Annotated in this window: 53 protein-coding genes (1 of these 53 running past the window's edge); 13 read left to right on the top strand and 40 right to left on the bottom strand. The window is 47.5% G+C overall.

From position 1 onward, the window contains the following. The 4 genes in view from CSD97_RS12825 to CSD97_RS12810 are tightly spaced (at most 41 nt apart) and all read right to left on the bottom strand, a layout consistent with a single transcriptional unit that may run on beyond the window. On the bottom strand, positions 1-282 hold the 5' portion of the coding sequence (locus CSD97_RS12825; protein ID WP_098032505.1) for an ArdC-like ssDNA-binding domain-containing protein. The gene continues 1056 nt to the left of window position 1, outside the view; 282 of the gene's 1338 nt are visible here — the first part of the coding sequence; it begins with the start codon at positions 280-282; its stop codon lies beyond the left edge, outside the window. Then, positions 266-496 (bottom strand): hypothetical protein, encoded by a 231-nt coding sequence (locus tag CSD97_RS12820; protein ID WP_098032504.1) that lies wholly within the window; start codon positions 494-496, stop codon positions 266-268. The genes CSD97_RS12825 and CSD97_RS12820 overlap by 17 nt, the downstream gene beginning before the upstream one ends. Before the next feature lie 41 nt (positions 497-537). Further along, the gene (locus tag CSD97_RS12815) at positions 538-1797 is read right to left on the bottom strand and encodes a DNA mismatch repair protein MutS (protein ID WP_098032503.1); all 1260 of its coding nucleotides are present in this window, start codon (positions 1795-1797) and stop codon (positions 538-540) included. Between the two features lie 5 nt (positions 1798-1802). Further along, entirely contained in the window at positions 1803-2588 is a 786-nt protein-coding gene (locus CSD97_RS12810; RefSeq protein ID WP_098032502.1) for a DUF4099 domain-containing protein, read from the bottom strand. An 84-nt stretch (positions 2589-2672) separates the two neighbouring features. Here CSD97_RS12810 and CSD97_RS12805 point away from each other — a divergent pair, with 84 nt between their 5' ends. Further along, positions 2673-3293, top strand: coding sequence for a glucosaminidase domain-containing protein (locus tag CSD97_RS12805; protein WP_098032501.1), 621 nt, complete (start codon positions 2673-2675; stop codon positions 3291-3293). Here the strand turns inward: CSD97_RS12805 and CSD97_RS12800 are convergent. From CSD97_RS12800 to CSD97_RS12705, 20 genes are all read right to left on the bottom strand, one after another. Further along, positions 3271-3969 (bottom strand): TraX family protein, encoded by a 699-nt coding sequence (locus CSD97_RS12800; protein ID WP_098032500.1) that lies wholly within the window; start codon positions 3967-3969, stop codon positions 3271-3273. The genes CSD97_RS12805 and CSD97_RS12800 overlap by 23 nt on opposite strands. Positions 3970-3971: 2 nt before the next feature. Beyond that, positions 3972-6281, bottom strand: a complete 2310-nt coding sequence (locus CSD97_RS12795) for a type IV secretory system conjugative DNA transfer family protein (protein ID WP_098032499.1) — start codon at positions 6279-6281, stop codon at positions 3972-3974. A gap of 34 nt (positions 6282-6315) precedes the next feature. Next, positions 6316-6780, bottom strand: coding sequence for a hypothetical protein (locus CSD97_RS12790; protein WP_098032498.1), 465 nt, complete (start codon positions 6778-6780; stop codon positions 6316-6318). After that, complete coding sequence (traN, locus tag CSD97_RS12785; protein ID WP_098032497.1) at positions 6777-7664, bottom strand: conjugative transposon protein TraN; 888 nt, start codon at positions 7662-7664, stop codon at positions 6777-6779. Before traN ends, CSD97_RS12790 begins: the two co-directional genes overlap by 4 nt. 53 nt (positions 7665-7717) lie before the next feature. Then, entirely contained in the window at positions 7718-8902 is a 1185-nt protein-coding gene (gene traM, locus CSD97_RS12780; protein WP_098032496.1) for a conjugative transposon protein TraM, read from the bottom strand. Further along, positions 8899-9408: a hypothetical protein gene (locus CSD97_RS12775; RefSeq protein WP_098032495.1), complete on the bottom strand. Its 510-nt coding sequence runs from the start codon at positions 9406-9408 to the stop codon at positions 8899-8901. Before CSD97_RS12775 ends, traM begins: the two co-directional genes overlap by 4 nt. Before the next feature lie 25 nt (positions 9409-9433). Then, on the bottom strand, positions 9434-10030 hold the full coding sequence (gene traK / locus CSD97_RS12770) for a conjugative transposon protein TraK (RefSeq protein WP_098032532.1): 597 nt from the start codon (positions 10028-10030) through the stop codon (positions 9434-9436). Between the two features lie 23 nt (positions 10031-10053). Beyond that, complete coding sequence (locus CSD97_RS12765; protein WP_098032494.1) at positions 10054-11175, bottom strand: hypothetical protein; 1122 nt, start codon at positions 11173-11175, stop codon at positions 10054-10056. A gap of 47 nt (positions 11176-11222) precedes the next feature. Further along, the gene (locus CSD97_RS12760) at positions 11223-11909 is read right to left on the bottom strand and encodes a DUF5045 domain-containing protein (protein WP_098032493.1); all 687 of its coding nucleotides are present in this window, start codon (positions 11907-11909) and stop codon (positions 11223-11225) included. Beyond that, positions 11899-12585, bottom strand: a complete 687-nt coding sequence (locus CSD97_RS12755) for a hypothetical protein (RefSeq protein WP_098032492.1) — start codon at positions 12583-12585, stop codon at positions 11899-11901. The genes CSD97_RS12760 and CSD97_RS12755 overlap by 11 nt, the downstream gene beginning before the upstream one ends. Positions 12586-12614: 29 nt before the next feature. Continuing rightward, positions 12615-13355, bottom strand: coding sequence for a hypothetical protein (locus tag CSD97_RS12750; RefSeq protein WP_098032491.1), 741 nt, complete (start codon positions 13353-13355; stop codon positions 12615-12617). After that, positions 13349-16189 (bottom strand): TraG family conjugative transposon ATPase, encoded by a 2841-nt coding sequence (locus CSD97_RS12745; RefSeq protein ID WP_098032490.1) that lies wholly within the window; start codon positions 16187-16189, stop codon positions 13349-13351. The genes CSD97_RS12750 and CSD97_RS12745 overlap by 7 nt, the downstream gene beginning before the upstream one ends. Positions 16190-16191: 2 nt before the next feature. Beyond that, complete coding sequence (locus CSD97_RS12740; protein WP_098032489.1) at positions 16192-16482, bottom strand: DUF4133 domain-containing protein; 291 nt, start codon at positions 16480-16482, stop codon at positions 16192-16194. Between the two features lie 18 nt (positions 16483-16500). Further along, positions 16501-16854: a DUF4134 domain-containing protein gene (locus CSD97_RS12735; RefSeq protein WP_098032488.1), complete on the bottom strand. Its 354-nt coding sequence runs from the start codon at positions 16852-16854 to the stop codon at positions 16501-16503. 112 nt (positions 16855-16966) lie between these two features. Further along, entirely contained in the window at positions 16967-17419 is a 453-nt protein-coding gene (locus tag CSD97_RS12730) for a hypothetical protein (RefSeq protein ID WP_098032487.1), read from the bottom strand. A gap of 26 nt (positions 17420-17445) precedes the next feature. After that, positions 17446-18006, bottom strand: a complete 561-nt coding sequence (locus CSD97_RS12725; RefSeq protein ID WP_173675114.1) for a MarR family transcriptional regulator — start codon at positions 18004-18006, stop codon at positions 17446-17448. Beyond that, a complete protein-coding gene (locus tag CSD97_RS12720) occupies positions 18003-18419 on the bottom strand; it encodes a hypothetical protein (protein WP_098032485.1) in 417 nt (138 codons plus the stop codon). The genes CSD97_RS12725 and CSD97_RS12720 overlap by 4 nt, the downstream gene beginning before the upstream one ends. An 18-nt stretch (positions 18420-18437) precedes the next feature. Next, complete coding sequence (locus CSD97_RS12715) at positions 18438-19235, bottom strand: ParA family protein (protein ID WP_098032484.1); 798 nt, start codon at positions 19233-19235, stop codon at positions 18438-18440. 171 nt (positions 19236-19406) lie between these two features. After that, a complete protein-coding gene (locus CSD97_RS12710) occupies positions 19407-20963 on the bottom strand; it encodes a relaxase/mobilization nuclease domain-containing protein (protein ID WP_098032483.1) in 1557 nt (518 codons plus the stop codon). Positions 20964-21094: 131 nt separating this feature from the next. Further along, entirely contained in the window at positions 21095-21475 is a 381-nt protein-coding gene (locus CSD97_RS12705) for a hypothetical protein (protein WP_098032482.1), read from the bottom strand. Positions 21476-22318: 843 nt separating this feature from the next. Here CSD97_RS12705 and CSD97_RS12700 point away from each other — a divergent pair. Next, a complete protein-coding gene (locus CSD97_RS12700) occupies positions 22319-22537 on the top strand; it encodes a hypothetical protein (protein ID WP_098032481.1) in 219 nt (72 codons plus the stop codon). 95 nt (positions 22538-22632) lie between these two features. On the opposite strand, the gene CSD97_RS12695 is transcribed toward CSD97_RS12700, so the two are convergent. Beyond that, positions 22633-24126 (bottom strand): phage integrase SAM-like domain-containing protein, encoded by a 1494-nt coding sequence (locus CSD97_RS12695; protein WP_098032480.1) that lies wholly within the window; start codon positions 24124-24126, stop codon positions 22633-22635. Between the two features lie 203 nt (positions 24127-24329). Further along, positions 24330-27050, bottom strand: coding sequence for a pyruvate, phosphate dikinase (gene ppdK, locus CSD97_RS12690; protein WP_098032479.1), 2721 nt, complete (start codon positions 27048-27050; stop codon positions 24330-24332). A 206-nt stretch (positions 27051-27256) separates the two neighbouring features. Here ppdK and rlmD point away from each other — a divergent pair, with 206 nt between their 5' ends. Beyond that, the gene (gene rlmD / locus CSD97_RS12685) at positions 27257-28678 is read left to right on the top strand and encodes a 23S rRNA (uracil(1939)-C(5))-methyltransferase RlmD (protein ID WP_008663284.1); all 1422 of its coding nucleotides are present in this window, start codon (positions 27257-27259) and stop codon (positions 28676-28678) included. A 60-nt stretch (positions 28679-28738) separates the two neighbouring features. After that, positions 28739-29650 (top strand): RluA family pseudouridine synthase, encoded by a 912-nt coding sequence (locus tag CSD97_RS12680; RefSeq protein WP_008663283.1) that lies wholly within the window; start codon positions 28739-28741, stop codon positions 29648-29650. 65 nt (positions 29651-29715) lie between these two features. Here the strand turns inward: CSD97_RS12680 and CSD97_RS12675 are convergent, their stop codons facing one another. The 6 genes from CSD97_RS12675 to CSD97_RS12650 all read right to left on the bottom strand — a co-directional run bounded on the left by CSD97_RS12675 (position 29716) and on the right by CSD97_RS12650 (position 34240). Next, positions 29716-30129 carry a hypothetical protein gene (locus tag CSD97_RS12675; protein WP_008663282.1) on the bottom strand — a complete coding sequence of 138 codons (414 nt, stop codon included), beginning with the start codon at positions 30127-30129 and terminating at the stop codon, positions 29716-29718. Between the two features lie 10 nt (positions 30130-30139). Continuing rightward, positions 30140-30574, bottom strand: coding sequence for a hypothetical protein (locus CSD97_RS12670; protein WP_005828348.1), 435 nt, complete (start codon positions 30572-30574; stop codon positions 30140-30142). Positions 30575-30631: 57 nt separating this feature from the next. Continuing rightward, complete coding sequence (araJ, locus tag CSD97_RS12665; protein ID WP_057087858.1) at positions 30632-31774, bottom strand: MFS transporter AraJ; 1143 nt, start codon at positions 31772-31774, stop codon at positions 30632-30634. A gap of 104 nt (positions 31775-31878) precedes the next feature. Then, positions 31879-32748: an aldose 1-epimerase family protein gene (locus CSD97_RS12660; RefSeq protein WP_057098103.1), complete on the bottom strand. Its 870-nt coding sequence runs from the start codon at positions 32746-32748 to the stop codon at positions 31879-31881. Between the two features lie 16 nt (positions 32749-32764). Further along, on the bottom strand, positions 32765-33094 hold the full coding sequence (locus CSD97_RS12655; RefSeq protein WP_005828341.1) for a PAS domain-containing protein: 330 nt from the start codon (positions 33092-33094) through the stop codon (positions 32765-32767). A gap of 93 nt (positions 33095-33187) precedes the next feature. Next, complete coding sequence (locus CSD97_RS12650; RefSeq protein WP_225982615.1) at positions 33188-34240, bottom strand: hypothetical protein; 1053 nt, start codon at positions 34238-34240, stop codon at positions 33188-33190. A gap of 300 nt (positions 34241-34540) precedes the next feature. Between CSD97_RS12650 and CSD97_RS12640 the strand changes: the two genes are divergently transcribed. From CSD97_RS12640 to CSD97_RS12620, 5 genes are all read left to right on the top strand, one after another. After that, positions 34541-35170 (top strand): HU family DNA-binding protein, encoded by a 630-nt coding sequence (locus tag CSD97_RS12640; RefSeq protein ID WP_005836463.1) that lies wholly within the window; start codon positions 34541-34543, stop codon positions 35168-35170. Between the two features lie 27 nt (positions 35171-35197). After that, complete coding sequence (locus tag CSD97_RS12635) at positions 35198-36409, top strand: exonuclease SbcCD subunit D C-terminal domain-containing protein (protein ID WP_055288404.1); 1212 nt, start codon at positions 35198-35200, stop codon at positions 36407-36409. A gap of 15 nt (positions 36410-36424) precedes the next feature. Continuing rightward, positions 36425-39847, top strand: coding sequence for an AAA family ATPase (locus CSD97_RS12630; protein ID WP_098032478.1), 3423 nt, complete (start codon positions 36425-36427; stop codon positions 39845-39847). Between the two features lie 101 nt (positions 39848-39948). Continuing rightward, positions 39949-40803, top strand: a complete 855-nt coding sequence (map, locus tag CSD97_RS12625; protein ID WP_005828329.1) for a type I methionyl aminopeptidase — start codon at positions 39949-39951, stop codon at positions 40801-40803. 21 nt (positions 40804-40824) lie between these two features. Beyond that, positions 40825-42057, top strand: coding sequence for a DNA recombination protein RmuC (locus CSD97_RS12620; RefSeq protein WP_044468078.1), 1233 nt, complete (start codon positions 40825-40827; stop codon positions 42055-42057). Between the two features lie 264 nt (positions 42058-42321). On the opposite strand, the gene nqrF is transcribed toward CSD97_RS12620, so the two are convergent. The 7 genes from nqrF to CSD97_RS12585 form a co-directional block, all read right to left on the bottom strand. After that, positions 42322-43596: an NADH:ubiquinone reductase (Na(+)-transporting) subunit F gene (nqrF, locus tag CSD97_RS12615; protein WP_057098082.1), complete on the bottom strand. Its 1275-nt coding sequence runs from the start codon at positions 43594-43596 to the stop codon at positions 42322-42324. Positions 43597-43613: 17 nt separating this feature from the next. Further along, a complete protein-coding gene (gene nqrE, locus CSD97_RS12610) occupies positions 43614-44240 on the bottom strand; it encodes an NADH:ubiquinone reductase (Na(+)-transporting) subunit E (protein ID WP_005828321.1) in 627 nt (208 codons plus the stop codon). 113 nt (positions 44241-44353) lie between these two features. Further along, positions 44354-44992 carry an NADH:ubiquinone reductase (Na(+)-transporting) subunit D gene (locus CSD97_RS12605; RefSeq protein ID WP_005836455.1) on the bottom strand — a complete coding sequence of 213 codons (639 nt, stop codon included), beginning with the start codon at positions 44990-44992 and terminating at the stop codon, positions 44354-44356. Positions 44993-44996: 4 nt separating this feature from the next. Continuing rightward, a complete protein-coding gene (locus CSD97_RS12600; RefSeq protein ID WP_057098083.1) occupies positions 44997-45686 on the bottom strand; it encodes a Na(+)-translocating NADH-quinone reductase subunit C in 690 nt (229 codons plus the stop codon). A gap of 14 nt (positions 45687-45700) precedes the next feature. Next, positions 45701-46870, bottom strand: coding sequence for an NADH:ubiquinone reductase (Na(+)-transporting) subunit B (locus CSD97_RS12595; protein ID WP_005828314.1), 1170 nt, complete (start codon positions 46868-46870; stop codon positions 45701-45703). 53 nt (positions 46871-46923) lie between these two features. Next, positions 46924-48273, bottom strand: a complete 1350-nt coding sequence (locus tag CSD97_RS12590) for a Na(+)-translocating NADH-quinone reductase subunit A (RefSeq protein ID WP_098032477.1) — start codon at positions 48271-48273, stop codon at positions 46924-46926. Positions 48274-48494: 221 nt separating this feature from the next. Continuing rightward, a complete protein-coding gene (locus CSD97_RS12585) occupies positions 48495-49895 on the bottom strand; it encodes a C1 family peptidase (protein WP_098032476.1) in 1401 nt (466 codons plus the stop codon). A 159-nt stretch (positions 49896-50054) separates the two neighbouring features. Here CSD97_RS12585 and CSD97_RS12580 point away from each other — a divergent pair, with 159 nt between their 5' ends. The 3 genes from CSD97_RS12580 (at position 50055) to CSD97_RS12570 (ending at position 55359) form a co-directional block, all read left to right on the top strand. Next, positions 50055-51257: a BamA/TamA family outer membrane protein gene (locus tag CSD97_RS12580; protein ID WP_098032475.1), complete on the top strand. Its 1203-nt coding sequence runs from the start codon at positions 50055-50057 to the stop codon at positions 51255-51257. A gap of 204 nt (positions 51258-51461) precedes the next feature. Continuing rightward, a complete protein-coding gene (locus tag CSD97_RS12575; protein WP_098032474.1) occupies positions 51462-52652 on the top strand; it encodes a glycosyltransferase family 2 protein in 1191 nt (396 codons plus the stop codon). Between the two features lie 16 nt (positions 52653-52668). Further along, positions 52669-55359: an ATP-binding protein gene (locus tag CSD97_RS12570; RefSeq protein WP_098032473.1), complete on the top strand. Its 2691-nt coding sequence runs from the start codon at positions 52669-52671 to the stop codon at positions 55357-55359. Between the two features lie 88 nt (positions 55360-55447). On the opposite strand, the gene CSD97_RS12565 is transcribed toward CSD97_RS12570, so the two are convergent. Continuing rightward, a complete protein-coding gene (locus CSD97_RS12565) occupies positions 55448-57223 on the bottom strand; it encodes a biotin/lipoyl-binding protein (protein WP_034523390.1) in 1776 nt (591 codons plus the stop codon). Positions 57224-57464: 241 nt separating this feature from the next. On the opposite strand from CSD97_RS12565, the gene CSD97_RS12560 reads away from it, so the two are divergent. Then, on the top strand, positions 57465-57671 hold a 207-nt coding region (locus CSD97_RS12560; protein WP_244284029.1), incomplete at its 3' end, for a transposase.

Here is a 57671-nt window from a genome sequence, read left to right as displayed (position 1 = left end):
TTTAAGGTTATGCGCCTGTTTAAAGGTCAGATAGACCGGAAGATCATAACCATTCGCCGCCGTATGCAGTTGCAAGAACAGCGAATTGGAGCCGGAATAGTTCCTACCGCCCACATTCTGCGGCAGGCCGGCATAACCCGAAGCGCCGCCAATCCAGCCTTTTTTCCAGTCGGAGGCTTTCATCTGCTCCATGCGGCCGATCATCATCGCTGCGAACTTGTCCAAAGCGGCCTGGCCTGCATTGCCCGGAGCAGACGGATTGTAACTAGTTCCAGATGCCATAATCCTCGTCGTCCATTACCTGACGGTCCATCTGTCCGATGTCCGTCTGCTCGATATAAAACTCAGCGGATTCATCCGAGGGGTCTGTACCGTGGGTACGACACCACTCCAGATAATCCTGTTCGTTCTCACACTCCATGACAAAACGGAGATAACCGATTTTGCCCTCCTGAAGGAGTTCCACCAACTCCTCATACTTCATTTTCTCACTCATATCTAGTTTTTCTTTTATCGTTAAACTGTTGTTTGATTACGTTATCTTTTCATGGATGCGGACTTTTCCGCCTTGACACTCTTTGCCGCGAGCATACCTGTGATTTCCGTATTCAGGTACTTGGCCGCAATCTGTTCCCGGGTGGCGGTCTTCGTCTTGAACAAAGAATAGCCGTCATCAAAGGAGATTTCATGCCTGGTGGTACGCCCCTTGTCACCCATATCCACGGACACCTTCCACTTGTTATCGGCATGGTCTTTCGCCACACGCACACCTTTCGGGTCAATGCCTTCGGGAAGCTGGTACTTCTCGTATGCAGATTTCAGATGAAGGCGTTCTCCAAAGTTCTTCTCCACTAACTGAGCGGGTGTCATCACCCGGTCGAAGTAAGCGTTCAAGTCCTGGCGGGAAGCGACAGCCGACATCTTGGAGTCGCCAATCTGCGCATAGAACTTATATTTGCCATAATCGGCACGCTGCTCATCCTTCTCCTTATAGACATTGAACTTTTCCACGGAGATATTGCCTTCCGGTCCGGCAATGGACTTCGGCATCTTGAAGGCTTCCTCAGACACCTTGGGCATCAGCTTGGTGGGATAATAGCGTTCCATCAACTGGGACACGGTCATTTCCTTCTTCTGGCAGGCGGCCAAGTCGGCAGCATCCATAAGTTGCGGCTTCAACGGCTTGCCGTCCATTCTGGCGGTGAAGTACCACTCTTCGGGGTTGGCCTTGCTCTGGTAGGCATGGGCGTGGGTCACTTTCTCACCACTACTTGTTACCATCTGAGGCTCGTGCGGCACGCATTCCTGTTTCGTCTCAGCTTTCTGTCCACTCTTGGCTTCCGTTTGCGTTTCCGCTTTCTTCTCCTTGGCAGGTTTCTCCCCGGCTGCGTTCATCACAGTCTTGGCAGGCTCTTCCTGCACAGCCTTCTCTTTTTTCTTCTTTGCCATATCGGTATTGTTTGATTGGGTTGGTTCTTCGTGCTTTCTTATTTTCTCCACGACTTCAAGCCTGTCACAGATGGCGACACGTGCTCCGGCACGGATAAGTTTGGGTAGGTAGGTGTCCAATGCGATTCTTGGAAACTCGACTGTCCTTATCTTCTTGTCAATGCCCGAAGTCAGTTTGTCTGCTGTGGCTATGCCGAGAATCAAGGCGGCTTTTACGGCATCCTCCTTGTAAAGACGGTAGAAATCGCCTTCCCGAAAGAGAAGTAGCGCATCGGGATGCTTTTCTTTCAGATTGCTGAACTCTTTGGGTAAGACGGCTTCCTGTTCTTTATCTGATTTCTTAGCCATAATTATCAGCGTTTAAGACCGTTGGTCGTTTTTTCTTCACGGGAAGGTTTTAAGTGGATGGCACGTTCTTTGGACTGGGCATCCACGACCTTCTGGTATTCCCAACGGTTCTTGTCCGTCATTACCAGACCCAAGTATTCGGGATGCTGTTCGTCATAACGGAGTTTCTGCTGCCGTTCCCACTCCTTCATATTCCCGTTAATGACCTTGAAGCCTTGCGGCTCTTTCAAGTCCACGCCCACAGATACCTTCTCTCCGCCTACATTGAGTTCGACGGGCTTTCCCTCGCGTACCTGTTGTTTCTGCCGGATGCCCAACTCAATGTCATTGACCTTCTCCATGTCTTTGAGTTTCTGCTCCAGTTGGATGTCCGTTACTTTGCGGTGGATGACCGATTTGGTCTCTGGGTCAAGCTGTAGATACTGCTGTGTCTTCTCGCCGTTTACCTCCACGGCTTTTTGAAGCACCTCGCCATTCCGTAGTCGTGCAGCTTCCTGTTCGGTTAAGCGAAGGACCTTGTTCCGCTCCACTTCAAGCTCCGCTCTGACCGGATAGGCGATAAGAGCCGGATTACCGTTCTTATCAGCGGTAAGCTGTAACTTGACAGGCAAAGTGATGATGTCGCCATTGTTGGCATTGATAGAGACTTGCATCAGCGGAGTAACCTCGCCGGACATCAGTCTTTCCTTTACCTCCTGTGGCAATAAATCCGCTTTCTGACGGTCAATGCCCAATACCGCCAACTTCTCGTAGGGCAGCATTTCGGATAAATTTCTGTTGTGTAATTCCATTTGAATGATGTTGAACTGTTAATTTTGTGGTGTCGTTACCGCTTGGATGTCACAAAATTATCCACATCAAATTCGAGAAAAGAAATGCGCAACACTATTCTGACAGCGATGTTCTTGATGATGGTGCCGGAAATGGCATCGACACAGTTCTATACGATAACGAAAGAGACAGAAATCAAATTGATTCAAGCCAGCGATAAGGAAAAGAGTATTGATAATAAGAAAGATACAACACCAATAGGCTCAAATAATGAACCGAAAGATACATTGAAAGTTCAACCGGATATTAGAACAAGCAAGCGTCCATATACCCAAAAAGTGGACGGTAAGACGTCCCAAAAATCTGAGCGAGTTAAATCAAACGGTCATCTTCCTGAATTGACGATACCTAATCTTTATACCGAAATTAAACGGAATGGCATATTATACCCCAAAGTAGTATTGGCACAAGCTATATTGGAAACTGGGTGGTTCACGTCTCCGCTGTGTAGGGATAGGCACAACCTCTTCGGACTGACCAATCCACACACCGGAAAGTATTATGAGTTTGACCATTGGTCGGAAAGTGTCCGAGCCTACTATAACAAGGTGCAGTACAAGTACAAACGAGAAGATGGGAACTATCTGCTTTGGCTGAAAAAGATTGGATATGCGGAAGCACCCGATTATGTTCCGGCTGTTATCAGTGTGCTGAAAATGTTATAGTACACCATATTAGTAGCAAGTGTGCCGGATAGAAAGCATAAAACCCATACTTGGCTGCATTGCCCTTGATAAATCCCCTTGTGCCATCATATAAGAAGATAACCATGCAAGCCAGCAAAGCACCGATGCTACCATAGTGCATCATCAATGGAAAAGTACAAGAAAGCTGCATCATCCGACCATAGGGAAAAGGAAGATTCATGTTTTGATTCCGTAACAAATTGAAAACGACAATCATCAATATCCCTCGCCACTCATAATCCGTTCCTAACCAGGTGGCGAAGCAAGCAATAGAGAGAATAGCAACCCCACAAAGGATGCTATTCCCTTTCATTTTATCCAGTACCGCCAAAGCTACCACACCTAAAGCCAACGTGAATATCACATTATGCGTACCATCCGCTCCGTTCAACAGATACCAAGGAATTTCACTCAATATGGCAAATGACAGGAGCTGTGCAAAGTACCTCTTTCGGTTATGCGTATAAGCGAAACCTTCCGCAATCAAGAAGGCGAACACCGGGAAAGCGATACGACCTGCACAGCGCATAGCATCATACATCATAGTATGTTCATCCATCAGGAAGTAGGCACAATGGTCTATCACCATTGAGATAATGGCGATAATCTTCAATGCGCTTCCGCTAAAGGTGGGTATCTTCGCAAGTCTTTCCATACTTAACTCATTCCAAGCAGTTCCTTGACCATATCCTCCACCTCCTGATTGACACGCTTGAAGTTACGGTTCAGCATAATCTCCTTCTCACGGTCATTCTTGAACTCATAGATTTTTGGGAGAGCCACATAGTGGTCTTCCTCCGCCTTAATCTTCTTCATATCAAAGTGGGTCTTACAGAAATACTTCGTGGTCTTGAACTCTTCCGACTGCTCGATGTCAAAGCTGTCCAGCATCTTGTCATCGGTGGCGGTAAAGTCACGTGCCGCCTGACCAGCCAGCCATCCTGTAGCCATATCCGCTATCTTCGCTGCCGGAACAAGGTAATCCATCTTCTCCGAGATGGTGGTAGATACCTTTTGGTCATTGATGGAGATTGAGCGTGAGGTCTGCTTCGCCTTGCCGAACACATCGTTCTGCGCCCACTCCAAGGTTTCCTTGTTACGTGCCGCTCCCATAAAGATGTTACCGCAGGTAGTGATAATCTTCTGCATACCCACCTTGCCATAGTCCGCTTCCAACTGGGGCAACTCCTGAAAGCCGAGAGTAACGGCTACCTTGTTGGAACGTGCCGTACCAATCAAACGGTCTATCTTATGGAAGTACAGAGTAGGCAGCTCATCCACGATGATACTTACCGGGATGTTTCCTTTGGAGTTTACACGTGTAATCAGTCGGTTCAGCACCAAAGCGTTCAGCGAACCGATTACCTGTTCCTTCTCCGGGTCGTTGGCGATGACCAGATAGCTGGGATGCTCCTTGTCAGAAATCTTCAAGTCAAAGTCATCCCCCGTAAATACCCAATAGGCTTCGGGAGATACCAACCTTGCGGCATTGACACGAAGCGTACCCACCATACCTTCCAATTGGTCATTCGCCTTGTTCTCGAAAGCACTCTTGAAGGGAGCCATCAAAGAGGCAATCTTATCATCCTGCATCAGGATGTTGAACACCTGGTCGTAAGACCTGCCTAAGAAAGAAAGCACATGGGGCATATCGGAATACTCCCCGGTCACGGTGTCCGGCTCAACCTCGTTGCCATATTCATCCTCATACCAACAGCGTTCAATCTTAATGAGCCTTTTGGTTCTATCTTTGTAAGAAAATCCGTTCAAGTCCACAAACATCCTGTCCTCGTCCGTAGAGACATCATTGCCGTTCTCATCCACGAAGTCCAACACTACATTTCCCTTCTCATCTATGGCATTAAAGTCATCCCAATTCCGAATGACAATCTCCAGTTTCTTTCCCTCCAGTAGAATATAGCGTTTCAGTTTCTTTCCGTTTCTGAATCCGACAGGGTGGAAGTTTACAAAAAAGTAAATGATAGCCGCCAAGAAATTCTCCGCAGAGTTGGTAAAGAACGCTTCCGAACCGCCTTTCTTTTCTCCACCTCCCTTGTTCAGAGAAGCCAACAAGGTAGCTGCCGTTTCCGAAGCCGCCGCCAAGTCAGGAATATACTTCCGTTGGATAGGATTGATACGGTCAGAATACTCCACATCCGTAAAGTTGATGGTGCGGAAACCACAGTTTTGTGGTAACCTACCGGCCTTACGATTCTTGCAGAACTGATAGAATAGCGTTTTGGCAAGTGTCGGGTACTTGAAATCGTACACCATCATGGCAAAACCCTTTGCCGCGTGCTGCCGTATAAACGGGTCTATGATACCGAAAGACTTACCCGAACCCGGAGTACCGAGAACAATAGTGCCACGGAAAGGATTGATGATATTAATCCAACCCTTGTGCATCTTACGCTTCCAATAGTATATCATCGGTATGTTTACCGAATAGTCGTTATTGGTAAGTACCTCAGACTGTTGGAAGGACTCGTTCTCGAAATTGAAACGGTCATCACCAACCTTATAGTTATAATACTTGGCGATGCCGTCCAATCCCTGATGTACCAACATGGTGCCCACGATAGAACATACGGCATAAAGAATGCGGTTGGCCGGGAATCCCATCCAACTCATTCCGAAGTCCATTTTGTGAAAGAGGAAGCAGAGTCCGACAAGGGTCAGTCCGGCTAATACGGGATAGATGACCATTGTCTTCACGTTGAACTTCAATGCCTTCTTCGCCTTTGTACCGATACACACTACACAGATGCAGACCAGTTCCACCATCTTACAACCCGAAACGGACGTGAACACAGGGAATCTGCCTAAGAGGTCAAGAATGAATTGCGTAATACGGTTGTCTGCCGAAATAGGCAGGTTCATAATAATCTCAATGATGAGAAAGATATAGATGCAGCTACGGAGGTAGTTATACATCTGCTGCTGTTCCCTTGTTTCTTCAAATGCCATAGTTCTTTATATTGATTTCTACAAACTCAAATAACTAAAACGGTATCTTCATGCCCAACAGCAACCCGTTACGAAAGGTGTCCCCATGCAGAAAGTTCACATTGTTCTTTTGGGTTATCACAAACTCACAGCCGTTTCTGAAAACGTAACTGTATTCAAAGCTCGCTTCCAGACCGAGAAAGAATTTCCTTTCCACCGCACCGAATTGAGGGCCGAAACGGAAACGAAGCATACCGTTCTTGTATCTTGCCAGCCTTTGTTTATACACGATACCTCCATCCCAGAAGTAACCTTTCCAAAAGTCATGCTTCCTCCAATGGTTACCCACCTCGCCATATAACTCCACGGCATTGCCGTAGGATAGCGGATGCTCATAACCGACCGTAGCATTCAACGTAGAGGGAAACTGAAAGCCTGCATTTATCGTGAACTTGGCATTTTGTGCGGATGCGCCTATGGTACAAACCGCACATAGTAGAATGAATAATAGCTTTTTCATTGTTCGACAGAGTATTTGATGTAATGGTAAGGATAGTAATCGCAGTTCTTCAATATGTCCGAGTCAAAGCCGTCGGCATTGAGGATGTCCTCATATTCGATGGTCAGCACGATTACACGTCCGCTGATTTGGTTCTCTGAAATCTCCAGTCTCAGCACTTTCTCGTCAGGGAAAGTCAGTTTGGGAAGCACCAACACATTGCGGTAGTTCTTTTGGAACTTCTTGGCATGGTTGAGTGAGAACACCGGAGTCAGCTCAATAGTCTGGGAGTTGGTAGCCTTGCTCTGTTTCTTGTCGGTCAGCTTCACACGTAGTTCCTCAATATCATAAGGTATCTTCGTCTTGTTCTGCAACGAGTAGTCAATGAAGAAATAATCCCCGATGGCATAGATGTTATTGACCACCGCTTTCATGCCGTGCGCCTTTGATACCACTTGATTGAACTTGCGGTCACTGCCATAGACCGCCCACGCATAGCGGGCCATTTCCGACATAGGCATAGACACCTCCGGGTTGATGTAGGATTGCGTATCACTGTATGGGACTTGGAAGATGGACGCCGCCAATGTAGGGGATTGTGTATAAACAATGTCATACTGGGCAATATGCCGCTCTCCAATCAAGGTAAGCGTACCCAACAGTTCATCTTCCTTATAACTGCATATCGAAGTGGAATCGTTCTCTTGAAAAGGTTTGATGCGTACAATGTTGTCGGCACACTGGTTGCCGATAATCTTGGGAGTGGAAATATCCACCAACTTAATGTTCTCCGGCATGACGATGTGGGTGGTCACTCCGCTATTGACATAGATTCTTTCGTTGGCAGATGCGTTGCCTACGAAACAAAGGACACAGAGAATGAAAAGAATAATCTTGGATTTCATAGAAATAATTGCTTATGTTATTACTGATATTTTATTATGAACTCTTATAATCCTTACCTCGCTTCATCCGAATTTATCAAATAGACAATGGTATTGTACTTGATTTTCGCCTTGTTCTTTCGGATATTGGAAGATATGGCCGACGATGCCGAGTTATACATATTCTGCAAGGTCTGCAGGGCGATGGCTTCAGCCGATATGCCGGTTTCATAGCCGCTTCCCGAATTAAAGCTGATGTTCTGTTGCACCGCATTAGAGCCGGCATCCTTCACGAAGTCACGGAACTGGGATTCGGGAACATAGAAACCTTCCATACCGTCATTGTCAAAGACGGACAGATTGACCTTGACGAACTTGTCCCCAATCAGGATGCTGGTGATGGCCGCACGTACACGCTGCTGTCCGAAGCCTGTGACCGTTCCATAAAGGTAAGTGCCTTTCTTCAAATTGATGCCGCCAACCGTCACATCATCCAACAGTTTGAAGCGAAGCCGGGTGCCTTCACGTGCCTTGGTGGTCTGGTCTATCATGGCACGAATCAGTTTGGCATCCACCGCATCGTCCGAAGAAGAGACCGTGTGAAACTTGTCCGCATTGGTATCGGAGGATTTGATAACCAGCTTGGGACGGTTGCGTTCTTTCTCTTCCCGTCGTACTTTGGCTAAGGAATCGGCACGTTGCCTTTGCAGGGCTTCTTCCTGCTCCGGGGTGGTTATACCCAGTCCGCTTTCAATGGCTTTCTGCCGTTCATAGCTCCTGCGTTGGATTTCCTCCAAATCTTGGGCAAATTCATCCTTTGAGGTATAACCATTGGTCGGATTATCGCCATAGGCATATTCATTGATATGCTTTCGGGATTCCGCAAGGGAACGCTCCAACTCCTCCAGTTCCTTCTGCTGACGGATGCGTTCTGCTTCGGCTGCATCAAGCAGATTCAGTTCCTCTTCGGTATAACCATGCTCCAGTTCCTCGGTCTCATTCTTTTCCTCGCCGATAGCACCGACTGCGGTAAAGGCATCCTCGTCACCGAAACGTCTTGACATCTCATACATCTTATCTCCGGCTTCTTCCGCTTGGGCTTCGGGAAGTTCCATGTTGATGCGGTCGGTGGCTACCGACTGTTCGGTATCGCCCGAACTCTTGAAGGTCTGCATCACGAAGTATATCAAGGCGCACAGCGGCACGAACACCACCAGTGGGAAGATATACTTGGGTTGTTTGAAATTGATTTTAATCATTTGTTCTCATTATTATTAAGGGATTTTACAATGTTTTCGAGCTGTCGGTATCGTTGGATGATACGGGCGGAATCTATCCTTGACTTATTGGGGACGGCAATCATCGAATCCAATTCCTCACGGAGTTCCTGACCTTGGGCTACCAAATCCATCAGCGTATTGCGCTGGATGTCCTTGTTTGCCTGTATGGTATGGAAGCCGCTGAAAAGCGGTTCCATGTTGGAAACCATACTGATATTGGACTCGTTTAATTCATTTGAGGTACTTGGTAAATATGCTTTAGCTCCACTTATCCAAATGTCGCCCATCAAAACAAAAGCCAATGTTCCGGTTACATAAGCGAATGTCCGCTTCGGATGTTTGGTTGCCCATGCGTTAGCCAAACGGATTCTTGCCGCCAACCGATACTTCGTACCGATTGCTCCCATCTTGGGTTGCAGCCATGCCCGAACCTGTTGGTGGGTTTTCAGGCGGCCCTCATGCAATGTCTTTCTGAGTGATTTCATTGTTGTTTTATTGCAGTGCTATTCGTTAATAATCCAAATCCTTGTTCTCGATGGTGCGCCAGTTGGTAATCATCAGTCCGTGGGGATTGTTCCGCGTCCTCGGCACATTCTCCACATACCCGGTCGTTACCATCGTCCGTTTCAAGTCACGGGTGCGCCGCTTGATAAGCTGCGTGCCGTAGTAGGTGAACTTCCGTTCATGCTCGTCAAACCGGATGGAGTCGCACATAATCGTGCAGACTGCCGATGACGATATGATGTCGGAATAAAACCCGTTCTCGTCCATCGCCTGTTTCTGCTTCAAGGCTGTTCCGTCTGCCATATACATCGCTTTGCCGACCGTCCACTTGATATAGTCGTTATCGGGTGGCAGGTTGAAGAAGTATTGATGAAAGAGCTGGATGTGGGCTTTCGCCTCCATGGTGAAGTTCGCTTCCAGCTTGGCCCGTTCCGCCAAGAAAGGAATATCACCGTCCAATACATATATCTGCTGCCGCTCCTTGGTAACCAAAGAGATGCAGCACCAGACGGTAAAGCCGCAGATAACGGCGCAACCTCCGATGGTTGCGAGTACCGTCATCATGGCAAGTTTTGTTTTCTGCGCTAATGATTCTATAAGCATATTCATTCGTTTTTAAATTATATTCACTTGGATTTGAAAACGGAACCTGCCGCACCTGCCGTTGCGCCGACCGCGCCTCCGGCTACGGAGCCTGCCGTCGCTGCCATGCCTGTCACGGTAGAACCGGCCGCAGAAGCCGCACCTGAGCTTACACCGCCCGGTATCAGCCAAGAAGCCACTTCGGGAACGAAGCGAATAATGTAGGCACCCACCAGCATACCCATCGCATACATACAGTTAGAGCCAATACCTTGCAATCCCAATGCCCCAATCTGTTCCCACGAATTGACAGAGCCATGCAGGAGGTGGTTGTAGGCTACCATGTCCTGCTGTAGATTGTACAACAGGATGAAGTCAATGTAGTAAAGGCACATATAGGTGACGAATCCCCATAACGAGAGGGAAAGGAATTTTGACATCCATTGACTCCATGCCGAACTCCAAGGTGGGGCCAGTGATAATGCGAACATGATTGGGCAGAATATCATCATAATGGCGATGAATATCCGTTGCGCCACCAGTATGCCGTAATAGGACATCTGGAATATCAGTTCACCGATAAAGCGTATGACATCGTTGATCCACTCGCTGACTTTTGTTTCGGCTGCCACAGCCGCACGTTGCGCATAGTTATTGATGGTACTGCCCAAGTTTTCCACGTTGTAGATGAGCTTGTCCCACCAGGCGGCATCTTCACCGATAGCGGCCACCTGTTTGGCGGTTGCAATGGAATCTTGAACGGCTCTCAATCGGTCTAGGTATTCGCTCTGCTTTTGTGCTACCTTTAGCTCAAAAGCAGCCACCTCCTTGTTTTTGGAGTGTGCCATCGCTTTGGTGGCTGACTCCAATCCCTTGCCCGGTACTTGCAATGCGGAGCAGATCCATGACGAGGAAGAGATACAGATGGAGATACCGACAATGCGCAGGAGCTTCATCACATCCATGCCGCGCCGTCCGAGTATCATCATCCAACATTCGTAAGAACCTACACAAAGGGCAAGCAACAGTCCGATGATGCGTGCCAGTCCGACCGCATCGCCCAACACCGCCACATTCGGGAAGGTTTCCATAGCGACCAACAGCTTATCCAGACTCTCGTCAATGGCGGGCAATCCTATGGTCAGGAAAATTGATAATACATTCATGTTTGATTATTTTTTATTGTTGTCATTTCATTACCTCTTATGATTTATCAATAATGCGTGGCAGCTACCGCACACAGGTGGGCTGTCTGGTTCACTAATTCCTGCATTTTCGTCTTAGCTTCCTCGTAGGCTTGCTGCCGTTTGGCATTCTCCAGTCCGTAGCCGACACCTGTTTTATGGATATAGGCGATGCCGGAACAAAGGATTTCGTTCTGCCGGCTCAACTCGTCCACCTGGTATTTGAGCTTGCCGTCACTCTTCTTCATGCAGTAGAGAAGCCCGTCCGTAATGCAGTCCTGCATACGGTCAAACTCGTCCTTGTAGGAAGCGTAGGTCAAATCAACCGACCTGTCAGCCTCACGAACCAACTCTTCCTTGTATAGTTCCTCAATGTACTTTCGTTCCGTTTCCACCTTCTTCACTTTCTGCCGTTGGGTCTCTTCTGCCGTTACACGGGTAGGCATGATGCGCTTGACATTGGAATCCTTTTCCTTGAAACGGACACAGAAACCTGAATTAAAGCCTGCCCATTTCCAATACATTTCCGCACCGGAATACTTGTTGTGCAGGAAATAATAGTACCAGTCGGGGGCGAAGTTCCAAGGCCCGTTCTCCATGGACTTCCATTGTTTCTCTTTCTCCTTGTCACGGGTTGGACGTTGGGCAAAAGAACTGAATGGCATTGTCAGCATCATCATATAAAGCAATGTCCTTGTTATATTTTTAACCTGCATATCCTTGATTCCATTTATTGATTACTTTATTCGCTATCTCGTCCTTGACATTGGAGTTTAAAATCTCCCATATATAATCCGGTTTCCAACCGCAATCTGTTATCAGGAAACAGTACAGATTGGCATTGTCAATGATGTACCGTACCCTGTCGATGGAGGTTTTGAGGGTCATTACCAGATTCAGTTTCTCATCCATACTCGCCTTCATCAGGTTGATGCCCGAAGCTGCCACGGAAGCATAGAGTTTGTAGCAATGGCTTATCTCCCTTGATATGGCGACATTGGCATCCGCATAGTACCAACCGACAAATGGTTTCTTCGATACATGCTTGAAAGTATTGCCAGTAAAGTCCTTATACTCTTTGACTAACTGATAGAGCGAATTGGCGGTGCTTGATATGGCACCTGCCAGTACAAGGTACGAATGAGCATTGCCCAACTTGGTATCGAGCGTAGTCCGCACATCGTTGAACTTGATGGCTCCCTTGGCTACAAGCGACTGCTCCCCAAAGCTGGTAGCCACCCGTTTCAATGCTTGGTCTTCATCCTTCTTCACGGCTTTGTGAAGGGCAATCAGAGCTTCGATGGTCGGAAGGTCTTTCGGGAGAATAAAGGCGAAGGACTTTGCCGGAAGGAGCATTGCAAGCATTATACCTATTATTATATAGTGTTTCATACTTCTTGAACTTATAGGTTACATACTCCTCAATAGTTAGACGCTACCAACCTGTTCCAGTCATTGATAAGCCCACCGACATTGTTCTTCATTGTCACCACATTTGCCCAACCCTCCGGGTCAATGGCAAAGAACAAGTCATTGGCTGTAGCATACTGAGCCATCAGGATCATCCCTTCCACTTTGTAACGTATCTCCAAAAGACCGGAATAAACAGAATTGGCAAGCGATAATCGTTCATAGCGGTCAAGCATATTATAACCGTCACTTTTCTTCTCAGCCGTGCCTTGTCCTTTAAGGGGATTCTGTACCGTGGTATTGTTCACGATATTCACGAAGTTGCCCACCAATTGTTGGGTTTCCGTCACAAGGTTGCCCAGTTCATTCAGGCATAGCAACTTGTTGGAGAACTTCGCCTTGTTTATCGTTTTTATAAGCTCCGGTACATCTTTGAGGATGTCGTAGGCGCATAGTCCAATCTCCTTGTAGTATTTGCTCTCCGTACCGAAGCCCGACACGTTCTGCATCGTCACCTTGTAGAGTTCCTTGATGGTAGCCATGCTCACGGTATAGAGTTCCACCTTCTTTTTCTTCTCGGTAATGGAGTCCAAACGCTGGTTGTGCTGACCCTCAATCAGTTTTTGAGAGGCAAGGTTGCTGGCTACCACCTTGATGCAGTTCTTGTCTATGACTACCTTCCAAGCAGCGAATAAATTTGGAGTGGCCACCATTATTATGAGTGCCACAATCATCATTTTAATTCTTACCATAACGACATCACTTTTTGTTGTTGATTGACTTTTCTTGCAAATACCAGATACTTGTTACCCCCGGCTTGCTTCCTGTCCGCCTCGATTCTCGTGATTGCCTCCTGCATATTGCCATAATAGGCAAGGTAAATCTTCAAGGCTTCCTTCTCGACCCGCTCAGTAGTGTATGCCCAGTAACATTCGGGCGGTTCCTCCACACCATAAACATCGGAGTTCTGTCCCCGGCATATCCAAACCTCCTTGAAGTAATTGCGCCCCTCACGGTTGTTCAGGGCATTGACGGTAAAAATCTGCTGCCGCTGGATTTGGGTCAGTCCCAATATGGCGGCTATCTCATCGTATCTGTCCTTGAACTTGGTCTGGTCTAACAGTACCTTCACATCCGAGTTGTTGATGATGGCTTCCTTTACGATTGGTGAGTCTATCACGTCATTCAATTCCTGAGTGACCACTCCGGCTATGCCGTGGAACTTTCTTACCGTTTTATAGAGGTACTTGATGTACTCTGCCATCGTAGGCGAAGCAATCGCTTTCCACGCTTCCTCGATTATCAATGCCTTGCGGCCTTTCTTGATACGCATCTTCTGAAGGAACACGTCCATGATTATCAGCACCACAATAGGGAAAAGTACGGGATCATCTTTTATTTTGTCAATTTCAAAGACGATGAACCTTTCATCAAAGAGGTTTACATCCAAGTCGGAGTTCAGCGTGGTTTCCAACTCGCCACCTCGGTAGAACTGCTTCAAGATGGCGGCGAAGTCCCGGATGCCGAAACTGATTTTCTCCTGCGAGGTGATTTGCGGGATACGTTCCAAGGCAAACTCATAGTAGGAGTTAAAGGACAATTCCTTTACTCTCAACCTGCGTTTCTGTACTTCCAGGTAATCAATCTGCTTCTCAATCTTTATCAGGAAAGAGTTCTCATAGAGTTCCTTCTTGAATTTCTCCATAATGCACAAAGCACGCTCCCTTTCTGCCTGGGTAGCCCCTTGGTCATGGGCAAGCGCATTTAGGGAACGGTATTGACGAATCAGCTTTTGCCTGTGAGCCTCGGTTGGCAACATCAACATACGGTTCTCCTCAACCTTGGAAGGAGGCTCTTCCGTATTATTTATCAGTTCGTCTATGTCCTCCATCTTGGTAGAATAATTATCATAGTCTTCTTCCATCTTTGCGTCCACCAGCAACTTCTGACGCAAGCCTTCGCGTTCCTTCTCTGTGAACTTCTCAAATGGATGGAAATAGGCATCGTAATACTCCACGATGGTTTGGTTCACCAGCATATCCTCAATTTTAGAAGGTAACTCGTTGCCTTTGAATATCAAGAATATGAGTGATTTCAAAAAATTCTTCTTCTCGCCAAAGTTTAATTCGTATTCCTCTTTCGTCACTTTGAAGGGGTTCATGGAGATAGGCTTCTCCTTGGTATAAGAGATATACGTGCCGCCGAAGTAACCACAGATACCCTCGTATGAATCTCCCGTATCGACCATCACCACATCCGTATGCTGTTCCAACAACTGACGGACAACCGAGTTTGTATGAAAAGACTTTCCGCTTCCGCTGGGTCCGATGCAAAAGAAATTGGAATTGTCGGTCATCTTGACTTTGCCTTCCTTGCCGGTGAAGTCTATGCAGACAGGCAATCCCTGACGGTCGGTATAGTAGGTGGTCAAAGGTGTCTGCTCAGACTCCTTTAGATGCTCTTTGAAGAAAAAGCATAATGCCGCATCGGATAAAGTCAAGAATAAATCGTAGTCAGAATTGAAAGCGTAGGCATTGCCGGGAAAGCTATCCGTGAAAAGTTCCAACTGATTGTAGGCAGTCCTTGACGGCATGATGCCACACTCATATAACTTGGTTTCCAAATACGATGTAACCGGGGTTACTTTATCCACGGGACAACTGACTAAGATATTGAAGTTCGTATATACCAACATGGAACTATCCACGGCAAGCCGGTTCAATACCTCCTCGATGTCTGCCTTGGCTATCTTGTTGCTGGGGTCGGGCATGGATCCATGACGCTTCGCCTTGCCTTGTAACTTCCTTAACAGTTTTCTCTGATTGGGTATCTGCACTACTTGGTTAAATACCACACAATCCGAGAAAGGAATGTTGGTCAGGAACGAGAACAGGTCAGTGGCGATAGGATAGCCGTTGATGTTCGTCTGCGTATAGGGCTTGATGACCGATGGCAGGTTTATCTCGTCTATATCCACCAAAGGATAGGAGCGGATAATACGATTGCCGGTTCTCAGGTATTCGTCCGAAGCCTTGAAGTTGGTCATGGAGAATGCCCCGTGCCGGAACTGGAATGCCATGAAGCGGTGGCAATACTCGTCCGCTTCAACTTTGGAGAGCTTGTGATGCCGGATGCCCCGCTCGGTCAGGATGTCATCCACCTTGGAAACCTTCGTATGGAAGTCCAGCCACGTCTTCGGGTCGTACTGCACGAACTGGCTGCGCTGCGCCTCCTGTGTCACTATCAGGTACGTGCGTATCTCCGTGAACTCTCTTCCCTCGAAATAATTGAAATAGCTCCGGGTCAGGAACTCCGCATCTTCCGGTACGTCATGGTGGTAGGCTTGTTTGCAGAGGATGTCCTGCTTCTGCAGGGCATAGCCCTCGCCGAGGGTCTGCACCACATTGGAGAGCACATCCTGAAAACGTATGTACTGCCCGGCATCGGTACAGAGCTGCTGCACCGGGTTGGTCATCTCGAAGATGACGGACGGATCGCCCTTGGCTGAAAAAAGGACGACATTGCCGTCCGTTTCCTCCAGCCCAGAATAGAGACCGTCAAAGACTTTTTTCTTGGTTTGTGCCATAATTAGGAGCTTTTTCTCAGTTTGTTGTAAATGAAAATTCCCTTGTCTCTCCGCTTGTTGTGCAGTCCCCCGCGCTGTTTGACGAAGATGGTCACCAGCCCGATGACTGCCATGACAAGCATGGCGACGAATCCGGCGAGCTTTCCCAATACAATGGAAAAGAGTATGAATCCGACAAACGACACACCGATGGCCAATGCCGCCAACGTGAGGAAGCGTCCACGAATGCCCATGAACTCCAGCGGTTTTTGCAGTCCCTTGAATACGGGAAATCCCTCCTGATTCATCGTCATTCTATGGTTGCGTCATTGTTATTTGAAGAACAACGGAAGAGCCTCGGACAGAGCGATGAAAGCGATACAGCCGCCGATGGTGAGCATGATGGTCTTCTTCACGTCCTGATCACCATTTGACATCTTGAAATACACGTTGAAAGCTCCCACCAAGGCGATTACGGCAGCGATTGCCTTCATCAGGTTGGAAACCGGGGTCTGGTAGGAACTGATTTCAGTGGTGGCTTTTGTGAAGCCGGCCGCACCCTTGCTTGCCGCCATCATGTCACCGACTGAGATAGTAAGTGCGGCTACCGCCAACACGCTTTTCTGTGCGAAAGAAGAACCCATGAATCGGTCATACGCACGTTTTACTTTTTTCTTGAATTGCATTTTCTTGAACTTGTTTATTTGATTTCATCACCAAAGGAACAGAGGTCGCTAAAGGAACGTGTGGGCTTCTTTTTCAAGAAGGTATATATGGTTTGTCGGGTAAGTTTGCCTGTTATCTGGCATTCTCACAATCAATAATAACCAATCCTAAATCGCAAGCTGTAGTTTCTGTCAGCTTATTTATTTCGTTAATAAGGTCTTCAACCAAGATACCATCAGTCATAATAGGGTCACGATGACCGGGACGTTTGAATGTTTTTTCGGAGTTGGATTCAGGCTGTTCTTCTTGATTAGGCTGAACATTATCTTTCTTATTTTCTGTTTCATTAGAATCGGAGTTCATTTGTCCTTCCGTTTCATTCTCTTTCTGCTTAGGTTCATCCCGGCTGATTCTGAATGGCTTGAAGGTCTTTGCTTCATCCGATATGTCTATATCTTCTTCTGATTGCGATTCCAGTTCCGCAGCCTGTACTGCCTTGGCTTTCAGGATGTCAAGGACAATCAAAGCGGCATAGTAGAACAAGAGGACGATGAAGAGCAGGAATACTATTTGTCCGTATTGCATGGTGCTATGTTATTATAAGGTGAATACTACTTGTAAATTGGCAGGAAGCTCAATCCCAACTTGACAGCTTTGCTTTCCAGCTTGGTCTGACGCTCGAAGTTGTCCGTGGCATATAACAGGACACGCTCGCCACATACGACATATCCCAGGCTTTTGAGCCGTGAGCGGATCCTTACCCTTGCCCGGTTGGAAACCACTTTGAGCTGCGTCAGCGGTTCAAGCCCAAATATCACGTGCCGCCTTTCCCGTTTAATCAGCTCAATACGGGTTTGGGATAGGATGAAGGAAGTTTCCGTCCGGCTGCGTTTCAGTCCCAGCTTGGCGGCGATATTGCATACACTCGACCTGCTTATCCCCAAATCGCGGGCCATTTGCGTGAATGACTTATAATGGAAATGCCTGCGGATATAGTCTGCACGCTCCATCCATTTCGTCTTGGCGACTTTGGCCAACCCAAGTTTACGTGCTTTCTGCTTGACAAGGGTCTCGCTTACTCCCAATGCCATAGCAGTATGGGAGGTTGTTTCCACCGGGTACAGCTCTGTCAAGAGAGTTGTCATCCGGTCAGTCCATTGAATTGTCCTCATGCTTTTGCCTCCTTATAGTTGGTGAAAAGCGACTTGTTATCACGGCGGTACTGCGCAAGCTGTGGCAGGTAGGTCTTGAAGAACGTGCGGACAATGGCGTTCACCATGTCGGAGCGGCTGCGGTTATGGATGTTGCACTCGTCCAGTGAATCGGCAAGGTCACGGTCTAACTTGCAAATCATCCTTTCTCCTTTATCTTCCCGGGTATCGCTGTCAAGATAGGACAGGAAGTTTTGCCAATAGCCGGAGTTATCCGATAGCGGGATGAGACGTTCTTCTGAACTTTCCTTTTGGGATAGAGTAACTGCCGGCTGTTGTTCGATAGCCGTTTCCGTATGCCCATCTGTAAGTGTCATTTCGGGGTCATTGATGCCTTTAAGAAGGTCGTCTATTTCGGGAATGTCTTTTGTCATTGCTATATATGTTGATGGTTATTGTTGATTGTCATTTTCTTCCGGTTGTTTCTCTTTCGCTTTACCTTTTAATTCCGCCTCCAGATTCCCGGTCAGTTGTATTCCTGTCAGTTTAGGTTCACGGATGGGTGCTGTCGTATCAAAGATGTAGGAATAGATACGCTCAAAGACGGGGGTAACGATACCCGCCTGCTTATCCAAAGCCGCCATCGTACTGAAACGCTCCATGTCGGCACGTTTGGGAATCCGGCCCGTTACAACCCCGTAGTTGCAGAAGGTCTCTCTGGTATTCTCCCAAATGACCAGTTCGGAGCGTTTGCCCACTCTGCCGTCATGCAGGTTGGGGACAATGAAAAGCTGTGCCTTCATGTTTCCGCCAACGGCTTTTCGCAGGCGGTCTATGAACATCAGGAAGCTGGCGGTGGAGGGGACAGTCATCAGGTCATAATGGAAAGGCACAACGATAATGTCCGAGTTTACGAACATCGGCACCAGCCCGTCCGCTTGCAGGCTGCCGGGGGAATCCATCAGCACGACATCCAGACTCAAATCATTGTGTATCTTCTCTATAAGGGAAATAATAGCTTTCTTGTCGTTGGCTTCGTATGACAGCACATCATAGGGCACATACTGCACATCGTATTTCTTGATGTCAGCCTTGCGGCACTTGATGATGGAATGCTGGAAGTCGCAATCGACTATGGCGACACGCACTCCCTTCGTCACCAGATAGTTGGCGAAGGTCACGCAGAGGGTGGTCTTGCCCACGCCTCCTTTTTGATTGGCGAATGTTATTATGACCGGTGTCTGTATCATTTCTCCGTGCGATGAATTATTTTAAGGCAAAATTACCGTGCGTGTAACCGGAGAAACGAAATGCGCAACACTTATATGTCCTCGGTCAAACTAACCGGGGTATAAAAGTTCATGCTATCGGGGTATCACTGTTTGATGCGTCCGAAAACTGGACGGCAGCACGTCCCTTTTTTATCGCTTCAAGGAATGTCCGTCATCAATATCGTCATAGTTACCTTTCTGTCCGACTTCCCATTCCCGTTTTTCGTAGCGGCTTCCTTCTCCATGGTCACGCATCTTGTTATGACTGGAGAGAGGCTTACGGGCAGAGTGTTTCGGGCTGGATTGTTGTTGTTTAACCGGCTTCCTTTCCTGTCGTTCCAGATTGAAGCCCTCTTCTGATAGATTGACGATGATATGGCTCTTGAAGTTGATGGCGTATGTGGCATCTTCCTCTTGACGGATGATGAAGCCTTCCTCACGAAGGGGACTTCTGACAGAGATAATGGTTTCGTCTGAAAAGATTTCTTTCAGGTTATTGACAGCATCCGAATGGGATTGCGTTCTTTCTGACGAGAGGGCAACAAGGTCGGGACGGTTCACTTTATAGATTTTGCAAAGCAAATCACGTTCCGCCTCTGTGGTGGGTTGGAACTTCTCAACCAGCTCGATGCGGTTGTTACGGTCTATGGCTTCCGCCATAAACGGTTTCAAGGGGCGGGATTCTCTGTTGAAATAGATGACACCTTTCTTTATATAGGCATGATGCTTCTTCAATTTCTGGAATATCTCGCCCTGCGTTATCTTGGGATTGAGGGTGAGCAACCGGTCAATGAAATCCTCCATGCGGTCAAAGCGTTGTTCGGGGGTAGCGAAATCCAACAGCTCTTCTACAGCCAGCACTCTTGCCCCGTGGATGACGGTCTTATTGGCGTGGTCAACGAGTATATAGCCGTATGCCGCATCCTTCTTTCCCAAAAATACGATGTCGATGCCGAACTTGGTTTTCAATTCCTTTTGCAGTTCTTCCTTGTTGGAACATACGTCACGATACTTTTTGAGGATGCCCCGAAGCTGGCGGTTACGCGCTCTGTTGTAGTAGCCTTTCTTATACAATGCCTCAATGTCGCTAAGAGGAAGTTTCTTCTGTACCTTGCCACCATGTTTGACAAAGACAGTGCCGTCTTTCTGATAAGCTTCATAGCCCATCGAAGTCATTATCGCTTTGAATTGGGCAAAAGAGGAGAAGGTATATTGTTTGGCAGCATTTAAGTCTTGCTCCACTTTCTGCTTCCTGTCATTCCCAAGTATGCGGTCAATCACTTCTTGTGAGCGTCTGCGCTCATGGCCGTGCAATATCTTCTTGCCGTCAGGGGCGATACGAGAAGTCACGATATGCAGATGGGTATTATCTGTATCATAGTGGGAATAGACCAGCAAGGGTTGTCCTTCCTCGCCATATCCCATTTCTGACAAGTAACGGTGGGTAAAGTCCAGTAGTTCCACTTCCGTCATTTCATGCCCCTTGCAGGAAAAGGCAACATGGAACTGTGCCTTTTGGATTCGGGTGTTTCGGGAAGTATATTCCTGAAGGTATGTGACCAGTTCCTCCGGGGTCGGCTTGCCGAATGTACCGAGTGTGCCGAAGTTCTGCATTTCGAGCATACGGGCAACTCCTTTCGCTACTTTACGTTCATTGTAACCGACTGCGTGGAAGTTCGAGCTTCCGGGTAATATGGTGGCTATCATACTTGGGAATGTTTATCTTTGGATAATGTGACTATGGTGTTCTGATACAATGTAACCGTGGTTACTCGGTATCTCGATTCTTTGATTCCTGTATATCGGGATATATAATAAGGTATAGGGAAACTCATAAACTATAGTTTGACAGCCTTACGTGTCACGGTTTCAAGGTTTCTCTTTATCTCGTTCAGTGTTTTCTGGGTTTCAAGGATAACCGGCATCAAGACCTCCCGGATATAGCTGGGTGGAAGTAACCCGGCTACCGCAAGTTCATTGGCTCTCTTGACCGACTGGTTCAGGTTACTACCTGCCCAGGATAGTTCATCCCGGAACTTTCGGTAAAACTCACCAAGGTTATTGATTAGTTCTAACCGGTGTCTGGCATCGGTGTCTGAATATTCTGTCAATGCTGCACGTATGTAGTCAGCGACAGGTTTTCCCTTCGCTTTTTCTTTAAGCGTGGACTGTTCCTCCGGGGTCAGTCGCAACTGATAAACTTTAGTTCTTCGTTTCATCTTACTATGATACTTTGGTAAATGGGGATGTCCGAACCTTCTTTCGCAGGGCGAAACAGCGATAAAATCGCTCCGATGCGGCAGCAGTCGGCAAGTCACCTTTTCAGGACGAAACGGAGTTTTGTAATGACAAAGGTACAACTTGCTTGACAAATCCTGCAACGCAGGTCACGGTCTCCCGGGTCCTTTTTGACACCAAAATTAACGCAGAAAAACGCCTTGCAGGGAAATGCGCAACACTTTTGTTTGACGACAGGCATTCCATAGACTGGAGAGTGCAAACTACCATAGTTCAAGAAACTTCAGTTATTGGGGTATCTGAAATATCGGTCTCTGGATAATACGACCAATCATTTGAAGAATACCATTTTCAACATCCATGGTAACTACGAAAAAAGAGATACAATCTCCCATTGCTTGGATAATCATGTTACTTGAATAGTCAGAACAATGTATCATGAAATTCCGATGACCACGGTTTCATGGTTGAACGGAAAAACGATATGCCGGTATCTCTGTTGTTGTTTCCCTTTGGTGTTCGGTATCACGATAAAAGGAATATACCAACCATAACCGGAGGAAAAAGAAGTGCTGGAAGACGTGGTTCAGTGATAGTTTTAGTCCATAGATATATTGGACTGAGGTGTCGGAATATGGTTATGCTTATTGTCTCAATATCCAAAGTTTCAAGATTTCAACATTCTGATTTTCAAGTATAAATATGTTGTAAAATCGTATAATATATAGACTGAAAAACTTGCATAACTCGTTGATTTTTACTACTTTCACATACAAATAAGCCTCCTTTCGAGAGGTGCAGTGTTGATATAAAAATTACAGATTATGCCATTCTATATATTGTTGTTCCTGTATCTTGCTCCGGTATGTCTTGCCGTATATTGGCTGACAAGGCTGGTGGTCTGGATTATCAAGAAGATATTCCAATTAGTGGTTTGGATTGTGAAGTCTTTCTTTGTCCTGCTTGGCAGATTGTTGTTCGGCTCTGTTTCCACAGATAGAAAAAACAGGCAGCCATACGATTCCCGGTATGACAGAAAATGAAACCGTGCCAATCACAAACGGCTGGCACGGCTTCATTATGGTGGGTTGGATTTGTTCCCTATATGTTGCTAAACTTGTTTTGGGAGTTGGCAGAACTAAAAACCTTTGCCCTTGTATCTTTCATATACAGCTTCGTTCTGTGTATCACAATTCGTGAAACGGAATTGTACAGGGCAACCTACCGGAATATCATTGGGTAACTTCTTTACGAGTGCTGTTATTACATCATCCACTGTACCAAAACCAATATCCGTTAATTCTGCTACAATTCTACCTTTAAAATAGGCGCGACCGTAAATCATCATTTTTTTACTGATACGGAACATTTTATCCTTTGGCATATCAATATCACACGCTTTTCCTTGCTTACTTCTTTTATCGCTGAAAAAAATAAAGTCGATAACTTTGGCATTGAGTTCCCAAGCTGGAGTAAAATCGAGTTTGACATAACCTCTTGTTATATTAAAGCCATGACTATGATTCATACCAAAAGCCACCTCATACAGATTGGCATCACAATCATTCTGTGCAATGGTTGCCCATGTATGCCTAAACGTATAGAAGCAATAATATTTTTCTTTCTTCATGCCCATATCCTCACATATCTTCCGAATACCAATATTCACATTAGCATTGAAACTATCGGAGTTCTTATATCTCTGATGAAAGTTGAATAAGTATTCCTCTTCTTTACCGGAGAGATATTTCTCAAATGTCGTTTGTATGAATGGTTCAACTCTCATTTCCATGTAGGCTTCATCCCTTCGGCTATGACGGGTCTTAGCTCTTTTATAACTGATAATGCCAGCGTTATAATCTTCCTTTTTGAGTTCGTACAAATCAACGGTATTGATTCCTCCTAAACACAATGACAAGAGAGCCACGTCTCTACCAAGTTCAGGAATAGGCAAAACCATTTTTGACTGAGGGAGAGGATGATTGAAAAATTCACGACACGCTTCTGCACTGATAGCACGTTTTTCTGTGTTATCGGACTTAGGGATAGTTATTTTCAGCCACGGATTGAACTTTATACGGATGAGACCAAGTTCATCGTCATTCAAATCTATAATAGCTTTTTTGAAAATCTGCCGAACACAAGTAGGGTACATTTCTTTTGCCCGGTTGGTTTGAGAAAGGCTTTCCAGCCACTTCTTTAATACGGCGGTAGTCAAGTGCCCAAACATGATCTGTGTAGTTCCAATGAACCGCTCCAGATGACCAACAGCAAGTCGGTAGTTCTTTGCGTTCCGCTCATGTCCTTCTCTTTCCATTCGGGCTATGAATTGAGAAGCATACTCGCTAAAACAAACGTCCTCGTCTGAATGAAGTAAATAATCTATCAAATCTGAAACAGAGAAGTTCGTAAAGTCCTTCTTGTTCATGATTTCACTGAAACGTAAAATCTGCCGTGAGCAGTATTCGTTTACTACCGGGTCTTTGATGTCACCTGACTTTAAAAGTTGTTTGTCAGTAACAATCTTGCCTGTGCTGATGTACCCCATTTTAGTGCGATGAACCACGCGGATATACACCGGGTAAAAACCATCAGCTCTTTTCCTTCTTACAACAGTTTTGAATGTAGTCATAATCAATTATTTAAGTTAATAAATTCATTTGTATGTGTTGTGTATGTGCGTATGTTCATTTTTGTATGTATTTGGTATGTGTTACCCGTTTATTTGGCTCGATTTTTGCGGTCAAATGAACGAACCGTCCAAAAACAGATTAGGCTGTAATGCCTATTTCTCAGTGCATTACAGCCTAATACAATAATTAGTTATCTAACCGCTTATTCCTCTATTGCAGCCTGCGCCGCAGCCAGACGTGCAATAGGCACACGGAACGGAGAACAGCTGACATAATTCAAGCCAACTTTGTGGCAGAACTTCACAGAAGAAGGTTCACCTCCATGCTCGCCGCAAATACCGCACTTCAAGTCCGGACGGATAGCACGTCCCTTTTCAGTAGCCATGCGCACCAACTGTCCTACACCATTCTGGTCGAGTACCTGGAACGGGTCTACTTTCAGAATCTTCTTCTCCAGATAAATCGGGAGGAAGGAAGCGATATCGTCGCGTGAATAACCAAATGTCATCTGAGTCAAGTCGTTCGTACCGAATGAGAAGAACTCGGCAGAGGAAGCAATGCGGTCGGCAGTCAAGGCGGCACGCGGAATCTCAATCATTGTACCTACCTTGAAGTCGATGCTGTCACCCACTTCTTCAAACAACTGGGCAGCCTCAGCACGAATCACTTCTTCCTGCTGCTTGAACTCATACAAGATACCGGTCAGAGGCACCATGATTTCAGGATGGGTTTCAACACCTTCCTTCTTCAATTCCAAAGCAGCACCCAGGATGGCACGCGTCTGCATCTGTGTAATTTCAGGATATGTATTTCCCAAACGGCAACCACGATGACCCAACATCGGATTATGCTCACAAAGTGCCTCAACACGTTGCTGGATATACTGGAGGCTTACGCCCATCGTATCTGCCATTTCCTGCTGTCCCTTCAGGTCATGGGGAACAAACTCATGCAAAGGAGGGTCGAGCAGACGCACCGTCACCGGACAACCGGCCATTGCTTTGAAGATGCCCTTGAAGTCAGCTTGCTGGTAAGGAAGAATCTTAGCCAGAGCCTTGCGACGTCCTTCGGCGTTTTCTGCCAGAATCATCTCGCGCATGGCTTTAATCTTCTCGCCTTCGAAGAACATGTGTTCCGTACGGCAAAGGCCGATACCCACCGCACCAAAATTGCGTGCCACTTCTGCATCGTGAGGAGTATCCGCATTGGTACGAACCTGCAGCTTCGTATATTTGTCTGCTAAATCCATCAGTTCCGCAAAGTCACCGGACAGCTCAGCCGCTTTTGTCTCCACCTTGTCTTTATATACTTCACCGGTGCTTCCGTTCAAGGAGATATAGTCACCTTCTTTCAACAGTACACCATCCACTTCCACTGTACGCGCCTTGTAGTCGATGTTCAAGGCACCTGCACCAGACACACAGCACTTACCCATACCACGAGCAACCACTGCCGCATGCGAAGTCATACCACCGCAGGCAGTCAGGATACCTTCGGCAACTGCCATACCTGCCAAATCTTCCGGAGAAGTCTCGATACGTACCATCACCACACGCTTGCCGGCAGCATGCCATTCGGCAGCATCATCGGCAAAGAATACGATTTGTCCCGTAGCGGCACCCGGAGAAGCGGGAAGACCACGAGTCAACACCTTAGCTTGTTTCAGAGCTGTCTTATCAAATACCGGGTGGAGCAGTTCGTCCAACTTATTGGGCTCACAACGCATCAATGCAGTCTTTTCGTCAATCATACCTTGATGGAGCAAGTCCATGGCAATCTTCACCATAGCGGCTCCGGTACGCTTACCGTTACGGGTCTGGAGGAACCAGAGTTTACCCTCTTGTACTGTAAACTCCATATCCTGCATATCACGGTAGTGATTTTCGAGTTTTGTCTGCAAAGCATCCAGTTCCTTATAGATTTCCGGCATAGCCTCCTCCATGGAAGGATATTTGCTGACACGTTCTTCTTCGCTTACACCGGCTAATTCAGCCCAACGTTGAGAACCGATTTTTGTAATCTGTTGCGGAGTACGGATACCGGCAACCACGTCTTCACCTTGTGCATTAATCAAATACTCGCCATTGAAAAGGTCTTCACCGGTAGCAGCATCGCGGCTGAAGCAAACACCCGTAGCAGAGCTCTCGCCCATATTACCGAATACCATAGCCTGAACGCTTACGGCAGTACCCCATTCGTCAGGAATTCCCTCCATCTTACGATACAAGATGGCGCGTTCGTTCATCCAGGAGTTGAATACGGCACAAACGGCACCCCACAACTGCTCGTAGGCACAAGTCGGGAAGTCTTTTCCGGTTTGTTCTTTCACCGCAGCCTTGAACTTCTTCACGAGTTCCTTAAGGTCTTCCACCTCAAGCTCGTTATCCAGCTTCACGCCTTTAGCATGTTTCACCTCTTCTATAATAGCCTCGAACGGGTCTACATCTTCCTTGTTCACCGGTTTCATGCCCAGCACCACGTCGCCATACATCTGCACGAAGCGACGGTAAGAGTCCCATGCAAAGCGTGCATTGCCCGTCTTGCGCGTCAGGCCTTCCACCACTTCGTCATTCAAGCCAAGATTCAGGATAGTGTCCATCATGCCCGGCATGGAAGCGCGCGCACCCGAACGTACGGAAACCAGCAACGGATTCTCCACATCACCGAATTTGGAACGCATCAGTGTTTCCACATGGGCAATGGCTTGTTCAACTTCATTCTTCAACAGAGCAACGACTTTATCCTGCCCCATTTCATAATATTCCGTACAAACTTCTGTCGTTATTGTAAAGCCCGGAGGAACCGGAACCCCTATAAGGTTCATTTCTGCAAGGTTGGCACCTTTCCCACCCAAAAGGTTTCTCATATCGGCCTTTCCTTCTGCCTGGCCGTTACCAAAGGTATAAACTCTTTTTTTGTCCATAATATAAATTTAAAGTTTTTGATAGTGATTTTCTCTTTTTTCTGTTCGCAAATCTAAGTATATTTCGCAGACTAGAAAACTTTTTCAGAAAAAACTTTATGCTAAAATGCAATTTCGACATTGCAATCTTTAATATTTCATTTCATAGAGAGAAATCCCGAAAAAATGTCTATTTTTGCCGAAGAATTTATTAGATTGGTGTAAAAGTGGCAAGAAAGAGAAAAGAACTTCCCCTACTGGAGAAGGTGACAATTACGGATGTGGCTGCCGAAGGAAAAGCCATCGCAAAAGTCAATGATTTGGTGATTTTCGTACCATATGTCGTCCCCGGCGATGTAGTTGACCTGCAAATTAAGAGAAAAAAGCATCATTATGCTGAAGCCGAGGCTGTGAAATTCCATGAATATTCGGCAGTACGGGCAGTTCCATTCTGCCAACATTATGGTGTATGCGGCGGTTGTAAATGGCAGGTTCTCCCCTATTCCGAGCAAATCAAGTATAAGCAAAAACAAGTAACGGACAACCTCACCCGCATCGGCAAAATCGAATTGCCGGAAATCTCTCCGATATTAGGTTCAGAAAAAACTCAGTTCTACCGGAATAAACTGGAGTACACTTTTTCCAACAAACGTTGGCTGACGACAGAAGAGGTTCAGCAGAATGTAGTGTACGAACAGATGAATGCCGTAGGCTTCCATATTCCCAATGCTTTCGATAAAGTGCTTGCCATAGAAAAGTGCTGGTTGCAGGACGATATATCCAACCGCATCCGCAATGCGGTACGCGACTATGCCTACCAGCACAACTATTCCTTCATCAACCTGCGTACGCATGAAGGAATGCTACGCAATATGATTGTGCGTACCTCTACCACCGGCGAACTGATGGTAATCCTTATCTGCAAGATAGAGAAAGAGGAGGAAATGGCTCTGTTCAAGCAAATGCTGCAATACATAGCAGATACATTCCCCGAAATCACTTCCCTGCTATACATTATTAATAATAAGTGCAACGATACCATCACCGACCTCGAGGTACACACCTTCAAGGGAAAAGACCACATCTTCGAGGAAATGGAGGGACTGCGCTTCAAGGTAGGTCCCAAATCTTTCTATCAGACCAACTCCGAACAAGCCTACAACCTCTACAAAGTAGCACGCAACTTTGCCGGACTGACCGGTAACGAGCTTGTTTATGACCTTTATACCGGCACGGGTACCATTGCCAATTTCGTATCCAAGCACGCACGCCAGGTAATCGGCATAGAATATGTGCCCGAAGCCATTGAAGACGCCAAGGTCAATGCCGAGATTAACGGAATTAAAAATACATTGTTCTTTGCCGGAGATATGAAAGACATGCTGACACAAGACTTCATCAACCAATACGGCCGTCCCGATGTCATCATCACCGACCCTCCCCGTGCCGGAATGCACCAGGATGTAGTGGATGTCATTCTGTTTGCCGAACCCAAACGCATCGTATACGTCAGCTGTAATCCGGCTACGCAGGCGCGCGACCTGCAACTGCTCGATGCGAAATATAAAGTGAAGGCCGTTCAACCGGTAGACATGTTCCCGCACACCCACCATGTGGAAAACGTAGTATTATTGGAATTAAAAGATTGAAAGTCCAAGTAGTTTTCAATCGTAAATTGTAAATTGTCTAATCGTAAATTAAAACCAGTCGTGGCAAAAGAAAAAATTACAGCAAGAGCCCGCACACAATATACGGACTACATGGTGAAGGAACCGATGGAGCTCATGGAGTTTCTGGCAGCTAAAATGCCGGACGCCAGCCGCACCAAGCTGAAATCATTGCTGAGCAAACGCATTATATATGTGGACAGCGTTATCACTACACAATACAATTTTCCCCTGAAACCGGGTATGAAAGTACAAATCAGCCGTGAGAAGGGACGTAAAGAGTTCAACCATAAACTGATGAAGATTGTATACGAGGATGCCTATATCATCGTGATAGAGAAGATGCAGGGTTTGCTGTCCGTCAACACTGACCGGCAAAAGGAACGTACCGCCTATACCATCTTGAATGAATACGTGCAACGCTCGGGCAAGCAGCACCGTGTACACATCGTGCACCGCCTGGACCGTGACACCTCCGGCTTGATGATGTTTGCCAAAGACGAGAAGACCCAACGTACACTACGCGATAACTGGCATGACATTGTAACAGACCGGCGATACGTAGCCGTAGTGGTCGGCGAGATGGAAAAAGATGCAGGAACCGTAGTTTCTTGGTTGACGGACCGCAAGCTGTATGTATATTCAAGTCCGACAGATGACGGGGGACAAGAATCCATTACGCATTACCGTACCATCAAACGAGCCAATGGATACTCTCTTGTTGAACTGAACCTGGAAACGGGACGAAAAAACCAGATACGTGTACACATGCAGGATTTGGGGCATCCTATTATCGGCGACGGACGCTATGGACTGGAAGACGTAAATCCTATCGGACGCTTGGCCCTGCATGCTTTCAAACTCTGTTTCTATCATCCCGTCACGGGAGAGCTGATGCGGTTTGAAACACCTTATCCGGGAGAGTTCAAGAAATTGGTTTTGAAGAATAAGTAAAAAGCTGACATACAATAAAAAACGGAGCAATTGATTTGCTCCGTTTTTTATTGATAAGCATGTCGTCATTGCCGACGCATACGAAAAGGCTGTCCGTGAATATTATCTTGATATTCCCTCCAGCTATTATACCAAGTACCACTGAAAGAATAAGAATCAGCCATGGCTCCTTCAATGTAAGCCATGCTGCCACCATCATAGAATTCCAATTCCATCAGATTGTAAGCCCCACTAACCCAATTCCATCTGAAAAGCAAATAATTCGGGTCGCCATATGAACCAATAGTACCTTGGTTGCGCGCGTTAAAGGTCATAATCGTCCCCCTACCCCAAGTATATGCCCCGAAATCTATTTCTTCAGATGTATACCATTCACCGGGCAGATTATATTCCGTTTCTTCCTCACTATCACATGATGTCAATCCTAATACAAGGACAAACAACAATAACATTTTTGTGTATTTCAACATATTATTCATAAGCCATACTTTATTTATAATTAGCATCTACCATCATAACAACCACTCCATCCAGTTTACCGGATAAATAATGTTCGCGCACCCATACATTATCAAAGTACTTGATTTCACCGGCACCATAATTCAGAGTCAACCCCTCCATAGACTTATCCATCCATTTCCAAGTAAAAGTACGTGAAGTCGTTTCATAGGGACGGGACTCGCCTCCGCGATAATACTCCCAGATTTCCTGTCCAGAATTATCAGCCTTGGCAAACTTCAGCTGATGACTGCATAACACTTCAACTCCATCTTTGTTTTCCGTCTGATATTCTTCTATCCACGTCTTCCCACACAATTTGTCGTCGCTATTCTGCATGGTATAATATACATCATCCCCACAAGACGCCAGCCCAATCGTAAATACACACAACAGCAATATCTTCACATAATTCAAAGTCTTCATAAGTTATCGAGTTTAGTTAATACTTGCGGACAAACATACACAAAAAAAATGAAACACTTAATACTTATCCTGGAATTTCTTGTAGAAGACAAGGAATAAAATAAATCCCATCAGTGCAAACGGTACGCCTGCCAATGCGGGATAACGGTATCCTCCACTCAAGGCAAGACCTCCGATATAGGCTCCGATAGCATTCCCCAAATTGAAGGCCATCTGCACACAAGCGCCTCCCAACATTTCTCCTCCAGGAGCCACACGAATCATCAACACCTGCTCCGGACTGGAGACGGCAAACAAACCTGCCGTACAAAGCGTCATCAATATTGCCGAACACCACGGATGGGGAGAGAGTAAAAATATCAATAATAAAATAACACATATCATCCCTTGCACCACCGTACCGACCTTCCCCGGAGTGTACCGGTCGGACATGCGCCCACTGACCAGATTGCCGACAACCATTCCGAATCCTGCCAGTACCATCAGTGCCGTAATGCTGTCCGCACTAAAACCGGAAACCTCAGTCAGCAACGGAGTGATATAGCTATACCAGCAGAATACACCACCGTTGCCCAAAGCTGTAGCTCCCAATATGAGCCACGGCGCCGGCTTTTTCAAAAAACGGAACTGTCCTTTAAATCCCGTGTCTTTCAGTCCTTCGACCTGCGGTACCCAACGCCAAATGTAGTACAATGTTATCAATCCCCAGGCACCTACCAGCAGAAACGTGGCACGCCAAGACAGTGTATGGCTCAACGAAGTACCCAACGGCACCCCAAACAGATTGGCCACAGTCATTCCCGCTATCATAATTGAAACCGCCTCCGAGCTTTTCCCCTTATCAGCCAATTTTCCCGCAACAATGGAAGCCACCCCAAAATAAGCGCCATGAGGAAGTCCGGAAACAAAACGTCCCAACAGCAAGACCCAATAATTGGGTGCCATAGACGCACAAATATTACCCACAATCATTAATGCCATCAAGACCAGCAGAATCTGCTTCAACGGGCGTTTACGGGCCAGGAGCAGCATGGGCGCACCAAAACAAACACCCAACGCATACGCAGAAATGAAATGACCGGCCACGGGAATGCTGATTCCCAAATCAGTAGCCACATAGGGCAAAATACCCATCATCGTAAATTCGGCAATCCCTAGCCCCAATGTGCCGAACGCCAATGCAATAAGACTCTTCTTCATACCTTAAAAAACAACCTATATTTTTTACCGGGCGCAAAGATAATGACATTGCATTCTCCAAATAAAAAGGATACCGAATTATTTTCAGTATCCTTCTTCATTTTTTATCTTATATCAATTGTATACCCACCTTTAAAGACTCCTCCCGGCGCCAAGTGCTGCATCCAGTCCTTATCCTTATATTCGCCCTTATAATGGGCACGGTCACAACGCCCGTACCACGGCTCGATGCAGACAAACGGAGCATTCTTGGCCGGAGGCGACCACAACCCCACCACCGGAGTGTCGAAATACAGACTGAGATAGGGCTTCTTCTCCTTATTATATAATGTAACTTCTTTCACTTGACTGTTTTCCAGAATCAGGGCATCTTTATCAAAGGAGTGGATGTCCAAAGGCAGCAGGCCATCTGTCAACTCAAGCAAATATTCCTTATCCGGAGCGGCACATCCTTTCTCGGAGATAAGGATATAGTGCAAACCTTCCGTCTTATCAAAGCCGAAATATCCACGGTCCGTTGTCTCCGCATCATAGTCCGGGTAATAGAAAGCCGGATGGGCCCCTATCTGGAAGTGCATTTCGCGTGTTCCGGTATTGATGACTTTCCAAAGCACCTCAATCTTCTTTCCCTCTATCCGATAGCCTATCTCAAGGCAAAACGGGAAAGGATATTTCTTGCGTGTTTCCTCACTGTCAACCAGTCGATAACGCACTTCATCTTCCAGTTCAAGCATCAATTCAAAATCCATATCGCGGGCAAAACCGTGTTGCGTCAATGCATAGGAAACGCCTTCGTGGCGGTATTCATTCTCCCAAACGCTACCTACAATGGGAAAAAGCACCGGAGAATGCCGTTTCCAGAAAGCGGGGTCTGCCTGCCAAAGATATTCTTTTCCATCATGCAAGATACTGCATAACTCGGCTCCATGCGGTGAAACTTTAATTGTCAGTTCTGAATTAGAAAGTGTTTTCATATCATATATCATTTTGTTATTTTCTCATATAGTGTGGCATCTCTCCGGGTATTTCCATCGAAATCTCCACCAGGCCACCGACCACTCCGTCCTGCTTCCATGCCGTCTGATAAATCATTTTCTTGACACCGTTCTTCTCAATGGTGTAGGCATTCACTCCCCCCGTCTCCAGCAGTTCGCGTATCTTGGCTTGCGATTGCGGGTTGTGGCAATCAAAGAGATTCTTGCCTATCAGGTCACCGTGTTTGGCAAACGTACGGCATGCTTTCTCGTTCATATATAGGATGATTCCCTTTGTGTCGCATACAGTTACGGCACAGTTCATTTCATTGGCCCATTCGTACATAATTCTTTATTTTTAATTGGCTATTTTCTATGCACTTGAAATACATTTACAGAAAACTCTTCAAAGTCAAATGTCCTTTTCTCTATCGAATTATTATTGCATTAATCCTCCTTCTATGAAGAAAACGACTTCATTCAATCGTTCTTTATTCGATTCTTCATCTTTGAAAATAGCTGGAGTGAAGATTATCCTATCTTGAATCAGATTATCTACCAAATCCCACATGACTTCATGGTACAGCATCACCATTGCCACTTTTTCATTGTCAATACCATATTGGCTTGCTAAGGAGCCACAATTATTCTTTAGTTCCGCACTGATAGAGTTTACCAATTTTTCAGTTATTTGATGAAAGCGGTCTTGCCGTTTCTTTATAATAGGAAATAATACATCTCCATTATCATCTACCAGCCCATAAGGTTTTAACTGAGAAACGAGTTTGGCATCTGTTACTTTTCCGAACTGTGCTATTTCATCAGCACAATGGTCCATAATGTCGTTGTCAGGAGCAATGCCGCTATTGATGTAAGTCAAAATCAAATTCTGTTCTCCGAAACCATTCGTACCGCATGCAAAGCCATTTCTTGATTCGTATAATACCCAGTAACAGCCACTCCAGCTTGTATAATTGTCAACATCCTCAAACAAGACTAACTTTGTCCACATTTTTCCATCCAGAAGGTATGAAAAAACAAGTGAGAGTACATTGTTCTTGAATCCCATTTCACTGATAGTTTGTGCCAATGATATAAAGTCTGCCTTTGTTTTGACATACATGGATTCAGCAATCTCCTTACTTAAGCTTCTTAGAGAATTGGTCTGTTCTTTGTCGAGAATGGGTATAGTAGCTTCCCATTTTCCTTTTGTTTTACTGACAAGTCCACCTACTTCCAATAACAATAATTGGCTATCAGAGCATTTAATACCCATTTCACGAAGTTCGGCTTGAGTACGTGGAGTCCGTAAATTGTATAGTATTTCCCAATTATTATCTGGCTTTACATAGTCTTCGGGCTGATGTCCGTTCACTGCAACAAACTGGGTTGCTTCCCATTCGCTATAAGGTCTTATCGATATTTGTGCTTTAATCATTGTGGTAACGGACAATAAGGCAAACAACAATAATAAGTCCGGATAATGTTTCATATATCGCTTAATTTTAGTTTTGTTCATCATTCATGCACTTCTCTTATGTAACAAAGATAACGTTTTTTTCAATTCCTCTCTCAAACCTATAACAAAAAACTTCCCGACTACCAATAAAAAACTTCCTAACTACTAATAGTAAAGTTTGCAAGTATAGAGATAAAGAATTACCTTCGCCCTTGGTTTGTCTATCCCAAGCCTTGGGATAGAAATCCCCAACCTTGGCATACACATCCGCAACCTTGGGACAAACTTTGTAAGCCCCAATAAACAAACGAACCTCATAACAACGCTACCATCATGGCAGAATACAACATGCAGGAACTGAACCTGCCGGGAGAAGACGGCAAACGCATTCTCTACCCACGAATGAAACTATACGGGCAGGTGGACTTGGAAACCATCACCGAAAAGATAGCATACGCCTCATCCTTCACACGAGGAGACATCATCGGACTGGTGCAAGCCATCACCGACGAAATAGCCTACCAAATGGGGCAAGGTTACTCCGTGAAGATTGACAACTTAGGAGTATTCACCCCTGCCCTCGGTCTGCGGCAAGACCGTGAACGGGAGACGGGCGAAGAAGGAGACACCAAGCGAAACGCCGTCAGCATCTGCCTGAAGGACATACATTTCAAGGTGGACAAAGAACTACTGTACCGTACCGCTCGCCATTGCCACCTGAAACGTTCCACCGACAAATTCCAACGCTCCTCACAAGTGTTTTCTCCGCAGGAACGGCTGGAACGGGCAAAAAAATACCTGGAAAAGAACAGCTTCATGACCCAAGCCGACTATTGCCAACTGACCGGCTTATTGAAGTCCGCCGCCTCCCGCGAGTTGCGCGAATGGATAGCCAATCCCGAATCGGGCATCGACTACAAAGGACGAGGAACACACAAGATTTATATTCTAAGGAAACCATAACCCACATCCATTGAAGTAACAAAAACAATGAAAATACTACATACCAGCGACTGGCACCTGGGACACACCCTCTACAACTACGACCGCACCGCCGAGCAGCAATCCTTCCTACGGCAACTCACCCGCATAGTAACCGAAGAGCAGCCCGACGCCATGGTGGTAAGCGGAGATATCTACCACTACTCCTCTCCCGCTGCCGCCACGCAGAAGATGTACACCGACGCCATGCTGAACATTCACCAAGCCTGCCCCGGAATGGCCATCGTAGTCACCGCCGGAAACCACGACAGCAGCTCCAAATTGGAGATAGACAGCAGCCTCTGGCAGCACTTCGGCTTGAACGTTGTGGGAAACATCGAACGTACAGCCGAGGAAGTGAATCTGGACAAGCACATCATCGAGATAAACAATGAAAAAAAGACAATAGGCTACGTCATTGCCGTGCCCCACGTCTATCCGCAAAACTTCCCCCTGCTGGACACTGAAACACCGCGCGACCAACGACAGGCACGCTTCTTCCAGGCACTGCTGGACGAAGTGAAGAAACGGAATACGGCACAGCTTCCCGTCGTCCTCATGGCCCATCTCTCCATTGAAGGCAGCGACCGTAGCGGGCACGATGAGAGTATTGGCGGAATAGAGTATGTTCCCCTCAGCGCTATGGGAGAAGGATACGACTACCTGGCACTCGGACACATCCATTGCCCTCAGGACATCAAAGGCAGTCATCACCACGCACGCTATTGCGGCACTCCCCTCCCCGTCAGCTTCGACGAAACCTATCCGCACTCCATCTCCATCATCGAGTTGGAGAAAGGGGCAGAACCACAAATCAGTACAAGGGAAATTGAAAATCCGATTCCGCTCGTCACACTTCCCCATGACCCGACACCTTTCGAAGACGCCTTGAAATTACTGGAAGAATATCCGGAAGAGAAACCTGCATACCTCCGTCTGAATGTGCTGACAAAAGGCTACCTGCCCCCCGACTGCAACGAAAAAGCCTCGAACGCCGCCAAAGGCAAGGCATGCAAATATTGCTACATCAAGACTACCCGAGAGCGGCAGGCCGACACTGACGAGAGCAAGCCTATCTCCATCCAAGAGATGCAGGAAATGTCTCCCCTGGAAATAGCCAGACTCTACTACCGCGAAACCGAAGGAGAAGAGATGGACCCAGAACTTTGCCAGCTGATGGAGACTGTCATGCAAAAAGTGAAAAGCAAGAACAACTCCTAATCATTTGTCCGGAACATGAAACTCCAGAAACTCACCATAAAGAACCTTGCCTCCATAGAAGATGCCGTCATCGACTTTGAGAACGGACCGCTAAGCGAGGAATCCCTTTTCCTTATCTGCGGCGAGACGGGTGCAGGGAAGACAACCATTCTCGACGCCATCTGCCTGGCACTCTACAACGAAACGCCCCGCATGGACCATGCCGAGAACGAAAAATACAAAGACCTGAGCCAGACTTTCTCTGCCAAAAAGGAAGATGTTGCCATCAACGACAGCCGACAACTGATGCGCCGTAACACCAGTGAAGCATGGACGGAGCTGGAGTTTACCGGCTCAAACGAAATGCCCTACACCGCCCGATGGTACGTGGCGCGGGCACACCGCAAGATTTCAGGAGCCGTGCAGGATGTGCGCTGGACACTGGAAAACAATAAAAGCGGCGCACAGCTCAACAAAAAGAATGAGATAAAGGCGGAAATACAAGCTGCAGTGGGGTTGACCTTCGAACAATTCTGCCGCACCACCATGCTGGCGCAAGGCGACTTCACCAAGTTCCTGCAAAGCAAGGAAAGCGAAAAATCGGATATTCTGGAAAAGCTGACCGGTACAAGTATCTACTCCGAAATAGGTGCCGAAATATATGCCGCCACCAAGGAAAGACGGACGGAATACGAAAACCAGAACCGGAAGCTGGAAGGCATCCACATCCTGGCAGAAGAAGAAGTCACTGCAATCAAGGAAGCCATAGCCACGCAAAATGCCGGAGTCAAGGAAGCCAATGAGCAGAAAACTACCGCCCTCGCAAAACGGGACTGGCTGAAGAAATACTCCGAACTCCTCCTCACCCGTGAACAGCAAAAGAAGATGTGGGAAGGGAAGCAAGCGCAACTGCAATCGGACGAATTCAAACAGAAAGAACTCCTGATTAAAGAATGGAATGCCACCGCCGACGCCCGCAACTGGCTCTCTACCTTGAAACAGCAGCAACAGCAACAACAACAGAACTATGCACAAGCCGGAATGTTAAGAGCATCCTTTGCCCGGCTGGACGGAGGAAGCAAGTGGCTATGCGGTTTCCTGAAAGAGCAAGAAGACAAGCTGCATCGTGCCGAGAAGTACTTGCAAGAGCATTCGCCCTTACTGCCCATGTTCGAGCAAAGCCAATCCATCATTACCGGCCTAAAATCCGCACTCGATGCCCAAACACGCATCGGCACCTACAACGCGCACCTTGAAAGACTTGCCGCGCAACAACCCGTAAAAGTCAAGGAGCGTACCGACAAGGAAGCTGCCCTCACCCGGAAAGAACAAGAGAACCATACATTGCAAAACGAAATAAACCTCCGGAACAAGCAGCTTGAAACCATGGACCGCCCTGCCCTGCAAGACAAGAAAAACAAACTCGATGCCGGACGGGAGAACCTGCTGCAAGCATTGAGCGCCTTGTCTTTACTGGCTGAAACGGAAAGGACACTGAACGAGGCAAAGGAAAACGAAAAGGCTTTGAACGCCAAAGTGGAGGCGTGCCAAAAGCAATACGTCCTCCTGCAAACGGCATTCGACAGCAAGAAAACAAGTTATGATGACATCCGCACCCTCTACGACAAGCAAAAGGAAGCCGTAGAAGAGTGGGCAAAGGAAACACGCTCCCGGCTTGTCGTCGGGGATACTTGCCCCGTGTGCGGACAAGAAATAAAATCGCTTTGCAAAGATGAAGATTTCCAGTCTGTCCTTGCTCCCATACGCACCTCCCTGGAAACAAAAGAGAAAGAATACAAGGAAACCGAGCAGGCATTGAACAACAACCGGACAGAATCCAATACCTACGGAACGCTGGCAGAGAATGCCCGTCAGTCCACAGCAAGAGCGCTCCGGAGCTACAACCTTGCCCGTACTGACGCACAGGCCAAATGCGCCCAATGCAACGACGTCGGCCTCTCCACAACCACCGGCGAAACCCTGAAGAAGCTACTGGAAGAGAACAAGCTGGAAGCAGACAAACTGAACGAAAAGCTCACGGAAGTTCAAAAGCTCAGCGCACAAATCATAACTCTGCAACGGCAAAAGGACGAATGCCAAAAACATGTGGACGCTGCACGCCAAGCCTTCAACTCTGCCGACAGAGTGCTGAATGAGCTGAAAAACAACATCGTCAATTACGAGTCGCTCACCGCCAACGAAAAAGAGAACATACGTGCCACCATGGACCGCGTCACTCCCCACATCCTCTGGGAAGGATGGAACACGGAATGGGAGAACTCCCCCCTCTCCTTTATTGACCGCCTGACGCAAGCTACGCGCAACTACCGGCTGGCGCAGGAAAAACAAAGAGAACTGAAATCCGCCATTGCCCTTATCCACAAAGAGCTGGAAGGGATAAACATCAACAAGGAAAGCATCGATGCCGCATTCCCCGACTGGCGCAACGCACCTGCAGCTACACAGGAAATGGAAATCAAGAACCTGGGGATTGCCTGGAATAATCTGAATACACAAGCAAGCGGACTGAAACAAAGCATATCCTCCACCGCAGACCAAATGGCAAGGCTGCAAAAGGATTTAACCGGGTTCTATGCCGCCAACCCCACTCTCGACGAGGAGCGTATCACCGTCCTATCCGCTTGGTCCGGCTCCCGGATAGAAGCATTGCGTGCCTCACTGCAGACACTTAAAGAGGAAGAAGTAGCTGCATCGACCTCCTTTCATCTGGCCACCGGACAAGTGGAAGAGCACATCAACCGGAAGCCCGAAATAGAAGAAAACGAAAACCTCGAAACCCTGGATGCACTCATCGCGAATCTCGAAGAAAAGATAACCGCCGGCAACCAATCCATCGGCCAGCAGAAGTTACGCCTGGAAGAAAACACCCGCAACATCGACCGGATAAAGGAAGAAAAGGAACGTGCCGACCGGCTGCGCGAAGAGTATCTGAAGTGGGACCGCCTCTGCCGCCACTTCGGTGACGAACGGGGAAAGAACTTCCGCAACATAGCCCAGAGCTTCGTCTTGAAAGAACTGCTGGCAGGCGCCAATTTCTATCTGCAACGCTTGACCGACCGCTACGAACTGGAGTGCCAGGCCGGTTCGCTCACCATCCTGCTGCGCGACTTCCATCAAGGAGGCTCGGCACGTCCGGCATGCACCTTGTCGGGCGGCGAAAGCTTCCTGGTATCTCTGTCACTTGCCCTCGGACTTTCTTCCCTCAGCCGCCAGAGCCTCTCGGTAGACACACTGTTCATCGACGAAGGTTTCGGCACACTGAGCAGCGACTATCTGAACACCGTTATGGACACATTGGAAAAACTGCACCAGATGGGTGGCAAGAAGGTAGGCATCATCAGTCACGTGGAAGGACTGAAAGAGCGCATAAAGACCCAGATACAAGTACGGAGGATAGACAGTTCAAGAAGCGAAATAGAAGTGGTGAATACCCTCTAAGCTGGTATCGGGATAAAGAAAACGAATGTTTTTTCGGCTCTTGATAGTACAAGCACCTGCATTATTGTGTATTTTTGCAGTCTCATAAAAAAGAAAAGACAATGAAAAAGTTCATGAAAGGAGTCCGGTTTACTCCTAAAAACTATTCCGACGAAGTAGAAGCCAAAATTCAACATTATAAGAAAGAAGGATATAAACTGCCGATGCGAAGCGCACTCCGCACCGAGGAGCAGTTGGCCGGTATCCGCGCAAGCGCCAAAATCAACACGGCCCTGCTGGATTATCTCTCCGAGAACATTCGCGAAGGCATGTCCACAGCTGAAATTGACCATATGGTGTATTGCTTCACCACAGACCACGACGCCATCCCCGCCCCCTTCATGTACGAAGGCTTCCCCAAAAGTGTGTGCACCAGCATCAACGATGTAGTGTGCCACGGCATTCCCAGCACCAGGGAATTCCTGAAAAGCGGTGACATTGTAAATGTCGATGTATCCACCATTTACAAAGGTTACTTTGCCGACGCATCACGCATGTTCATGATTGGCGAAGTCAGCCCCGACATGCAGAGACTGGTACAGGTCACCAAAGAATGCCGTGACATAGGCATACAGACCGCACAGCCCTGGGCACGCCTCGGTGACGTAGGCGCCGCCATCCAGGAGCATGCGGAAAAGAACGGATACAGCGTGGTACGCGACCTCTGCGGACATGGCTGCGGCGTCAAGTTCCACGAAGAACCGGATGTGGAACACTTCGGCAAACGTGGTACGGGCATGCTGATAGTGCCGGGCATGACGTTCACCATCGAACCGATGATTAACATGGGAAGCTACGAAGTCTTTATCGACGAAGCCGACGGATGGACCGTCTGCACAGACGACGGACTGCCTTCTGCCCAATGGGAAAGCCAAATCCTGATTACTGAAGACGGAAACGAAATATTGACACAATAAGGCGGACACTTCAAAACACTTATGGAGATAGTATTACTGATTATAGGGATAATCATCGGAACCGTAGTCGGCTATCTGGCGGCAGACCGCAAGTCTGCCGCACTGAGGGCGGAAATCAGCGGGACAAAGAAGGAAATAGAATTATTGAAGCTGCAGAAGGAAGAAGCCGAAGCGTTGCACAAGCGCATGAACACCGAGTTCGAGAATCTCTCCAACCGTATCTTCCAGAGCAAAGCCGAAGACTTTACCAGGCTGAATGCCGAACACCTGGGCAATCTGCTCCGTCCGCTGGGCGATAACCTGAAGGACTTCCGCCAAAAGGTGGAACAAGTATACAGCACCGAAGCCAAAGAACGCTTCTCGCTGGGTGAACGCATCAAGGAACTGGTGGAACTGAACAACCGCCTCAGCGAAGATGCCAACAACTTGACCCGTGCCCTGAAAGGAGACTCCAAAATGCAAGGCAACTGGGGCGAAATGATTCTGGAACGTCTGTTGCAAGCCTCCGGACTGATTGAAGGCGAACACTACTTCCGCCAGGAGTTTCTAAAAGACGAACGGGGCGAAGCCATCATCAACGAGGAAAGCGGGCAGAAGATGCAGCCCGACATCATCGTGAAATACCCCGACGAACGGGAAATGATTATCGACTCCAAAGTGTCGCTGACTGCCTATGCTGCCTACACCTCTGCCGAAAGCAAGGAGGAGCAGGCACACTTCCTGAAAGCACACCTGCAATCTGTCCGCTCCCACATCGACGAGCTCAGCCATAAAGACTACTCGCATTACGACGCCCAATCACCGGATTTCGTTATGATGTTCATCCCCACCGAAGGTGCCTACCTCCTCGCCATCCAAAGCGATGCCCACCTCTGGGAATATGCCTACAACAAAAAGGTGGTACTAATGAGCCCCACCAACCTGATTAGCGCCCTGCGCCTCTCGCTCGACCTTTGGAAGAAGGAGAACCAGGTAAAGAATGTGCAGGCCATCATCAAGCGCGGCACCATCTTATATGAAAAGATTGCAGGCTTTACCGACACCTTCCTCGGTATCGGCGACCGGCTGGCCAGCCTGCAAAGGGATTACGATAAAGCCTTCAACCAGCTCTCGGACGGTAACGGCAGTGTAGTACGCCAGGCCGAAATGCTGAAAGGCATGAGCCTCACTCCCAAGAAACGCATTTCTCCAAGATTGCTGCCCAAAGACACCATTCAAGAAGAAACAGAAGAGGAAAACGATAACATTCAATAAAACATCCAACATGAAAACTCTGAAAGACCGCATTCTCCTTCACCAAGAACCATTCATACGAGGTCTGTGTCAACAGGAATTACCACCGGAGAAGTAACAGCCATTCTGGCAAATGCACTGATTCATATCAAGGAATAAAGAAAAAGCGACGAAGAATCCACTCCACTTTCTTTCATTAGAGAGGAAATGCCCCGAACAAAAAACTCCGGCAAAGCCCTGAAGGACAAGCCGGAGTTTTTTTTATCTCAAGACGGACAAGGAAGATTATCCGCCAAAGTTATCGAACATCAGGTTCTGAGCCGGAACACCGAGGTCGTCGAGCATCTTCTCAACAGCTTTCGACATCGGACCGGGACCGCACATGTAGTATTCGATGTCTTCGGGAGCTTCGTGGTCTTTCAAGTAAGTCTCGTAAATTACGTTGTGTACGAAGCCCGGAGTATACTTCACGCCCGCTGCATCGGCTGCCGGATCGGGACGGTCCAGTGCAAGATGGAACTTGAAGTTGGGGAAATCCTTTTCAATCTGCAGGAAGTCTTCCAGATAGAACACTTCATTCAATGCACGTGCACCGTAGAAGTAATTCATCACGCGGTCTGTAGTGTGCAGTGTCTTCGTCATGTGCATAATCTGTGCACGCAACGGAGCCATACCAGCACCACCACCGACCCACATCATCTCCTTCTTGGAGTCGAATATCGGATGGAAGTCTCCGTAAGGGCCACTCATGGTTACCTTATCACCCGGTTTCAGGGTAAAGATATAAGAAGAAGCGATACCCGGCATTACATCCATGAAGCCCGGGCCCTGGTCTTTCGGCTTGAACGGAGGCGTGGCGATACGTACCGTCAGCATAATGCGGTCGCCTTCGGCAGGATAGTTGGCCATAGAATAGGCACGGATGGTTTCTTCGTCATTGCGGCACTTCAAGCCCAGCAGACCGAATTTCTCCCATGCAGGCAGATACTCATCACCGATAAGGCTCTTGTCGATGTCCTTATCATAATCCATCGAATATTTAGGAATCTTAATCTGCGCATAAGAACCCGGAACGAAATCCATGTGCTCGCCTTTGGGCAATGCAACGATGAACTCTTTGATGAACGTAGCCACATTCTTGTTGGAGATAACCTCGCACTCCCACTCTTTTACGCCCAGTACGCTTTCGGGAACCTTGATGGCCATATCGCCTTTCACTTTCACCTGGCAACCCAGACGCCAGTGATCTTGTATTTGCTTACGGCTGAAGTGCGGGGTCTCAGAAGGCAGGATTTCGCCTCCGCCTTCCAGCACCTGGCATTTGCACTGTCCGCAGGAACCTTTACCACCGCAAGCGGAGGAAAGGAACACACCGTTTACAGACAGCGTATTCAGCAATGTAGAACCGGAAGCTACGTCCAGTTCCTTGTCGCCATTGATAGTCAGTTTTACATTACCCGAAGGCACCAGGAAATTCTTGGCAACCAGCAGGATAACAACAAGCAGGATGACAACCACGAGGAATACTCCAATGCTTGCTAATATCATATTCATATCCATTGTTTTATTCCTTTCTTTTAGATGTTCAAACCAGAGAAACACATAAATGCCATTGCCATCAGACCTACAGTGATGAACGTGATGCCCAGCCCTTTCAACGGAGCCGGAACGTCAGAATAGGCCATTTTCTCACGGATGGCAGCCAAACCCACGATAGCCAGCAACCAACCGATACCGGAGCCCAACGCATAAGAGACAGCATCAGCAATGCCACCGATGAATTTCGGGTCGCTCTCACCCAGCGTGATGCGCTGCTGCATGAAAAGGGAAGCACCCATGATGGCACAGTTTACAGCAATCAGCGGCAGGAAGATACCCAGTGAAGCATACAGCGAAGGGCTGAAACGCTCTACAATCATTTCCACCAACTGAACGATAGCTGCGATTACAGCAATGAAAAGAATAAAGCTCAGGAAGCTGAGGTCAACGCCTTCAATGATTGCGTTGGCAGCCAGCACCTTGGTCTGCAATAAATAGTTGACCGGAAGCGTAACCACCAACACGAAAGTTACGGCGATACCCAGTCCTACGGCAGTCTTCACATTCTTCGATACGGCAAGGTAAGAACACATACCGAGGAAGAACGCGAATATCATGTTGTCCACAAAGATAGAGCGGACGAATAAACTTATTAAATGTTCCATATCTCTTCGATAAATTAAGAATTAAAGAATTAAAGAATTAAAGCAATGAGAACTTGTACTGCAGCAGAGCAGCCCATTTTTCATTCTTTCATTTTTCATTCTTCATTTATTTATTACTGCTTTTCCTGCAATTCTTTGTGACGTGCACGCTGATACCAGATGATGCAAGCGCAGAGAATCAACGCCATTGGCGGCATCAGCATCAAGCCGTTGTTCACATAGCCCAACTTCTGCAGAGGTTCATAGTTCAAGATGTTGAAACCGAGCAGCGTTCCCGAACCCAGAAGCTCGCGGAAGAAGGCTACGATTACCAGAATCTTGGCATATCCCAAACCATTACCCACACCGTCAAGGAAAGATTCCCAGGGACCGTTCTGCATGGCAAATGCTTCCAAGCGTCCCATCAGGATACAGTTGGTAATAATCAGACCTACATATACAGAAAGCTGCACACTTACATCGTAAGCAAAAGCTTTCAGAATCTCACTTACAATAGTTACCAACGCGGCAACAACCACCAGCTGAACGATGATACGGATACGGTTGGGTATCGTCTTGCGCAGCAGTGAAATCACTACATTGGAGAATGCTGTAATCACCGTCACTGAAAGACCCATCACAATGGCAGGCTCCAGTTTGGCAGTAACAGCCAAAGCAGAACAGATACCCAATACCTGCACGGTAACGGGGTTGTTCAATCCCAGCGGAGTAGAGAATACTTCTTTATTCTTCTTTGAAAACAATTGTCCCATATTCTTATTCCTCCTCATTATTATTAGTTAAAAAGTTCTTGTAGCTGCTCAGACAAGCCTTCAACATGGCATCCACACCTACAGAAGTGATGGTACCACCGGAAATGCCGTCCACCTGATAGTCAGGTTTCTCGACCTTGCCGTTCTTTACAACACCGAGAGCCACCTCGCCGTTCTCCAACGTTTTCTTTCCGGGGAACTCTCCCTGGAAATGCGTGCTGGCGATTTCGGCACCCAGACCCGGAGTCTCACTGGCATGAGAGAAGTAAACACCATAAACGGTATCCTTGTCGCTGTTCAGCGCAACATATCCCCAGATAGCGCCCCAAAGACCGGCACCGTAAACGGGAAATACATATTTCTTCTCACCGTCAACCTCTGCCACGAATACGTGCAGACGGTTATTTTCTTTGGCTTCCTTCTCGTAAGCGGTAGCAAATGCACCGGTATTCTCTGTCAGAGTACCGTCAACGTTCATCAGCATATCGCCCTTTACATATTTATTATATTCAACTTCGGCATCCTTCACGTCCTTGATGTTGAGTGCAGCAAGAATCTGCTTCTTCGTGTCAAGTTCCACATTCTTGTTCTGCGTCTCGCGCAAGGAAGAACTTACGAATGCCAGCAGGAATGCAACGATAACAACCATTACCGAAGCATAAATGATAGTATAACTATTACTATTGGTATTCATTTCTTTTCCGGTATTTAATTGTTAGACTTGATTGCACGTTTCTCGCGACGGCTGATGTTGCCCTGTACCACACAGTAGTCAATCAGCGGAGCGAAGATATTCATCAGCAGGATGGCAAGCATCATACCTTCGGGGTAACCGGGGTTGAGCACACGGATAATGATAGCCATGGCACCAATCAGGAATCCGAAGATATACTTACCGGTCTCTGTACGTGCCGATGTAACGGGGTCGGTAGCCATGAACACGGCACCGAAGCAGAAACCGCCCAGCACGAGGTGTTCGTACCAAGGCATCTGTGCCATCGGAGTGTCGGGACCGATTGCATTGAACACCCATGCCATGAAGGCACCGCCTACGAATACGGAGAACATCGTCTTCCAGCTTGCAATGCCCGTCCACAACAGCAGAATGGCACCCAGAGCGATGGCGATAACGCTTGTCTCACCGATAGAACCCGGAATAAGGCCGGTCACCATGTCCCAGGAGAACTCCGGAACGGCGCCCGAGGTAGCGGCTGCACCCAACGGAGTAGCTACCGTCAGACCATCTACCGACTGTCCCAGACCGAAGATACTGTCGCCCGATACCCAAACGGCATCACCGGACATCTTCGTAGGATAAGCAAAGAATAAGAATGCACGGGTAATCAAAGCTACGTTGAACACGTTCATACCCGTACCACCGAATACTTCCTTAGCAAAAATTACAGAAAATGCAGTAGCCACCGCCAGAATCCACAGCGGGCAATCTACCGGAACAATCATCGGAATCAAGATACCGGAAACCAGGAAACCTTCCTGAATCTCCTCCTTCTTCCACTGAGCCACTACGAACTCAATGCCGAGACCTACTACATAAGATACAATGATTTTTGGCAATACAGCCAGAAAACCGTAGATGAACATTTCCCAGAAGCCTCCGGCAGCACCGGTAGCGTGGAAATGCTGGTAACCTACGTTATACATACCGAACAGCAGCGCCGGTACTAACGCAATGACCACCATCGACATGATGCGTTTGCTGTCAATGGAGTCGTGAATATGCGTTCCCGATTTCGAAGTGGCATTGGGCACGAACAGGAATGTTTCGAAGCCATCAAACACCGAACGAAATGCGTGGAATTTGCCGCCTTCCTCAAAGTTCGGCTTTATCTTGTCGAGATAATTTCTTAACGCTTTCATTAATATATTTACGATTTTACGATTTACAATTTACGATTTGCCATACGCCCCGATTATGCCATTTCGGCACGAAGCATATCGAGCCCTGCACGTACGATGCGCTGCACTTCCACTTTGGAAGAACATACGAATTCGCAGAGAGCGAAGTCTTCGGGAGCTACTTCGTAGATGCCCAGAGCCTCCATACGGTCGATGTCACCTGCAATGATTGCTTTCACCAAGTATTCGGGGAAGATGTCCATCGGAAATACGCGGTCGTATTCGTTGGACATAATCATGTGACGTTCACCACCCTTGATACGGGCATCTATCACATATTCCTTCTTGCCCATCAACCAGCTGAAGTAAGAGCGGTTGACGCTGAACTGATTGAAACGCGGCATAATCCAACCCAACATTTCATGGATTTCATCTCCTTCGGGAATAACGGTCAATTGGCTGTCGAAAGAGCCGAGGAAGCCGTTCGGAGAAACTTTCTTACCGGTCAGCACGTTACCGCTGATGTAGCGGAGGTCTTTGTCGGTAGTCACGTTACCTTTGAAAACGTTCGTCAACAGAGCGCCGACTTTCAGCTTGCAATAAGCGGGTTTCAACACTTCGGAACCCGTTACAGCTACCGTACGGGTCAAGTCTACATGACCGGTATTCATCAGACGTCCGATGAAAAGTACGGCTTCGGCACTGATAGTCCAGACCGTTTCACCTTTCACTACCGGAGAGATGTGGTTAATCTGTACACCCACGTTGCCTGCCGGATGCGGTCCGTCGAAAGCTGTTACGGTAACGTTCTTTGCCTGCACAAGGGCAGCAGCCTTTTGTTTTACACTAATACCCAGATACGTCTTTGCCATCTTTGACAAAGCGTCGAGTCCCGTCTGGAAGTTTGCTTCTTCTCCTTTCAGAGCGAATTCGAAATCGGGAGCCAGAGGATTACTGTCGAAAGCCGAAATGAAAATAGCTTTCGGAGTCACCGTCGGGTCAGCGATAACGTCGTACGGACGTTGGCGGATGAAAGCGAACATACCTGCCTGCAAAAGAGCTTCTTTTACCTGCTGGCCGCTCATCTTGGACGGGTCCATCTTGCCAAATTCCTCATAGTCTTGTTCAGTGGCAGCCTCTACAACGATGTTCAGCACCTTACGGCGCGCACCACGCTCCACGCTTGTCACTACGCCACTGACGGGCGAAACAAATTTCAATTCAGGATGATTCTTGTCGATAAACAAGGGTCCCCCGGCCATCACATATTCCTGCTCTTTGACCACCACTTTCGGAGTGATGCCTGTATAGTCATCGGGAATCAGCGAATAAAATCCTGGTTCCTTAACAGACACAAGTTCCTGGGCAGCAGCGCCTTTCAGGTTGATGTCAAGGCCTCTACGTAACTTAATTACATTTGCCATGCGTTTATTTAAAATAATGGTTTCATTAATTTGCCGCAAAAGTAGCAAAAAAGAACGTGAATAAAGAGCAAAAAAGAAAGGAATTACGGAGAAATTTCCGTAATCCCTTTCGTTAACGAACACGAGAACAAGGATTAGGGGTTAAGGATTAGGGATTAATACCCTGCGGAATCATAGCGCAGCCCCACTAATCACTAATCCTTAACCTCTAATCCTTATCATCACTTTTCTTCAGCAAACATCGGGTCCCATGCCGGCAGGCGGATAGGTTTTTGTTTGAACAATTCCATCACTTTGGCAGGAACATACTTTGTCTCCACCACCAAGCGGAACATGTATTCATTGAACCACTCGTCGGTCATGATGAGATGTCCCTGGTAACCGGAAGCAGCTCCCCAGCTATTCTCTACCATCCATTTTACGGGCTTTCCGTCTTTGTTCAAGTCAACAGCCATCAAGGTCATGGCGTGGGACGAGCCGCTGGAGAAGGTCTGAATGCGTTGTTTTTTATCCATTCCGAAGGTAGTACCCATCAGTGACTCGTAGTCATAATTTTTCACATCAAGCAGACCGCGTTCAGAGTTCAGGAACTTGCCCACATCGCAAGAGAAGTACATCATGGTGCTGTCCTTCAAGGAGGCGATGGCCATCTCCTTAATATCCTCTACGGGCAGGTTGACATAAGTCCAGTTTTTACCGTCGTAACGGTGACGGTCGTAGTCTATTTCATAGCACTTATAATACTCACGACTGGGATCGTTCATCAGCATTACGTAGTTGGTCAGCAGTTGTTTGTCTCCATACTTCTCAAGGAAAGACATGGGAGTGTGATGCTCTGTCTCCACGGGATTACCCTTAGCATCGTGGCAGACATAGTCGAACTCCGTGGGAGGTACACCAAGGTTCAGCACCAACATGCGGTAGATGGTTCCGAGCATTGTGGTTTTCTCCTTCTCCAGAGCTGCGGGCTTGGCACCGGCGGCAGCCATATCACGTAGTTGCAGACCATACTCTTTCAGCTTCAGAGAGATGAGGTTGGCCATGCGGGAGGTATTTTCACTGCTGTTTGTTTCAGGCATGGCATCTTTAGGAACAAGGCCGTATTTGGAAACAATGTCGGCCACACCGGTAAAGGTACCCCCATCGCTCAGCGGATGCTGGAAGAGCCATTCTACGGTTTTATCAGTCAGGGGACTCTTGGAGGTGTCGATGATGCCTTGCAAGAAGAGGTTTGCCTTCTCCAACTGGTCCCAGAAGAAAGGATAGACTTCGGAGAACTCAAAAGACTGGAAACCGTATTCGGCAAGGGTCTTGGCCCGCATCACGTTGAGCCCGGTGAACAACCAGCAACGGCCGGACGACTTCTGGTCGGTGATGCCTCTGGACTCTACCTTGACGGAGAAGTGGGTATCCATGCCCTGCATATTCTCCTGGTTGAGTGCCAGTTTACGGATGTCATTATTGCCTATGGCATTGCGGAGAGCCTTGTCGGCAGCCGTGCCTTGATAACTTTGCTTGATTTGCCCAAGCATTTCGGGGCTGATGCCGCCTTTTCCTTCTTGTGCCTGCACAGAAAGCAGTGCGGCACTCAGAACAATTACAGATAAAAATCGTTTCTTCATTCAGATTATGTGTTTTTAGTTATTGATGTCTTGCTTCGTGAAGCAGACAAAAGTAATGTCTTTTTTGATAATTTTAGTGACATCTTTAGATTTATTATCTATTACAGTGAAAACTATTCGGAATAAAATAGTTTCCTTTGCACCCACATTTCGTACGACATGAAAAGATATATACTAAGCATTATCGCACTGGTGCTGTTCGCCACCACCCTTTATGCCCAGGAACAGACTGCGGCCGCCACAAACGACAGCGTTCCCGCACTGACAAAAAAAGAACTACGCAAGCAAAAGGTAGCGCGCCGGAATCTGCATTACAATATTCTGGGTGGACCCAGCTACACTCCCGACTTCGGTGCCGTGCTGGGAGGAAGCGCCCTGATGACCTTCCGCATAAACCCCAGCGACACCACGCAGTTGCGCTCCGTAGTGCCCATGGCCATCGCCTTCATGTTCAACGGTGGCATCAATCTTTTCTCCAAGCCTCAACTCTTCTTCAAGGGTGACCGTTTCCGTATCTTCGGAAAGTTTAGCTATAAAAATACGGAAGAAAACTTTTACGGCATCGGCTATAATACCAATAAAGATTACGTACGAAGCGACAGTACCAGCAAATACCGATACAGCGGCGTGCAAATCAACCCCTGGTTCCTCTTCCGGCTGGGCAACAGCAATATCTTTGCCGGACCTCAAATAGACATCAATTATGACCACCTGACGGAGCCCGGCAAGTTCTTGGTGAACGAACCTTCGTACAAAGAGGCAGGCGGTACGGCCAACGGCTACAACAACTTCAACTCCGGCCTCGGCTTCCTGCTGACATACGACAGCCGTGACGTTCCCGCCAACGCCTACCGCGGCATGTATCTGGATTTCCGCGGCATGATGTACACCAAATTCATCGGAAGCGACCAGACCTTCTACCGCCTGGAGATAGACTACCGCCAATACAAGTCACTGGGCAAGCGCAGGGTGCTTGCGTGGACGGCACAGACCAAGAACGTGTTCGGCGACGTCCCACTGACGCAATACGCCCTCACCGGAACGCCTTTCGACCTGCGCGGCTACTACATGGGGCAGTATCGCGACAAGTCCTCGCACGTGGTCATGGCAGAATACCGGCAGATGCTCAATACCGACCGCAGCACCTGGCTGAAGCGGATGCTCAACCACATAGGTTTTGTAGCCTGGACCGGGTGCGGCTTCATGGGCCCCACTCCTGGCAAGATAGAGGGCGTACTGCCCAACTATGGTGTAGGTCTACGCATTGAGGTACAGCCACGCATGAACGTCCGCCTGGATTTAGGCAAAAACACGGTAAACAACCAGATGTTGTTTTACTTCAATATGACAGAAGCGTTTTGAGTAACGCCTTACCTTGCCGTACCTGCCCGTCTCCCTCCTATGGAGAATGAGTATAACATCAAAATGCCCTGAAAACCAAACTTTACCTCTTGAGACACAAACATTTCATTTTTCTTTTCTTTTTCTTGCATCGGTAAAAGATTATCCATACTTTTGGCAATCACATTTCTTTTTCCTCAAAAAGATAGCAAACAAAACAGAAGCATGAAAGTTCTTGAGATACTCTTCTGGATAAGTTTATTCATAGTGTTCTATACCTATATAGGCTATGGTATATTATTATATATTCTGGTCAAGATAAAAGAGTGCTTCCGCACACCTACCCTCTGGCCTATGCCCACCGACAACGCATTGCCCCCATTGACTCTGTTTATCGCCGCCTATAACGAAGAAGATGTAGTGGACGAAAAAATGCGCAACTGTCTGGAGCTGGACTATCCTGCCGACAAGCTACGTATCCTTTGGGTGACCGACGGCAGCAACGACCGTACCAACGAACGCCTCTCCCGCTGGCCGCAAGCCACCGTCCTCCACCAACCCCAACGCCAAGGCAAGACAGCCGCCCTGAACCGCGGTATACATTTCGTAGGAACGCCCCTTGTCGTATTCACCGATGCCAATACGCACCTCAACCGAAAAGCCCTACGGGAGATAGTGCACGCCTTCACCGACCCTAAAGTGGGATGCGTGGCAGGCGAAAAACGTATTGCTGTGCAAAATAAGGACAATGCTACCTCTGGGGGAGAAGGGTTGTACTGGAAATACGAATCCGCCCTCAAAGCGCTCGACGCACGCCTCTATTCAGCAGTAGGAGCAGCGGGTGAGTTGTTTGCCGTGCGCCGCGAGCTGTTCGAAGAAATGCAGACAGACACGTTGCTCGACGACTTCACACTCTCCCTGCACATCGTCATGCAGGGACACACCATTGCCTATTGCGCCAATGCCTATGCCGTAGAAAGCGGCTCGGCAGATATGCGCGAGGAAGAAAAGCGCAAGGTGCGCATCGCTGCCGGTGGCTTGCAGTCTATCTGGCGGCTACGTCCGCTGCTCAACCCGTTCCGTTACGGCACATTCTGTTTCCAATATATTTCCCACCGGGTGCTGCGCTGGTCGCTCACTCCTATCCTATTGTTTCTATTGCTTCCCCTCAACACAATTCTCATCTTTACGACAAGCACGCCATTACTGTATGCCATCATCTGGCTGTTACAAGCTTTTTTCTATCTCATGGGAAGTTGGGGGTACTACCTTTCAACGAAGCATATAAAGAACAAGATACTTTTCATCCCCTACTATTTCCTCTTCATGAACGTCAACGTCATACGAGGATTCAACTACCTGCGCAAACGTAAAGACAATGCAAGCGGCGCATGGGAGAAGGCCAGAAGGGCATGAAACTAATACTATAAGAATGAAAAACATTTTAAAACAAGCTGAAAACGCCGAAAGACTGTTAAAGCTGACATCCGACACCATGATTCTTCTGGACAAAGACGGTATTTGTGTGGACATTGCAGTTTACAACATCAATCTCTGGTTCTTGAAGGAAGACCGGTTACTGGGCAAGAATCTGTTCCAACTAATTCCCTTATCCACTTATAACCAAATCTATCCGGACTTTAAAAGAGTACTGACGCACAAAATACGCTCTACCCATAACTACGAAATGGCCTTGAACGGCACCACTTATTTCTTCAAGTGTATCATGTCCCCCTTTGACGGAATGGTGCTCTGCCAATACCGCGACATCACGGAACGTAGCCAGCGCAAGCTGGAACTCGAAAGAAAAAACCAAGAGTTGAATGAGATCCAAAAAGCTGCGCTTATCGGAAACTGGCAATACGATTCAGACACCCAAAGCTTCAAATATGCCGGACACACCGATATCCTATGCACAGAGGAGACACAAGAAATCAATCTGAACGACTATCTGAAACTGATACTTCCCGAAGACCGGAAATCTTTCACCAACTGGCTGAAAGAAAACCTAAAAGGGAAAATGGAAAACAGTGTGGACTACCGCATCTTGCTTCAGGAAAAGATTTTCTATATACGGCTCAAGGCCTTTGCACGCGAATATCATAAAGACAAAAATACCATTCTGGAAGGATATATACAGAATATCACCGACATTCAGCAACGGCGCAACGATATCAACTTGCTGACACATGCCATCAACAACTCCACCGAAGATATTTACTCGGCACACGAAGACGGTACACTGATATTCGGCAACCGCTGCTTCAAGGAGCGACATGGCATCGGCAATACCCAAGACATCACGAAACTGAAAATATACGACTTGCCTTCGTATGGAAGAGACAAAAAATCGTGGAAAGAATTTGCAGAATGTGTCAAACGCGGAGAAACCTCCCAAGGCTATATTGTTCACAATCCGTTGCCACTGCGTCCGGAAGTACTCGCCATAGAAGGAAACGCCTATTGGGTGACGAGTGACAAAGGCGAAGGGACGGTCTGGACTTTCGGAAGGGATGTATCCACACGCATCCGGCATGAGCAACAAATCAAACAGTTCAACCTGATTCTGGACAAAATCATCGAAAACCTCCCGGCAGGCATTGTCGTGAAGGACATCAACAACAACTTCAAGTACCTCTACCGCAACCGCGAATCGTACAACCGCGAAATCCCCATACAAGAGGCATTGGGGAAAGACGACTTCGACTTTTATCCCCTGGAGACTGCCCAGAAAAAAAGAGCACAAGACATTGAAATAGCCAGGACCGGCAAAGAGATGCACTGGATTGCGGAAGAACGCGACGGAAACGGAACCCCCATCTATCTGGACAAGCGAAAGATGAAGATTGAAAGCAACGACTTCTCCCCCATCCTGCTGAACATCGAATGGGACATCACGGAAATGGAACAGATGAAACGGGAACTGCTCGTAGCCAAGGAGAAAGCCGAGACTTCCGACCGGCTCAAATCCGCCTTTCTCGCCAACATGAGCCACGAGATACGCACACCGCTCAATGCCATTGTAGGCTTCTCGCGCATCATTGCCGAAAGCACCAACGAGGAAGAACGGCTAGGCTATTACGAAATAGTGGAATCGAACAATGAACGCCTGCTCCAGCTCATTAACGAAATCCTCGACTTATCAAAAATCGAATCGGGTATCGTGGAGTTCACCATCACGCCCGTACGTCTCCATCCACTCTGCAAGGAGATACACGACGCACATATTTTCCGCTGTCCCAAAGGAGTGGAGCTGATATACGAACCCTCTGACGAGAATATCGTGATTGACGGAGACAAGAACCGGATTTTCCAGGTCATTTCCAATCTGATAGGCAATGCCTTCAAGTTCACCACCACCGGGCACATCAGTTACGGGTATCACCAGGAAGGCAAGTATGTAGCATTCCACGTCACCGATACGGGTATGGGCATTGCACCGGATAAGGTGGACCGGGTATTCGAACGTTTCGTCAAGGTGAACAACTTTGCCCAAGGCACCGGATTGGGACTTTCCATCTGCAAGACTATCATCGAACGCCTGGGGGGTAACATATCCGTCACTTCGGAGGTGGGTAAAGGCACCACATTTACTTTTGTCCTCCCACTGGAAGCCGCCAGCAAAACAGAGGCGGAAAAGAAAGAAGAGAACAACCGGGAGGCGACAGCAGAGGCACACTCCACAGAGCAGAGGAGCAGAAATACAGCCCCCGGAGCTTCCCCGAAGAATGAAGAGGCCGGAGCACTCCCTACCCCTCCTTCCAAGACCCTCCTGATTGCCGAAGATACAGAAAGCAATTTTATCCTAATTAACGCCATTTTAGGCCGTCTCTATCGGCTGAAACATGCCAAAGACGGCATGGAAGCCGTAACTATGTTCGAAGAAGTCCACCCCGACCTCATCCTGATGGACATGAAAATGCCCAACCTTGACGGAATCGACGCCACACGCATCATCCGTGAACTGGCACCGGACATCCCCATCATCGCCCTTACAGCCTATGCCTACGAACACGACAAGCAAGCTGCCCTAAAAGCAGGTTGCAACGACTTCCTTACCAAACCCTTCACCCAAGAAGTGCTGAAGGAAACCATCAAGAAATGGCTGGACGATAAAGGATGACTGAAAAGACTGTAGGGTGATAACTACCGCATTATCACCCTACTACATTATCACTTTTCAGTGAAATTCCACTTTTTCAAGTTCTCATTTATGCAAAAATGTCACTCCGCTGGATATAGGCTATCACATCGCCTTTATTGACCACATCTCCTTGCTTGGCACAAACTTCCACCACACGTCCGGTAAATCCGGTCCATATCTTCTCGTATTCGCCCCACGGCGTAGAGAGGTAGCAGAACACCTCATCATGCTGGTACTTGCGTCCGATGAAAGGAGCAGAAGAAGGACCTTCGACGGAAACCTCCCAAAGCACTTGCCCTTTGGAAGGCGCGATTATCGGGTCTGCCTTGGCACGCTTCAGCTTCTTGATTTCCTCTTCCGAATATCCGCTCTTGGCCATGGCGGCATCCTTGGCACGCTGCAGGTCATCTTCAAAACGTTTCTTGGCAACGCCTGACTTATAATCGCGATACTGTCGGTCGTGCATGGCGAGTTCGAAGAGTTCCTCGTCATCGTCACCATACTCCCAACCGTTTTCGTCCATCTCTTTGCGATATGTATCCAAGGCATCCGGATAGTTCAACTGCGGGTCGGTATCCACAAACTCAAAGCCTTTGGACTTGGCAAGCTCCACAATCTCGGGTGCCAAAATACCGGGGAGACGTCCACTCTTGCCAAGAATCATATCCCAGGTGTGGTTGTCTATCATCGTCCAGCGCTCTTCTCCCTTCACCTGCTGCATAACGTTCATCAGTGCCACGTTCTTCACATACTGGCTGAAAGGAGTCACCAAAGGAGGATAGCCCAGCTTGGGCCATACATATTCCACTTCGTCGAAAAGCATCACAAGCAGGTCGTCCAAACTGAGTTCCGGCTCGTTCCTGCTTCGCAGTATCATGTTGATGCCGGAATGCACGCCTTTCAAATCGGCCATCATGGAGCCCATCATACCGCCTGGCAGGCCGCACTTCAACAAAAGTGAAGACATGTGCTTGTTGGTGGGGTCCATAAAGTAACCCAGGAAATCGTCAATGAATTCCTGCGTCATGGCACGCGCCTTCATGTAAGCCTTCATATTTATATCGGGTACTTGGAATCCTTTATCCTTCAGCATGGCCTGTACGGAAATAACGTCGGGATGGACTTTGCCCCACGACATGGGCTCCATCGCCACATCAATGATGTCGGCACCGTTCTCGCAGACTTCGAGAATGGAAGCCATGGAAAGTCCGGGACCACTATGCCCGTGATACTGTATCAGCACCTCGGGATGTTTCTCCTTGATAGCCTTCGTCAGCTCTCCCAGCATCCCCGGACGGCCGATACCTGCCATATCCTTCAGACAGATTTCGGGTGCCCCGGCTTCAATCAGCTGGTCGGCAATGCCGGCGTAGTACTCTACCGTATGGACGGGAGAATAGGTGATACAAAGTGTGGCCTGCGGTATCATGCCGGCTTCCAGAGCATACTTGATGGAGGGAATTATATTCCGCGTCTCGTTCAGTCCGCAGAAGATACGGGTGATGTCCACGCCTTGGGCATGCTTCACTTTGTACATCAATCGGCGTACATCCGCCGGAACAGGATACATGCGCAGTGCATTCAGCCCGCGGTCGAGCATATGCGTCTGTATGCCTGCTTCCCTGAAAAGTGCGGTAAAGGCGCGTACAGCCTTGTTGGGATTTTCGCCGTACAGAAGGTTTACCTGCTCAAAAGCTCCTCCGTTTGTTTCAACGCGTGCAAAACAGCCCATTTCAACTATCAACGGAGCAATGCGTACCAACTGGTCTACCCGGGGTTGATACTTACCGGACGACTGCCACATGTCCCGGTAAACAAGACTGAATTTAATTTCCTTTTTCATCATAGTCAGTAATAAGAGATTTTTTCCTTCGGTTAACTTAACATATACAAATATAAAGGATTATTCTGACATATAGTCAAGAATAACCCTTAAAAATTCATCACTGACAATATGTTATATATCATATTGCTACTATCAAATTATTATCAGATGAAATCTTTAAGAAGCTGTTTTGAAATGATTAAATTATTTATATTTATCTGTTAATCAGTTGGTTAATTGAAATAATTTTCGTAACTTTATGGTTGCAAAACAAATAGTTATGAGCAATTATTCAACTAACCTAACTGAAAAACAGTGGCAAGTTATCAAAAATATTGTAGAACCACAAGAAAGAACTAGAAAAAAGTGTCTCAGAGAAATTCTGAACGCCATATTCTATATCAGCAAAAGTGGCTGTCAATGGCGAATGTTGCCTTCCGACTTCGCCCCTTGGCAAACTGTTTAC

Source organism: Bacteroides sp. AR29 (assembly GCF_900217715.1).
Lineage (GTDB): Bacteria > Bacteroidota > Bacteroidia > Bacteroidales > Bacteroidaceae > Bacteroides > Bacteroides uniformis.
This window is presented reverse-complemented; position numbering and strand designations above follow the sequence as displayed.

Excerpts from the sequence above, each read along its gene's own strand:
- CSD97_RS12765 (WP_098032494.1), bottom strand. The coding sequence starts at position 11,175 with ATGAATGTATTATCAATTTTCCTGACCATAGGATTGCCCGCCATTGAC.
- nqrF (WP_057098082.1), bottom strand. The coding sequence starts at position 43,596 with ATGGATATGAATATGATATTAGCAAGCATTGGAGTATTCCTCGTGGTT.
- CSD97_RS12605 (WP_005836455.1), bottom strand. The coding sequence starts at position 44,992 with ATGGGACAATTGTTTTCAAAGAAGAATAAAGAAGTATTCTCTACTCCG.
- CSD97_RS12810 (WP_098032502.1), bottom strand. The coding sequence starts at position 2,588 with ATGGAATTACACAACAGAAATTTATCCGAAATGCTGCCCTACGAGAAG.
- traK (WP_098032532.1), bottom strand. The coding sequence starts at position 10,030 with ATGCTTATAGAATCATTAGCGCAGAAAACAAAACTTGCCATGATGACG.
- traN (WP_098032497.1), bottom strand. The coding sequence starts at position 7,664 with ATGAAATCCAAGATTATTCTTTTCATTCTCTGTGTCCTTTGTTTCGTA.
- araJ (WP_057087858.1), bottom strand. The coding sequence starts at position 31,774 with ATGAAGAAGAGTCTTATTGCATTGGCGTTCGGCACATTGGGGCTAGGG.
- CSD97_RS12640 (WP_005836463.1), top strand. The coding sequence starts at position 34,541 with ATGGCAGAATACAACATGCAGGAACTGAACCTGCCGGGAGAAGACGGC.
- CSD97_RS12620 (WP_044468078.1), top strand. The coding sequence starts at position 40,825 with ATGGAGATAGTATTACTGATTATAGGGATAATCATCGGAACCGTAGTC.
- CSD97_RS12710 (WP_098032483.1), bottom strand. The coding sequence starts at position 20,963 with ATGATAGCCACCATATTACCCGGAAGCTCGAACTTCCACGCAGTCGGT.
- CSD97_RS12670 (WP_005828348.1), bottom strand. The coding sequence starts at position 30,574 with ATGAAGACTTTGAATTATGTGAAGATATTGCTGTTGTGTGTATTTACG.
- CSD97_RS12760 (WP_098032493.1), bottom strand. The coding sequence starts at position 11,909 with ATGCAGGTTAAAAATATAACAAGGACATTGCTTTATATGATGATGCTG.
- CSD97_RS12750 (WP_098032491.1), bottom strand. The coding sequence starts at position 13,355 with ATGGTAAGAATTAAAATGATGATTGTGGCACTCATAATAATGGTGGCC.
- CSD97_RS12790 (WP_098032498.1), bottom strand. The coding sequence starts at position 6,780 with ATGAAAAAGCTATTATTCATTCTACTATGTGCGGTTTGTACCATAGGC.
- CSD97_RS12585 (WP_098032476.1), bottom strand. The coding sequence starts at position 49,895 with ATGAAGAAACGATTTTTATCTGTAATTGTTCTGAGTGCCGCACTGCTT.
- CSD97_RS12595 (WP_005828314.1), bottom strand. The coding sequence starts at position 46,870 with ATGAAAGCGTTAAGAAATTATCTCGACAAGATAAAGCCGAACTTTGAG.
- CSD97_RS12590 (WP_098032477.1), bottom strand. The coding sequence starts at position 48,273 with ATGGCAAATGTAATTAAGTTACGTAGAGGCCTTGACATCAACCTGAAA.
- CSD97_RS12740 (WP_098032489.1), bottom strand. The coding sequence starts at position 16,482 with ATGACGATGAATCAGGAGGGATTTCCCGTATTCAAGGGACTGCAAAAA.
- CSD97_RS12805 (WP_098032501.1), top strand. The coding sequence starts at position 2,673 with ATGCGCAACACTATTCTGACAGCGATGTTCTTGATGATGGTGCCGGAA.
- CSD97_RS12775 (WP_098032495.1), bottom strand. The coding sequence starts at position 9,408 with ATGAAATCACTCAGAAAGACATTGCATGAGGGCCGCCTGAAAACCCAC.
- CSD97_RS12660 (WP_057098103.1), bottom strand. The coding sequence starts at position 32,748 with ATGAAAACACTTTCTAATTCAGAACTGACAATTAAAGTTTCACCGCAT.
- CSD97_RS12630 (WP_098032478.1), top strand. The coding sequence starts at position 36,425 with ATGAAACTCCAGAAACTCACCATAAAGAACCTTGCCTCCATAGAAGAT.
- CSD97_RS12795 (WP_098032499.1), bottom strand. The coding sequence starts at position 6,281 with ATGGCATTTGAAGAAACAAGGGAACAGCAGCAGATGTATAACTACCTC.
- ppdK (WP_098032479.1), bottom strand. The coding sequence starts at position 27,050 with ATGGACAAAAAAAGAGTTTATACCTTTGGTAACGGCCAGGCAGAAGGA.
- CSD97_RS12580 (WP_098032475.1), top strand. The coding sequence starts at position 50,055 with ATGAAAAGATATATACTAAGCATTATCGCACTGGTGCTGTTCGCCACC.
- CSD97_RS12815 (WP_098032503.1), bottom strand. The coding sequence starts at position 1,797 with ATGGCTAAGAAATCAGATAAAGAACAGGAAGCCGTCTTACCCAAAGAG.
- CSD97_RS12745 (WP_098032490.1), bottom strand. The coding sequence starts at position 16,189 with ATGGCACAAACCAAGAAAAAAGTCTTTGACGGTCTCTATTCTGGGCTG.
- CSD97_RS12650 (WP_225982615.1), bottom strand. The coding sequence starts at position 34,240 with ATGAAACATTATCCGGACTTATTATTGTTGTTTGCCTTATTGTCCGTT.
- CSD97_RS12820 (WP_098032504.1), bottom strand. The coding sequence starts at position 496 with ATGAGTGAGAAAATGAAGTATGAGGAGTTGGTGGAACTCCTTCAGGAG.
- CSD97_RS12730 (WP_098032487.1), bottom strand. The coding sequence starts at position 17,419 with ATGCAATACGGACAAATAGTATTCCTGCTCTTCATCGTCCTCTTGTTC.
- CSD97_RS12695 (WP_098032480.1), bottom strand. The coding sequence starts at position 24,126 with ATGACTACATTCAAAACTGTTGTAAGAAGGAAAAGAGCTGATGGTTTT.
- map (WP_005828329.1), top strand. The coding sequence starts at position 39,949 with ATGAAAAAGTTCATGAAAGGAGTCCGGTTTACTCCTAAAAACTATTCC.
- CSD97_RS12635 (WP_055288404.1), top strand. The coding sequence starts at position 35,198 with ATGAAAATACTACATACCAGCGACTGGCACCTGGGACACACCCTCTAC.
- CSD97_RS12720 (WP_098032485.1), bottom strand. The coding sequence starts at position 18,419 with ATGACAAAAGACATTCCCGAAATAGACGACCTTCTTAAAGGCATCAAT.
- CSD97_RS12725 (WP_173675114.1), bottom strand. The coding sequence starts at position 18,006 with ATGAGGACAATTCAATGGACTGACCGGATGACAACTCTCTTGACAGAG.
- CSD97_RS12570 (WP_098032473.1), top strand. The coding sequence starts at position 52,669 with ATGAAAAACATTTTAAAACAAGCTGAAAACGCCGAAAGACTGTTAAAG.
- CSD97_RS12575 (WP_098032474.1), top strand. The coding sequence starts at position 51,462 with ATGAAAGTTCTTGAGATACTCTTCTGGATAAGTTTATTCATAGTGTTC.
- CSD97_RS12800 (WP_098032500.1), bottom strand. The coding sequence starts at position 3,969 with ATGGAAAGACTTGCGAAGATACCCACCTTTAGCGGAAGCGCATTGAAG.
- CSD97_RS12565 (WP_034523390.1), bottom strand. The coding sequence starts at position 57,223 with ATGAAAAAGGAAATTAAATTCAGTCTTGTTTACCGGGACATGTGGCAG.
- CSD97_RS12715 (WP_098032484.1), bottom strand. The coding sequence starts at position 19,235 with ATGATACAGACACCGGTCATAATAACATTCGCCAATCAAAAAGGAGGC.
- CSD97_RS12705 (WP_098032482.1), bottom strand. The coding sequence starts at position 21,475 with ATGAAACGAAGAACTAAAGTTTATCAGTTGCGACTGACCCCGGAGGAA.
- CSD97_RS12655 (WP_005828341.1), bottom strand. The coding sequence starts at position 33,094 with ATGTACGAATGGGCCAATGAAATGAACTGTGCCGTAACTGTATGCGAC.
- traM (WP_098032496.1), bottom strand. The coding sequence starts at position 8,902 with ATGATTAAAATCAATTTCAAACAACCCAAGTATATCTTCCCACTGGTG.
- CSD97_RS12675 (WP_008663282.1), bottom strand. The coding sequence starts at position 30,129 with ATGAATAATATGTTGAAATACACAAAAATGTTATTGTTGTTTGTCCTT.
- CSD97_RS12735 (WP_098032488.1), bottom strand. The coding sequence starts at position 16,854 with ATGCAATTCAAGAAAAAAGTAAAACGTGCGTATGACCGATTCATGGGT.
- nqrE (WP_005828321.1), bottom strand. The coding sequence starts at position 44,240 with ATGGAACATTTAATAAGTTTATTCGTCCGCTCTATCTTTGTGGACAAC.
- CSD97_RS12600 (WP_057098083.1), bottom strand. The coding sequence starts at position 45,686 with ATGAATACCAATAGTAATAGTTATACTATCATTTATGCTTCGGTAATG.
- CSD97_RS12755 (WP_098032492.1), bottom strand. The coding sequence starts at position 12,585 with ATGAAACACTATATAATAATAGGTATAATGCTTGCAATGCTCCTTCCG.
- CSD97_RS12700 (WP_098032481.1), top strand. The coding sequence starts at position 22,319 with ATGCCATTCTATATATTGTTGTTCCTGTATCTTGCTCCGGTATGTCTT.